Source organism: Betaproteobacteria bacterium (assembly GCA_016720925.1).
GTDB lineage: Bacteria > Pseudomonadota > Gammaproteobacteria > Burkholderiales > Usitatibacteraceae > UKL13-2.
In genome coordinates this window covers 57,672-115,342 of sequence record JADKJR010000010.1, presented here as the reverse complement: position 1 = coordinate 115,342, position 57,671 = coordinate 57,672, and the positions used below count along the sequence as shown (strand labels likewise).

Sequence of the window (57,671 nt, the reverse complement as noted above, 5' to 3'; positions counted from 1 at the left end):
AATTCGTCGAGAGTGAATTTGCAGTGCGCGGCGATGATGAGGGTCTGCGCGATCATTGCCGGCGAATAGCGGCGGGCCAGGTGGCTGATCGGCTTCAGGTAGTTCTCCGCGTGCACGTTGAGAGCGGTGCCCAGTTCGGCGACCGGTTTCTTGAGACGCACGGCGGTGAGCACGTCCTGCAGCGGCTTGTCTTCGCGGTTGGCGAACAGGATGCGGTCGCACGCGGCCAGTGGCAGGTGGCATGCTTCGGCCAGCGTGTTCAGTGCCGTGAGTTTGCCTTCGTCATCAGGCCCGTAATCGAGCGCGGCGCCCAGCCAGCAGGCGGCGACAAAATGCCGTGCAATGGCGGCGATGTTTGCCTGTGCATCAGCGTGCAGCGGAAAGGGGACGATGATCGCGATGCCATCACTGAGGTGCGCGAGATCGCCAGTGAACAACTGATATTCCCCCTTGGGCGAGCGCGAACGCGCCAGTGTGATGAGTTCGGACAGGTCGCCGTAGCCATTGCGGTTCTTCGCAAGCAGGATCAGCCGGTCGATGGCGGGTGCGTCATGCACGGTGAATTCCGCGCCGATGATCAGTTTGATCTTGTGTTCCTTTGCTTCCATATGCGCACGCACCGCGCCGGAGACTGAACATTCGTCGGTAATGGCGATTGCCGTGTATCCCAGTTCGGCTGCGCGAGACACCAGATGCTCGGCATGCGAAGCGCCACGCAGGAAGCTGAAGTTGCTGAGACAGTGGAGGAGGGAGCAGGAGAGTTTCATGGTGGCTGCATCATCAAATTACGCGGCTATATCTTCACCGCCGCAAATCCCCCTCAGTCCACCTCAGTCCCCCTTTTTCAAAGGGGAAGTGCCAAGTGGCAGACACGAGCCTGCACTGGGCACCCCTCCCTTTTCTAAAGGGAGGCCAGGAGGGATTTTCGGTGGTCGATAATTCGATATATTTCCTCGAGTACATGAATGGTTTCCCTGATCACATGCAGATTGTCATAACGAACTACCATCAACCCTTGCGCAGTAAGAAAGGCGGTCCGGCGCAAATCAGTTTTAATGTTCACTGCCTCAAAATGTTGACCACCATCCAATTCAATGACGAGGCGGATGGCCGGCGCATAGAAGTCGACAATGTATTGACCGATCGGCCGCTGTTGATAGAACGGGATATCGAGAATTTGTCTTCGTCGGAGGTGAAACCACAGCAATTGCTCGGCGTCTGTCATGTTGGTGCGCAGGTTGCGGGCCATTTGTTTGAGGTCCGGGCGGCAATGCAACGTCATGGCGAGTCTCCTTCGAATTGCTTGCGGCCTTTTTTGCGACTATAAATCCCGGTCTCGCGCATCGAGACCCGGGGCCCCCCCCCCCCAACCCCCCCAACCCTCCCTTTCAAAGTAGGAGTGCCCGGCATTGGCTGGGCCTGGCGAAGGCAATGCCTGTTCGCTTCGCTCTCCCCTTTTGAAAAAAGGGGATTGAGGGGGATTGATAGTCGCAAAAAAATGACTCGTCACGAAAAATACCCATGCAAATACCACTTTTTCCCTAGCCGATAATCGCGAAATATCCAGCATATTTCCTGCTGCGGATTCTTCGCCACGAAATAATCGCGTGCCACCGGGCGGCCATCCCACCAGCCGGCTTCGATGCGCTCGGGTCCTGCCAGCAGCGAGAGCGCACCGTGATGTTGTGGCGCACCGCTGATGGTTACCAGCGACCGGGGCTCGGTCAGCAGTAGCAGTGGGCGCGGTTTGTCTTGTGTGATACGTGGCAGACGTGCGGTTGTCTTGCGATCGATATCAGGGCGCCACGCGTATTCCGGACGATGGTCACTGCTTTCCTGCACGCTGAAAACACTTTTGTCCCCCAGTCGCGAGGCCACACGCTCGATCAGCGCCTGCCATTTTTCCTGACGAATGTCCGGCGTGGGCAACCAGCTTTCGTTTTGTTCCTGAAAGGCAACCAGACACGGCGCGGAAAGTTTTAGCGCCACCACCGCTTCCGGAAATGGATGTGCAGTCAATCGCTCGCGTATCAACCGCAGCCATTCCTCGGCGCTCCGCAATGGATGGCGCGATCCGAACTCATGTCGTGTCTTCAGTGTGCGGTCATGTTTCAGGTCGAGCACGATTTTATTCGCTGCCGCACCGCGCCCGCGCAGGAAACCTTCCATCTGGCTGAGCAGCATTTTGATAGGGATAAACAGCCGCTCAGCATCGATGATGTCGAACAGCAGGTCGGTTGAGCTGGAGAAATCCTCCGGCACACGATGCGGCTCGCGCGGATCGGGTGCGTCGCCGATTGCGCGATCGATGTCGTCCAGCATTTGGTCGCCGAAACGCCGGCGCAGGCCCGCACGCGGTTGCGAGAGAACATCCTTCACGCGCACCAGGCCCAAGGCGGCAAGCGGCTGCACGATATCGTGCGGCCAATCGAGAAGTGCCAGCGGAATATCCGCCAGCCGTTCACGCAATTGCGTGGGCTCGCGGCACATGCGAATGCCGGTCATGTAGTGCGATGCACGCGCCAGCAGGTATGCGCCCAGCGGCGTGGGAGCAATGCCCAATGCCACATGCAGTCCCAGCGTTGGCATGCCCGCGCGGATGCGGTTGGCGAGTTGGCCGATGCCGCCGAACAAACGCAGCGTCGAAGATATCTCCAGTGAGGCCCCCGATTTTTCCGGGCACACCATGGGCGTGAATTGCGCAAGCCAGATGGCGATGTCTTGCAGGGTTTCCTGCTCCTTGGCCGGTTCGCGCGGCACCACCAGCAATTGCGCGGCACGCGCCTGCGCAGCGGCCACCGGCATCAGGGAGGTGATGCCGGCCTCGCGCGCGCAGGCGTTGGCGGCGTGCACGTGCGGGCGCGAAGACGCGCCATCGCTGATCACCAGCGGTACCGCCTGTATGTGGCCCAGCGCACCGCGCGCATGGGATTGCAGTGACAATTCGGGCAGGTAAATGGAAATCCACAGCACGATTGCCCATCGCTTACCCGCGTTCGCGGGTGAAGGATCGTTCGCGGACGGTCGCCAGAGTTTCTTCGGTAGTGGAAACATTGCCACCGAGTATCTGATCCAGCCAGCCGCTGGATTGCGTCTTCTTGGGAGCACGCAGATATCGGGGCTCGCGCGTGAGGCATGCAAGCGATCGGGTGACGAGACGAATCGATTTGCCCGCGGGCAATCCAGGACGCTTCAGCAAATCGAGGCGCAGCGCACCGGCATCCTCTGGCCGTAAAACGATCCGCGTTCCAGCAGGAGAGGGCGACTGCGCGGCTTCCAGCGGGCGCATCAGCCACAGGATACTGTTGCCCGCCATCGCCGCCTGATGCAAACGCCGCAGCGATAGTGGATTCACCCACGCCTCGTTCATTCGCAGCAACACCGCGCGGCACGCGCCACTTTTCAGTCCCTGCTCGGCAGTCCACAACGCATCATCGGTATTTTTGGTCTGCACGATCGCCAAGTGCTGCAAATTGATGCCGCATTGTGCGATTGCCGGGGCATAAGGTATCCAGATTGGGGTATGCGGCATCACCCACAGCAAGTGCATCGCATCGCCGGGGCGCGGCGCATTTGCTTTCAAGCCCAATCCCTTCATCAGCAGGGATAACTCTCCGATACCGGTGTGATGGCAGAGAATTTCAGTCAGCCCCGGCTTCGTCCATCCGCCATCGGCCAATTCATCATCGAGTGCATCGAAGCCGCTGCGTATTTCTCCGCCATTTTCCTTCTTCACTGCCGTGCTGCCCAGGCCCAGATCCCCGATGCGAAAGATGCGGGGATGAATGAGGAGGGAAGGGACAACAGGAGGTGTCCCGTGAGCGGTAGTAGGCGAAAATTCCATAACTGTATATTCATACAGTTTTATGGTTTTGGCAAGGGCTTTGGATATAAATGCCGGGAAGCCCTCGCAAATAGGGTTCAACGATCAAGGGGACATCGCCAAGCGTAGCTAATTAGCTAAACATAGCTAATTGCAAAAAACGAGATTGATGTTCAGTAGCGGAGACGCGAAATTTGCGCCGCAACAGGTTTTGAGAAGTACCCGTAAATTGCGGGGCAAAACTGGCACGTCGCTGAATTGGTGTCGGAACCGGGTTTTTCCCTTCAATTCAAAATGGTGACATCTTCACCAATGTGCGCAAGATGCTGACGGCACTCACCATGCAAGCTGGCATGGCCATGGGCATTTTCCGGGTGGAGCAATCGATCGTACTCCCGCCTCACGACCGCATAACATTCGCATGCATGTGCTTCCAGTCGAGAGCGATCAAGTACGGCAATACGGCCGCGGCTGTAACGAATCAGCCCCATCTTTTGCAGCTTGCCGGCGGTTTCCGTGATGCTCTCGCGGCGCATACCCAGCATCTGCGCAATCAGTTCCTGCGTCATCGTCAGCTCGCTAGACGCCAATCGGTCCTGACATGACAAGATCCAGACGCACAGCCGCTGTTCAAGCGAATGGTGCCGGTTGCACACCACGCTCTGGGCAGTTTGCGCCATCAGTGCCAAGGTGTAGTGCAGCAATAAATGCATCAGCGGATGGTTGCGATCAAGCTCGTTTTTTAGCGACGCTGCCTTCAGCCGATAGGCGTAGCCCTCGCTGATAACCACCGCCTGGCCCGGCGTGCTATCGCCACCCAGGAACAATGCGATACCAATCACCCCTTCGTTGCCGGTAACGGCAAATTCCGCGGATGCTCCGTTCTCGGTCGTGTTGTAGCGCGAGACGATGCCTGCGGTGGGGAAATAGAGGTATTTTTCCAGTTCACCAGTGCTGTGGATGATCCTACCCACTGGTAACGGTACAGCCTCAAGATTAGGCAGCAGAAGCTCATACTCCTTCGCCGGCAAAGCGGCAAGGAGACGGTTCTGCCTGGGGGTATGCGTTGCAGATACCGAAAGCAGCACACCCTTTGGTGCGACGCTGGCGTCCATGGGAGCGAGCCGGAACGAAAGTTGCCCTGCCACTGGCGCCTCCCATCGTAGTGAACCAACATCAGATTAATCTGCAATCTGAATCTAGCCCGGCATTTGTTGCGCCCATTGACAAAAATCAAACTTATGTACGTTTGCGCACAGTTATGTTCGATGGCGTACAGAAAGTTGCGTGGGTGAAGTTTCTAATACTTCCAAGTATCGATTGAGGCAGAGTGTGGCCGATTTGCGTCGGCAACCGGTATCGATACGGGGTCGCCTTATGAAGGCGGTGCAATTGAGGTAAATCCCTGGAATTTCAGGATGCGCATCAGGAAATCTAACGCAAGGCAAGAAAGGAAAATTATCATGCTTTACACCATCGCCGTAGTGTTGGTCATCTTGTGGCTGCTGGGCTTGGTTACGTCCTATACCATGGGCGGTTTCATTCATATCCTGCTGGTGATCGCCATCGTGGTTGTGTTGCTGAATGTTATCAGCGGACGCCGCCCATTGTAAGAATCGAGCGGACAGACCTCCGCTTCCTACCGTCCCGGCGACAACTTGGGAGCAAGCCTGCTCCCGCTTCTGTCATTCGCGCGTGTGTGCGACAACCGTTTGGAGGATTAACCATGAACTGGACATTGAAGGTAGCACTCGGTGCGACGACTGTCTTATTCGCCACGCAGTCCGTGGCAGATTACTTTCTATGAGCATGAGGGATTTCGCGGGCGCGCATTCACCACGGAAAAACAAGTGGGGAACTTTTCTCAGCAGGGATTCAACGATCGAGCCTCGTCAGTCGTCGTTGATCGCGGACGCTGGGAAGTCTGCACGACGCGCGTTTTCAGGGCAAATGCGTGGGGTTGCGCCAAGGCTGTTATGACTCGCTTGATGGATTGGGCATGAATGACCAGATTTCCTCGGTGCGCCCGGCAAACCAACAGGCTCATTATGAAAACGAGGCGCCTGCCCCGTTGGCTAAGCCTAACTATGAATATCGCCGGCGTGCCAATGAGCGAGTCTTTGAGGCCCCGGTGACGTCTGTCCGCGCCGTGGTGGGACCGCCCGAGCAGCGCTGCTGGGTCGAGCGCCAGCAAGTGACGGAAGACCGGCGCGGCGATGCCAACGTTGGCGGTGCCGTTCTCGGCGCGCTGATAGGCGGCGTTCTCGGCCACCAGGTTGGCAGCGGGCGCGGTAACGACGCCGCCACGGCAGGTGGCGCGGTCGCAGGGGCCTTGATCGGCGCCAACACAGGGCGTGGCGACGGCGGGGGGACATACGATAAGGATGTGCAGCGTTGCCGAACCGTCGCAAGTGGCAAGCCAGAATACTGGGACGTCACATACAAATATCGGGGTGTGGAACACCGCATACAAATGAGCGCGCCTCCCGGAAAGACCGTCTCGGTCAACGCTAAAGGTGAACCGCGGCAGTAGTGCTTTACGCAGCGGTGCAGAAAATACGGCGAGAAGCGCAAATAGCATTGGTGTTTGATACGGCGACGAAGCCCGCTGGATGTAAAGGCAAGAAAGCGCCAAGGGGCCGTCGCGGTTCTGAATCCTGAGCGCCACGATGTGGTCGAATTCTCGCCGCCAATTGTGTCTGTCGCCGCTCACGCCGGATGTGGCATGTGTTTTCCGCGGGTTGAGAACGTCGCCATTGCGGACGCCCAATATGCTCGGGAGTCCATATTTAAACGTTGATGCGAGATGTCAAGCACTGGCGCGGTGTTTCAGGCGTTTTTGCCTGAAACACCGCGCCAATCCTATTGTTTAAGGCGCTGCCTGCAAGTCCGCCAGAATGCCTTTAAGCGCCGCGTTGCCGGAATTCGCATCCGGACATTTGCCGTCGCTGATGTCGTTATAACTCGCACCGGTATGCGCGCGTGCAAGGTGGAGGCGGTCATCCTCGCGACCGTGTTACTCCCCGATACCATCGGGTTGGCGAGCCGAGGCAAGATCACATGGATGCGATACAAAATCTTTCTATGTGCTTTTATGGATTGGCGATACGGAATTCGCTCCCGCAATAGGCGTGACATAGACAACCGAAGACGGGGCGCCAAACCCAGCCGAATTCTGAGCGGTGACAATGCAGGAATAGCTTGTTCCGTTGGTCAGGCCAGTGACTCGCACGGGTGATGTTGCGGCGGTGCCATGGAAGGCGCCACCGTTACATGAGACCGTAAAAGAGGTTATGGGTGCCTGAGGATCGCTGACTGGCGATACAAATTTAAAGCTTGCAGATCGATTGCCAGTTTTTACGGCAACGTTGGCCGGCGCCGCCAGTATAGTTTCGAACACGACGGATACCGCACAGTTACCGACAATCTGTCCGGTCTTGTAGTTGTTTCCATAAGTCGCTCCCGCCGGACAACTACCCGAGCGGAAGATAGCGACATAACCCACATTGGGCGTCGCGGTAAGCGATACCGTTCCAAGAGCTGGCGCGAGCGTTGATGCCGGCGTTATCGTCCCGTTCGGCCCTGCTGTTGCGGTGACAACATATTCCACAGGAATGGACTTGCGTCCGCTTGAAAGTTCGTCACCATTGCTTGTGCCATTGCCGTCGGCGTCTGCCGACATCCAATCAATCGTCGCGCGCAAATTTGGCATTGGGCCAATTCCATTATTGAGAAAGTTGTAAGTTACCGGATCCGTGCCGTGGGCCTTCAGCAGCATCCGCATTTGCGCCGGCGTAAATGTGTGACCGTTTCGCGCTTTTTGAATACCCTGAAGGGAGAGCACAGTTCCTGCAACGATCGCTCCTGCAGCGGAAGTGCCATCAAAAAGCGACGTGTACTGTTGATTTTCATCAGGTGGATTGATGGCAAAAAGATTATTGAAATTTGCCGTTGACACAGTCGTTGACACCAGATTGCCTTGGGCTTGAACATCAATCCGGGAACCATGAGATGAGGTAAGTACTCTTTGCAAGGATCCCTTTACTGATGCGCCGACCATTATTGCGCCAGAGTCCCTGAAGGCAGTGTTATAGCGGTTGCCGAAACAGGGGTCATCAAGATTTGCGGATCCATTCGACGCCGTTTCAATAACAACGGTGCCGTTTGCCGTTGCGGTTTTGATGGCATCAAATACAGCTTGGTAGTGCTCCACTGGCACGGTGGCAACTCCGGTGTAGTAAGGATACGTGCAACCCGCGGATTGATAGTCAAAATCGATTCCGACTTCAATTAGTATTACGTCGCCCGGAGCGGTGTAACTGCTCGCACGGTTTATTGCCAGCGCCAGGTTGTCGGCCACCTGACCGGTGGCGCCGTAGGCTACGTTTACGAGTCCGTACTTGGCGTCAGACGCAATGCCGGTCATTCCGTATGCATTGGATTGCGCATTGATCAATCCGATTACTGCGGTACCGTGCCACTGGTCTGATGTGTCGGGATCACGAAGTATTGTTGGCGTATTGAGATCCTCATGGTTGGTATCCCAGCCGAATTCGATGTCGATGAACTTTGTTCCCGCGCCGCGGCCACCTTGAAAAGTCCAAGCATATTTTGCGTCAATTCCGCTATATAAAAGGCCTATCTTGGGATCGATGGTTTTGCCATCGTATGCGCGATCAAGGTGATTCTGCAGGTTCTCAAAGGCAGGTGTGCTTGGCGCGATGTCGGTGGCGTTTACATGTGACTTCGGCTCAAAATATGCGGTCTCGACAATACCCAATTTGATAAGCGAATTTGCCAACGCCAGTGCATCCGCCGGCGCGGTTGATGCATCGAACGTAATAACGTGATAGAGATTTAAATCAGCGAGTTCTTCGCCGGATTTTGCCATGCCACTTTCCCTGTCAGAGTTCAACGATGCTTCCGCGCGGGAAAAAAGACGTTCCACGTTTACGGCGCCTGATCGCAACAATGCGGGGCGCGCCTTCAAGGCATTATTGATGTGAGATATGTCAGTTGCGCGCCTCGGGACTGAATCAACATCACGCCTTTGAAGGAACGCACCATTTGCGAAGCGTACTTCACTGCCCTCTGCGAATTTCACGATTAGCCGTGCCAGATTACTTTTATTCTCGTTGTAAATGACTTCGGCGGGCTTGGTTAGTACCAGTCTGGGCTTGTGTATCGATTGGGTAGGCGAACTGCTGCCATATGCGGCTAAAGTGCTCGCCGCGAAGATCGCAAGTAAAACACGCGCTGGAAAGCGTATCGAAAAAGACCCCGTCGATTTTGCGATCGACCTTCTTGCATGAGGCCGGTCGCAGAGGTTCTTGTACCACTTGACCGCGAGTTTCAAGTTCAGGGCGGCAATGCTGGCCGGTGCTTCCTTGATAAACATATCGAATCCTTCCAAATGTCGATGGAAGAACGATATGCTTTCCCAATTCGGATTTCTGTAGGATAAGGAGCCGGATTATCCACGGGATTTGACTGATTTACTTGAAAGGTGTGCGACGACTTGCGAGTAAGTCCACAGGCCGCGCGGCTTCCAAGGAAATTCTCCCGGTAAGCTGCGCTAACGCTAAAGTCTCACGTCACCGCACCCACTTCCACCGCAATTCCGTTCAATGCCGCGTTGCCGGAAATCGCATCCAGATACTTGTCGTCGCTGACGTCGTTATAACTCGCGCCAGCAAGTGTGCTGGCAATGCCGAGGCGTGTGCCCTCGCGATCGTGCCCCCAACCGTGCGGAAGGCAGACCACGCCGGGCATCATATCGGTTGAAGCTTCCACTGGCACTTGCAATATGCCGATGCGTGAGGACAGTTCAACCACCTGGCCGCTGGCGATGCCGCGTGATGCCAGATCGTTGGGGTGCATCAGCAACTGGTGCCGCGCCTTGCCTTTAACCAGGCGATGGTAGTTATGCATCCAGGAATTGTTGCTGCGCACGTGGCGGCGGCCGATGAGCCGCAGGCCTGTGGATGCCGCGGCCACAAGCTCGCGATTGAATCGCGCGATGTCGGCCAGCATCGGCGGCGGCGCGCAATCGACCTGCTGGTCGGGTGTTTCGATGCGCGCAGACAGTGAAGGCCGCAATGCGCCGAGATCGATGCCGTGCGGCGCGGCTTTGAGTGATTCGAGGGTGGTGCCTTCACGATTGCCGCTCTTCTTCAACATCCCACCGATAATGCGCCGCAATTCGGGCGTCGCAGCAAATTCGCGTCCGAGCTTCGCGGCCAATCGTTCGCCAACACCGGAAAAAATCTCCCAGTCATAGCGCTCGTCTTCAGGGCGCGCCCAGATTGCCTCGTTGTAGCGCGTCACGTTGCGTACCGCGAAGGCGTTGAAGATCAGGTCGTAGTGATCGTGGTTCAACGCGGACGTCGGCGGCAGAATCAGGTCGGCATGGCGCGTGGTTTCATTCAGGTAGATATCGATGGACATCATGAAGTCGAGCAACTCCAGGGCGCGATCGAGTTGCCGGCCGTTCGGGGTGGACAGCACCGGATTGCCGCACATCGTGATCATGCCGCGAATCTGGCCTTCGCCCGGTGTGAAGATTTCTTCGGCGAGCGTGGCGACCGGCAACTCTCCACCGGATTCCGGCAGGCCGCTGACGCGCGATGCCCATTGTGCGTAATGTCCCGGACGGGTGCCCGGACCCGTGATGGGGATGACCGGATTGGTCGGCAGCGCGCCGCCTTCCCGGTCGAGATTACCGGTAACGATGTTAAGCAGCTGCACCAGCCATTGAGCGACCGTGCCGAAGGGCTGAAGGCAGGCGCCAAGGCGACCATAGGCAATTGCGGTTCTGGATTTGGCGAATTCGCGCGCGATGCGCTCAATTTCGCTGGCCGCGATGCCGGTCATGTCGGCGGCAGCGGCGGGCGTGACGTTCGCAATCGCATCGAGTGCGGCATCGAGATTTTTCAGTCGCAGGAAGGGATTGGGTTTCATCAACCCTTCGGCGCGTATCACGTTGAGCATCGCCATCAACAGCGCGGCGTCAGAGCCGGGCCGGATGAAATGGTGCTCGCTGGCAATCTCGGCAGTCTCGGTACGGCGTGGATCGATGACGACAATCTTGCCGCCACGCGTTTGGATCGCTTTGAGTCGCCTGGCGACATCCGGCACGGTCATCATGCTGCCGTTGGAGGCAATCGGATTGCCACCGAGAATCAGGAAATAGTCGGTGCGATCGATGTCGGGAATCGGGATCAGGAACTGATGTCCGTACATCAGCAGTGACGTGAGTTGCTGCGGCAATTGATCAACCGAGGACGCGCTGAAGGCGCTACGGGTTTTCAGGAGTCGCGCCAATTGCTGGATGCCCAGCAAGTGACCGATGTTGTGTACCGAGGGATTGCCGGCGTAGAAACCGACTGCGTTATTGCCGTGCTGCTGGATCAGCGATGCGATGCGATCGGCCGCGAATTCGTATGCCTCGTCCCAGCCGATTTCCTGCCAGGTATTTCCTGTTGCGCTTTGGGTGCGCTTCATGGGTTTACGCAGCCGGTCAGGGTCTTCGTGAATATCCTTTAGCGCCACCGCCTTGGGGCAAATGTGGCCGCGGCTGAATGGATCGGCGTCGTCGCCACGAATTGAGACGATTTTCGCGCCGTCGATTTTGAATTCAAGGCCGCAGATGGCCTCGCACAGGTTGCAGGCGCGGTATTCGGTACGCAGTGCACTTTCAGTTTTCGACATGGGCTTTCCGAGTTGGGCCACTCAGAATTAATCTGTTGATGACCTGCAATTTACATGATAAGGCATGTTGACGGCCCCGTTGAGCGACCTCCCAATGGTAGAATACGCTTGTCATCAGGGAGTAGCCTCCCTCCGCAATGGAGGGGATTACGTCAACATACTTGGCCTCGTGCCATGGCGTAATCAGCCCAGCGGTTTGGCGAGACTTTTGGCATGCGATGTCGTTCGGAGCCGGACGGATATTGCATGTCATTTGTCATTTTCGTCCGGCTCGCTGGAATCCCGCATGGATGCTTTTCTTGTTTCAACGCTGGTAGTTGCCGTCGGAGAGATCGGTGACAAAACCCAATTGCTCGCGCTGTTGCTCGCGGCTCGCTTTCGGCGGCCCGTGCCAATCATTCTGGGCATTTTTTTTGCAACGGTGCTCAACCACGGCCTGGCGGGAATACTGGGCGAACTGATACGTGCGTCCCTCAGTCCAGAATTGTTGCGCTGGCTGCTTGGCCTGTCGTTCATCGGTATTGCGCTGTGGGCGTTGAAGCCGGATACGCTCGATGACGAGCCCAAGGCCCAATCCGTGTACGGTGTGTTTGCGTTGACGTTTGTAACTTTTTTCCTCGCCGAAATTGGCGACAAAACGCAGTTGGCGACGGTAGCACTGGCCGCCAGGTATCCGGATCTGATTCAGGTGGTGGCGGGCACGACCCTCGGGATGCTGATTGCCGATATTCCCGCAGTCATTCTGGGCGAAAAGGCCGCTCCGAAACTGCCGCTCAGGTTGATTCGCATCATTGCCGCAGGCATCTTCGCGACGCTGGGTGTGGTGGTGCTGATGGGCGTTTCGTTTGGTTAGCCGGGATTTAATTCGAGAGAAAAGCCGCCTTCGTGAATTGTCAGGCGAGCCGGCGCCCCGAAAGGCAGCGTCAGTTTTTTCGCCACATGTCCAAACGGCAGGCCGGTCAGAACTGGGATCGGCAGCAACTCGCGGAGCGTTTCAATGACATGTTCCATTGAATACGGAAGGCGGCCCGCTTCGGGCTCGCAATTGGTAAAGTCGCCGAGGATAATCGCTTGTTGTGTTTGCAGGATGCCGGCATGGAAAAGTTGCAGGCACATGCGTTCTATTGCGTACGGTTGCTCGTCGATTTCCTCGAGGAATAAGATGCCGCCTTCATTGGCGGGTAGGTAGGGCGAACCCACGAGGTGCGCGAGTAGCGACAGGTTGTTGCCCCAAAGCGGGCCGGTCATCGTTTGCGAAGGGTATGTGTGTCGAGAATCGAACGGGCCGGCATGCACCGGTTCGCCACGCAATGCGGGCCAGCAGTGCGCTTCCATAAAAGCGTGATCGGCCTGTACCTCGACGGCATCTTCCGCGCCGCCAAAGTCGATCGCGGCACCGGGGCCGGCAAAGGTAATCAATCTGCTTTTCGCCAGCGCCGCCAGATTGAGCGCGGTGAAATCGCTGAATCCAACCATCGTCTTCCGTGCCGAGGCGACCAGGTTCCAGTCGATACGATGCAGTAACCGCGACCAGCCATAGCCTCCACGAATCATCATCATCGCGTCAATGGTGGTATCGGCGAGCATCTGGTGAAAACTGGCCAGCCGCTGTACATCGGTACCGGCAAAATAACGGTACTCGGCGGCGGCATCGGCCGCGACGACGATCTTGAAGCCCAACGATTGCAAATACGCCACGGATTTCTCGTGCCGGGCCACGTTGATCACGCCCGAAGGCGCAAACAGGCCGATCGTTCCGCCCGGCAACAGCGGGCGCGGCACGTGGTATCCGCCAGTTTTCAAGATTTCTGCCGCATTTCGTTGAAGGCAATCAGGTTGCCATCCGGATCCTTCACAACGAACCATCGCCTTCCTCGATTGTTATCTTCTGGCGGGATGACAACATGGTTCCCAGCGGGGATTTGTGCAAAGCGGGCGTTGGGATCGTGGATATCGAGATGCAAGGTCGCTGAGTGTGCATGGGCCTTGGCCGCGATGTCGCGCATTTCCATCGCACCGTGCTCTTCCGCGATGACCACTTTGATGCCGCCGCCGGAAAGCTGCGCGCCACGCTTGCCGAAATTGTCGGTCCATTCGCTCATCATTTTCCCGCCCAGCGTGTCACGATAGAACATCAGCGAAGCGTCGAAATCCTTCTGGGCAATGAAGAAATGATGAAAGCGATCGGACAAGTGAGGCCCTATTTTTGCCCCGTCTGCGCATCCACCACGGCGAGCGCGGTCATGTTGATAATGCGTCGCACTGTGGCGGTCGGCGTGACGATGTGCACCGGCATGGCAGCGCCCAGGAGAATGGGGCCGACAGTGATGCCGCCGCCTGCGGCCGTCTTCAGCAGATTAAAGGCAATATTGGCGGCGTCCATCGTGGGCATGATCAGCAAGTTGGCTTCGCCCCGAAGTCGCGAATCCGGAAACACTGAGTTGCGCACTTCTTCGGACAGTGCCGCGTCACCATGCATTTCACCTTCGATTTGCAGGTCCGGCGCCTGGCTCCTGATCAATGCCAGCGCATCGCGCATTTTTACCGCGGATGGCGCATCGGAGGTACCGAAGCTGGAATGGGACAGTAGTGCTGCTCTCGGAATCAGGCCGAATCGGCTGACAACTTCCGCGGCGAGTAGAGTCATCTCGGCAATCTGTTCCGGAGTCGGATCGTGATTGACGTAGGTATCACAAATGAACACCGTCTGCTTGGGAAGCATCAGCCCGTTCATCGCATAGTAATTCTTGACGCCCTTGCGGCGGCCAATGACCTGATCCACATAATGCAGATGCAGGCCGTGCGTACCAAACGAGCCGCATAGCATGGCGTCGGCATCGCCTTTGTGCATCATCATCGCGCCGATCAGCGTCAGGCGCCGGCGCATTTCGATTTTGGCATAGGTCTGCGATACGCCGCGCCGCTGGGTCAGCCGGTAGTATTCCTGCCAGTAGTCGCGATAGCGCTCGTCGAATTCCGGATTCACAACGTCGAAATCGATCCCTGCCTTCAGGCGCAGTGCAAATTTTTCGATGCGCTTTTGAAGTACCGCCGGCCGGCCAATCAGAATCGGCCGGGCAATTTTTTCGTCGACCACAAACTGAACGGCATGCAAGACCCGCTCATCCTCGCCCTCGGCGAAGACCACGCGCTTCGGCGCCTGCCGGGCCTTGAAAAATACCGGCTTCATGATGAGGCCGGTTGGATAGACAAATTCATCCAGGCGCTGCATGTAGGCAGGCCAGTCGGTAATCGGACTGGTGGCGACGCCGCTATCCATGGCCGCCTTTGCAACGGCAGGGGCGACCTTGGCAATCAGGCGCGGATCAAAGGGTTTGGGAATGAGGTATTCCTCGCCAAAGCCGGAACTGGTCTCGCCGTAGGCCATGGCGACGATATCGGATTGCTCGATCTGTGCCAAGTCGGCAATCGCGTGCACTGCTGCAAGTTTCATCGCTTCGTTAATGGTGGTGGCGCCAACGTCGAGCGCGCCACGAAAAATGAACGGAAAACAGAGTACGTTGTTAATCTGGTTCGGGTAATCCGAGCGGCCCGTCCCGATGACAGCGTCGTCGCGTACTTCGCGAATCTGCTCGGGCAGGATTTCCGGCGTCGGGTTCGCTAGCGCGAAGATCAGCGGCCGCTTTCCCATGCGCTTAACCATGTCCGGCTTCAACACGCCGCCAGCAGAAAGGCCCAGGAATACGTCGGCGCCGTCGATTACTTCGCCGAGTGTGCGGGCCGGTGTGTCCTTGGCGTAACGTTCCTTGTTTGGGTCCATCTCTTCCTTGCGGCCCTGATAAACCATGCCCGCAATGTCCGTGACCCAGATATTGGACATCTTCATCCCGAGCGCCACCAGCATGTCCAGGCAGGCGAGCGCCGCGGCACCGGCGCCCGAGGACACCAGCTTTACCTGGGAAATGTCCTTGCCAACCACCTTCAGGCCATTGACGATGGCCGCGCCGACGATGATGGCCGTGCCGTGCTGGTCGTCATGGAAGACGGGGATTTTCATCCGTGCGCGCAGTTTCTTCTCCACGTAGAAACACTCGGGCGCCTTGATGTCTTCGAGATTGATACCGCCGAAAGTGGGTTCGAGCGAAGCGATGATATCAACCAGCTTGTCTGGATCGTGCTCGTTGACTTCAATGTCGAACACGTCGATGCCGGCGAATTTTTTGAACAGTACCGCTTTGCCTTCCATCACCGGCTTGGCGGCCAGTGGGCCGATGTTGCCCAGCCCCAGCACGGCGGTGCCATTGGTAATTACCGCCACCAGATTGCCGCGCGCGGTCAGGTTGCGGGCTTCGGCGGGTTTCTCGACAATCGCTTCGCATACGGCGGCGACGCCCGGTGTGTAAGCCAGCCCCAGATCGCGCTGGGTCGCGAGTGGTTTTGTGGGGGCGATTTCAATTTTGCCCGGCACCGGATAGCGGTGATAGTCAAGGGCGCTACGTTTCAAATCATCATGCATGATTGTTTCACCTGAGGCGGGCGTGGTGTCGCATATTGATGCGCCACGCTATTTGAGAGTTGACAGGGGAGGGGCGCTGCCGGGGGATCGAAATGACTTGTTTCCGGTTAAGTTATTGCGATGCAATTTTATCACGGTCATAGCGGGCGCCGGGGAAGGTTGGCAGCGCTGACTCCCATTTGAGCCGACGCATTTCAATAGCGATTGCAGGAAAAGCTTGACAAACGCAACCACATAACCAAGAATGTAGTTATGAATCGCGATTACACCAAGGCCATACCCGCCGCCTGGAAGAATATTTCCCGGGTTTTTACCGCGTTGGGAGATGAACATCGCCAGCGCATCCTGCTGACTTTCGAGCCGGGCGAAAGATTGAATGTGGGTCAGGTGGTCGAAGTCTCGACGCTCTCCCGTTCGGCGGTCTCCCATCACCTGAAGGTCCTGCGCGAAGCGGGGGTGCTGGAAAGTGAGAAGATCGGCAAGGAAGTGTATTTCTGGGTAAACAAGAAACAAGTCAGGGATTCGCTGGTGGCGGTGATGGATTACCTGAAGACGCAATAATTTTTTTGCCCTTTATGTCTAAATAATTGGTTATATGGTTGCAAGGAGTTGCCATGGAACGCAGGGACTTTCTAGGCGGACTATGCCTGTGCTGCATCTCGGGCGCGGCAAAGAGCTTCTCATTTGGTCTGGATGTGGATGCTGGACTGATCAATCCATGCCGGACGCCGCTGCCAGATTCGCTCCTGAATCACGACCTGACCCAGGCCGCATTTTCAGGGTTGAACGCGAGCGAGGTGTGGGACTGTCATGCGCACCTTCTGGGTACCGGAGACTCCGGTAGCGGCTGCTGGATCAGCCCGAAGTTGCATTCGGTGCTCTATCCAAAACAATTCTTGCAACGCAAATTCTTTCTCAACGCGGCCTGCGTGGATGAAGTGGCCGGACGTGTTGATGAGGACTACGTGTCGCGGCTTACGGCGCTCATGAATGAGTTTCCCAACGGATTTCGGTCCATGCTGTTTGCGTTTGATCAGGCGTATTTGGCGGGCGGCAGGGAGATGAAAGCAAGCACCGCCTTTCACGTGCCTAATGCATATGTGGCAAAAGTGGCGGAGCGCGAAAATGGCCGTTTCATCTGGGTCGCCTCGATCCATCCGTATCGTGCCGATGCGGTGCAGGCTCTCGACGAGGCGGTACGGGATGGTGCATGTGCCATCAAGTGGCTGCCGTCGGCCATGGGTATGGACCCCGCCTCGGCGCAATGCGATGCGTTCTATGCGGCGTTGGCAAAGTACGATCTGCCGCTGATCTCGCATGCCGGTCATGAGCGCGCCGTGAAGGGCGCTCATCAGCAGCATTTCGGCAATCCGCTGCGCTTGCGGCGTGCGCTGGAGCACGGCGTCAGGGTCATCGTTGCGCATTGCGCGTCCATGGGGGACGACCTCGACGCGCACGGGAAACGCGTTGAGAGTTTTTCGCTGTTCGAGCAACTCATGGCCGAGAAACTTTACGAAGGCCAGCTGTTTGGCGATATTTCCGCGTTGCCTCAGACCAATCGCGCACCTTATCTTGCCCGAATCCTTGCGCATCCCGAGTGGCACGGGCGGCTACTCAATGGCTCCGACTACCCACTGCCTGGAGTGATGCCGCTGTTCTCGGTCGATGAACTGGTCAATCGTGGCTGGCTCGGCAAGGACGTGGGCGCCCATGCAAAGCGAATTCGCGAATACAATCCGCTGATGTTCGATTTCATCATCAAGCGGCACCTGCGAGTTGGTGGCAACCGATTCGACAACCTTGTGTTCGAAACGGCGCGCGTATTTCGCCGTTCGGGCGCTGGCATCTCCATCTGATTCCTGCGAGACCTGCAAATGTCGACGCCACATACGCAAAGCCAGTTCCAGCTGTTGTCCGAACGCCGTTTTGCGCCTTTTTTCTGGACGCAGTTTCTGGGTGCAGGCAATGACAACATTTTCAAGTTCGCCTTCACCGTGCTCGCCACTTATCACGCCGCGGAGTGGGGTGGGCTCGATCCGAAGATCGCCGGCGCGGTGATTGGCGGATTGTTTATCCTGCCGTTCGTGCTGTTTTCCGCGACGGCCGGGCAGCTTGCCGACAAATATGATCGCGCCGCCATCGCGCGGCTGGTCAAGGATCTCGAAATTGTTTTCATGCTGGTGATCGCCGCCGGCTTCATCTGGCAGATTCCGGTGTGCCTGTTCATCGGCGTATTCCTGATGGGTTGCCACTCCACCATCTTCGGCCCGGCCAAGTTCGCTTACCTGCCGCAACACCTGGACAATGCCGAGCTCACCGGGGGCAATGGTCTGGTTGAAATGGGCACGTTCGTGGCGATCCTGCTCGGCACCATGCTGGGCGGCGCGCTGGTGGCGATGCCGGGTGTGGGGCCGACTTATGTTGCCATCGTTTCGCTGGTCATTGCTGCGTTGGGCCGCGTCGCGGCGGGCTTCATCCCGGCGTCACCGGCACCGGTGCCTGAACTCAAGGTCAACTGGAATCCGGTCTCCGAGACGTGGGCAAACCTGAAAATTGCCAACGGCAATCGCGTGGTGTTCCTGTCGATGATCGGCATTTCATGGTTGTGGTTTTTTGGTTCGATTTTCCTGACGTCATTCACCGGCTTTGCCAAGGAAGTGCTGTCAGGCAATGAGCAGGTGGTGACGCTACTGCTGGCGACTTTCTCGGTGGGCATTGGCCTTGGTTCGGTGCTGTGCGAAAAAATGTCGGGTCACAAGATAGAGATCGGCCTGGTGCCGTTTGGCTCGATCGGCATGACGCTGTTCGCGGTGGATTTGTATTTCGCTTCGCGTGGAATGAAATCGACGGCATTGATCGGCGCGGCCGAGTTCATTCGTGTCGGCGTCCACTGGAGGATTCTGGCCGATCTGTTCTTGCTGGCCATGTTCGCGGGTTTCTACAGCGTGCCGCTGTACTCGATGATGCAGGCGCGCACCGAGCCGAGTTTTCGGGCGCGCATCATTGCGGCCAACAATATTCTCAATGCCTTGTTCATGGTGATTGCCGCAGGCTTGACTGCCGCCATATTGCATGCGGGCCTGACGCTGCCGCAACTTTTCCTGACGGTTGCGATCATGAATGCCGCCGTTGCATTCTTTATCTACAAGCTTGTGCCCGAATTCCTGATGCGCTTCATCATCTGGATGCTGATTCATACGTTCTACAAAGTCGAAAAGAAGGGCCTGGAGAATATTCCCGACGAAGGGCCGTGCGTGCTGGTATGCAATCACGTGAGCTTTGTCGATGCGCTGGTAATTGGCGGTTCCATCCAGCGTCCCGTGCGATTTGTGATGGATCATCGAATATTCAAAGTGCCGGTGCTGAATTTCGTCTTTCGCACTGCCGGCACGATTCCGATTGCCTCAGCCAAGGAAGATCCGGTGATGCTTGAACAGGCGTATGAACGCATTGATGCGTATCTGAAGGACGGCGAAGTGGTGTGCATATTCCCCGAAGGCCGCATCACTGACAACGGAGATCTGTACCCGTTCAAGAAAGGCATCACGCGCATCATCGAACGCACGCCGGTGCCGGTGATTCCGATGGCGCTGCGAGGTTTGTGGGGCAGCTTTTTCTCGCGCTGGGGAGGTACGGCGATGCGCTATCCACGCGGGTTCTTTTCGCGCATTGCACTGGCAGTGGATGCGCCGTGGCAACCGGCGGTGGTGACGCCGGAAGGGTTACAGGCGAAGGTGGCGGAAATTCGTGGGGAGTGGAAGTGAGTGGGATCAAAAGTCAAGCACTGGCGCGGCGTTCAGGCCGAAAATGCGCCGGGAGCCGCGCCAGTGCGTGAGTTTGTTGTTCTACGTTGAAGCCAGTTGCTTAAGAATAGATGATTTCAATTCGACAAAGCGTTGTCATCCTGAGTGCGGCGGAGGATCTGCTTGCAATGAGATCCTTCTCTGCGCTCAGGATGACAGCCGTCTTTCACTTCAATTTGGAATGACCATGTGGCTTTGGGGCTCAATTCTGGGATTGCTCGCCGGCGCATCCAAGTTTGGCTGGACTGGCGCATTATGGGGCGCGGTGATCGGCTGGCTGGCGGGCATGCTGTTGGCGAAGCAGGGCAAGGCCGCAGGACAGTCGCTCAAGTCAAACGATCTCGAAAAGCGCCTTGCGCTGACGCAAAAAGCGCTTGAGGAAATTCGCGCGCGCTTGGACCGGCTGGAGAAACCGTCGCCGGTACCACCAACGCCACCCGTAAAGACGACGACCGACGAGGCGGTAATTGCGCCACTAGCGCCGGCGATGGAGCCGCGATCTTCATCTCCTTCTTCTATATCGCCATCACCCGTCCAAGAGTCTATCGAACCACAGGCCGCCGCGGCAGTCATGTCGCAATCCGCTACGAAGGTGATGCAGGTACCCAATGCCGCCTCAATCGTGGAAGGCGTCGTGCCACATGCCACCGCCGTGGCAGCGATGTCGTCACCATCGTCCTCGTCGCCACCCACGCCTCCCGCACCACCCGCAGCACAAAAATTTCCTGCGACCTCTCCGCCCACGCCCGAACCCATCGGCCCCACTTTCATCGAGCGCCTGCTCGAAGGCAACATCGTCGCCAAGCTCGGTGTGGTCATTCTATTTTTTGGCGTCGGCTTTCTTCTCAAGTTCGCCTACGACCGCGGCTTGTTCCCGCCGGAGTTGCGATTGTTCGTGGTCGCTGCCGCCAGTGCGGTGATGTTTTTGATCGGCCATCGATTGCTGGCGTCCAAACGCACCTACGCGCTGGTGATGATGGGTGGGGCGATGGGCTTGTTGTATCTCGACGTGTTCTTCGCCCTGAAGACGTTCGGCATCATCAGTGCGCCAGTCGGGTTCCTGCTGTTCGCGGCACTCGGTATCGCCACGCTTTTCCTCGCCGTGCGGCTGGATGCGCGTGTGTTCGCGGCGCTCGGATTGATCGGCGCATTCCTCGCACCGATACTCGCCTCGACCGGGAGCGGCAATCACGTGCTGCTGTTCTCGTATTACCTGCTGTTGAACCTGGTGATACTCGGCGCGAGCTGGTACAAATCGTGGCGCGAACTAAATTTTATTGGCTTCCTGTTCACTTTTGCCATCGCGATTTTCTGGGGCCATTCATCGTATCGGCCGGAGCACTTCGCCACGGTCGAGCCGTTCCTGATCGCCTTCTTCCTGTTGTACCTGGCGATTCCGATCCTGTTCGCGCAGCGACAGCCGCCGGAATTGAAAGGCGTCGTCGATGGCACACTGATATTCGGCGTGCCGATGTCGGCGGCGATGTTGCAGGCCGCCCTGACGCGCGACATGGGCGACTATGCGCTGGCATGGAGCGCGGGCGGCGCGGCGCTGATCTATGCGGGGCTCGCGTGGGCGTTGTGGGATCGCGAAAAAATGCGTTTGCTGGCCGAAGCACATCTCGCACTCGCGGTGGTGTTCGGCACGGTGGCGCCGTATTTCGCGTTTCGCGGCTACCCGACCTTTGCGTTCTGGACGCTGGAAGGCGCGGCGATTTTCTGGATGGGGTGCCGACAGAAAAGTGTGCTGGCGCGCGCATTTGCCTTGTGCCTGCAAGTCTGCGCGGCAGGCTATTTCTGGTGGGTCACGCAGGACCAGGAACTTTTGCATTCGTGGTGGAACGATCGCGTCATTGGTTCCGGCCTGATCGCAGGCGCGGCGCTGATGACCGCCTGGTTTATGCATCGTTACGAGCAGTCGATTTCCGCCCTCGAGACGTCGATCGAAGTGGTGGCGATAGGCTGGGGCGGTGCGTGGTTGCTCACCGGTTTCGGGCTGGGTGCATTGAATGAATGGACGTCCGACGCCGCATGTTTGTCGGCGATGCTGATTTTTATCGCGAGCGCGATGATGATTTTCGAATGGTTGGGTACGTGGCTCGACTGGCGGAAACTGCGTAACATCGCCAGAGCCCATGTCGTGCTGATCGGCGTGGCGACATTGTTGTGGATGAAGCTGCTGCCCGGATCGCATCCGATTCTGGCCGTTGGCGTGATCGCCTGGCCGCTGACATTTGCGTCGTACTTTTACGTACTCCATCGCCAACGCCGCGATGCGATCGAAAGTTCCAGCGGCTGGCGTTACACCTCGGGATGGATCCTGATGGTGCTGCTCGCAACATGGGAAGCCTTGTGGCGCTACGATCATCGCGAATTCGGCTGGGTGTTCGCCATCGGTGTTGCCGGACTAATTGCGGCTGAATTGCGATTCCGTCTGCGCGAATATGTGCCGAACGAAACCAAAGACGGCGTAAAGCCGCTGAGGTTTTCGACCTTGCCGATGTGGTGGGCATTGATCTGGTGGTTCGCGGGATTGCATGGCGCGATCGACGCGCATACGGCATCGATGCATCACCTTGCCCTGCACCTGGTGGCGGCGGCAATTTCAATACTGCTATTCGAAATCGCCGGCCAACTGCAGGCGTGGACAGCGCTGCGTCGCACACAGTTGTTGTTGACGGCGGCCATGCTGCTTGGCGCGCTCAATCTGGTTGCAAACGGCGTCAATCCATTCCGCGACGCGCAGTTCTTTGCGTGGCTTGCGGCCTTTGCGATCGGCGAATTTGTGTTGAGCCGGCAGGAGCGCGACGGCATGGCGCGCTTTGCATCGATTCAGCATGTGGGCCTGTTCGCGCTGGCGTTGTGGCTGGTCGGCTTTGAGGCCGTGTGGCGCACCGATGAAGCGGGGCTGTCGCTGTCATGGCAATACGCGGGCGCCGGCCTCACCGCTGCGCTCGGATTGGCGATGGCGACCTTCGGTGTCGTCCGGCAAATTTGGCCATTCGCCGCGCACGCGATTGCGTTCCGCCATTGGGCGATTGCGCCGCTGCTGATGTTCGCGCTGATCTGGACCTTGATCGCGAACAGTATTTGCGATGGCACGGCATCACCGTTGCCGTATTTCCCAATCGTGAATCCGCTCGATTTCGCGCAGCTCGCGCTAATCGCCGCAGGCGTGTGGGCGCTCAATCATAATGCGGGCGGAAATTTGCAAGATTCGCCGCAGGCCCGGGATCTCAACAATATCCTGAAGCTCCTGTTCGCCGCGGGCGCGTTCCTGTGGGTCAACGCCGCATTGCTGCGCACGGTCCACCAATGGGTGGGCGTGCCATTTGAATTGCACGCGCTACTCGATTCGCGCATTGCGCAGGCGGCGCTGTCGCTGCTTTGGACCTCCACCGCGTTGGTATTGATGATGGCCGCGGGGCGCAAACAATCGCGGCCACTGTGGATGGCCGGCGCGGCGCTGCTCGGCTTGGTGGTGCTGAAATTATTTGTCAACGACATCGGCACCAGCGGCACCGAGCGCGTCGTGTCATTCATTGGTGTCGGCCTGCTGCTGATGGTGATCGGCTATGTGGCGCCGGTGCCGCCGCGCGCATCCATTGAAGAGAAGGGCAGTGCGGTCCCATAGCGCGACGCGAGCATCTCCGTCGGGCAGACTATTTTTTGCAACTAACCAGGAAAGAAAAATCATGAACGTGAAAGACAGTAACGGCACCGCACTCGCCGACGGCGATTCCGTGCAGGTCATCAAGGATTTGAAAGTGAAGGGCACGTCGGTGACGCTGAAGCGGGGAACCTTGATCAAGAACATCCGGCTCACGTCGGACGAGGAAGAAATTGAATGCAATGCAGACAAGGTCAAGGGACTGGTGTTGAAGACTTGTTTCTTGAAGAAGGTCTGATGGATCGTAAGCGAAACAAATTCAGCTGAGGATAGAACTCAAGCGCTGGCGCGCATTTGCAGGCGAAAATACGCCGAAAGCCGCTCCAGTGCTTGTGTTTGCTTGCAAAGTGTAATGGCAAGCAGGTAATCGGAAAATAGCTTTGTTACCTTGGATTGCCGGTTGAAATTTGGCGCCTTTCACGTCGCGAACATCGCACCCTCAACCCAACCTTTCTCCCCCGTGGAGAAGGGGCGTTCCGGGTGCCCCATGCTAGACTCAGGCTTGCTCAACTCCCTCTCAATTCCCCATGTCCGGCAGCACCCTAGGCAAACTTCTTACGGTCACCAATTTCGGCGAATCCCACGGTCCGGCCATTGGCTGCGTGGTCGATGGATGTCCGCCCGGCATGTCATTGTCGGCAGAGGATATTCAGCCCGATCTGGATCGCCGCAAGCCCGGTACGTCACGGCATGTCACGCAGCGCCGCGAGGATGACCGCGCTGAAATCCTCTCGGGCGTGTTTGAAGGCAAGACCACCGGCACGCCGATCGCCCTGCTGATTCGCAATGAAGACCAGCGCAGCAAGGATTACGGCAACATCGCCGAGAGTTTTCGTCCCGGGCATGCCGACTACACCTATTTGCAGAAGTACGGCATTCGCGATCATCGCGGTGGCGGGCGTTCATCCGCGCGGCTGACGGCGCCGACGGTGGCGGCGGGTGCGATTGCGAAAAAATGGCTCGCTGAAAAACATGGCGTGCTGATTCGCGGCTATCTCGCGCAGATCGGCGTGAATCACATCCCCTTTGAATCGTGGAACGTGGTGAACGACAATCCGTTTTTCTCGCCGAACGCGGGAATCGTCGCCCAGCTTGAAACCTACATGGACAAGTTGCGTAAATCCGGCGAGAGCTGCGGTGCGCGCATCAATGTCGTGGCCAGTGGCGTGCCGGTGGGATGGGGGGATCCAATCTATGACCGGCTGGATGCGCAGATTGCCTTTGCGATGATGGGCCTGAACGCGGTGAAGGGTGTGGAGATCGGCGCCGGCTTTGCGAGCATTGAGCAGCTCGGCACGGCGCACTCGGATGAAATGACGCCGGATGGATTTTTGTCCAACAACGCCGGCGGCGTACTGGGCGGAATTTCGACGGGGCAGGATGTGACGGTCTCCATCGCCATCAAGCCGACCTCATCGATCCGGCTTGACCGCCAGACGATCGATAAACTGGGCAATCCAGTCGTGATTAATACGCATGGCCGTCACGACCCGTGCGTCGGTATTCGCGCCACGCCGATTGCGGAGGCATTGCTGGCGCTGGTGCTGATGGATTGCGCATTGGTTCATCGTGCGCAGAATGCTGACGTGATTGTGGCGACGCCCCGCGTGGCTGGCCAGGCGAGTTCGGATGCGATGGCGAAGTGGAAAACGGGCAAGGCTTCGACCCACGCGGACGATCCTGATCCGAGCGAAGACTGAGATTGCGTCCCGCGCGCGCCGTTGGTGCGCTGCACAATAAGTGGTCTCGCTTGTATAATTGAGGGCCTGACTTTCAATTCGAGCTGTCATCAACATGCCGCAAACGCTGTACGACAAATTGTGGTCCGCCCATCTGGTGCATGAAGAGCCGGACGCGACGGCGCTGATTTACATCGACCGTCATTTGGTGCATGAAGTGACCAGCCCGCAGGCGTTCGAGGGGCTCGAAATCCATGGGCGCAAGTTGTGGCGGCTGAAATCCATCGTCGCGACTGCGGATCACAATGTGCCGACCACGTCGCGCAAGGATGGCATTGCCGATCCGATTGCGCGGCTTCAGGTTGAGACGCTGGACAAGAACATCGAAAAATTCGGCGTGCAGGATTATTTCGGCATGAACGATTTGCGTCAGGGCATCGTGCATGTGATTGGCCCGGAGCAGGGCGCGACCTTGCCGGGGATGACGGTGGTTTGCGGCGATTCGCATACGTCGACGCACGGCGCGTTTGCGGCGCTTGCATTTGGCATCGGCACCAGCGAAGTCGAGCACGTCATGGCTACTCAATGCCTCATGACGAAGAAGTCAACGTCGCTATTGATCCGGGTGGATGGCAAGGTCGGCCTGGGTGTAACGGCCAAGGATATCGCGCTCGCCGTCATTGGCAAAATTGGCACGGCCGGCGGCACCGGCTCCGCCATTGAATTCTCGGGATCGGCCATCCGCGCGCTTTCCATGGAAGGCCGCATGACGCTTTGCAATATGGCGATCGAAGCGGGCGCACGTTCCGGCATGATTGCCGCGGACGAAAAGACCATCGAATACCTGCGCGGCCGGCCCTATGCACCCAAGGGTGAAATGTTCGATCGCGCGGCGGCGTATTGGCGGACGCTGAAAAGCGATGAGGGCGCGGTGTTCGATCGCACGGTCGAACTGGATGCAGCCCGAATTACGCCTCAGGTCACGTGGGGCACGTCGCCGGAAATGGTTACCGGCATAGACGGCAAGGTGCCGGAACCTTCGAAGGAAAGCGATCCGGTGAAGCGTGAGTCGATGGAACGCGCGTTGCAGTACATGGGCCTGAATCCAGGGACGCCGATCAGCGAAATCAAGATTGACAAGGTGTTCATCGGCAGTTGCACCAATTCCCGCATTGAAGATTTGCGCGCGGCAGCCGGCGTCGTCAAGGGCCGGCATATTGCGGCCAACGTGAAACTGGCGATGGTAGTGCCGGGCTCAGGCCTGGTGAAAAAACAGGCCGAAGCAGAAGGCCTGGATCGCGTGTTTCTGGCGGCGGGATTCGAGTGGCGCGAACCGGGCTGCTCAATGTGCCTCGGCATGAATGACGATCGGCTTTCTCCTGGCGAGCGTTGTGCATCAACGTCGAACCGTAATTTCGAAGGGCGGCAGGGGGCTGGGGGCCGGACCCATCTGCTCAGCCCCGAAATGGCGGCGGCAGCAGCCATCGCGGGGCGCTTTGCAGATGTCAGACAAATTCTTTAACGGAGTTAAAAAATGCGTAAATCGGTAATCTTCGTTTTGCTGGGCCTGATTTCGGCGATCACGTTGTCCGCCTGCAATACCGTCGAAGGTATTGGCAAGGATGTCAAAAAGGGCGGCGAAGCAATCGAGAAAGCGGCCGAGAAGGCGAAGTCCTGACCGTGGAACCATTCCGTCAACATACGGGACTGGTTGCGCCGCTCGATCGCGCCAATGTCGATACGGACGCGATCATTCCCAAGCAATTCCTGAAATCGATCAAGCGTGCGGGCTTTGGCCCAAACCTTTTCGACGAATGGCGCTATATGGACCACGGCGAGCCGGGCATGGACAACAGCAAGCGTTCGCCGAATCCGAATTTCGTGCTCAATCAGGCGCGTTATCAAGGTGCGACCATCCTGATCGCCCGCAAGAATTTCGGCTGCGGCTCGTCACGCGAACATGCGCCTTGGGCGCTGCAGCAGTTCGGGTTCAAGGCGATCATCGCGCCGTCGTTCGCCGATATTTTTTACAACAACTGCTACAAAAATGGGCTGCTGCCGATCGTGCTTGCCGAAATGGAAGTGGACCATCTGTTCAACATTGTCGCGGCGACGCCGGGACTGAAGGTCAATGTCGATCTTGAGCGCCAGTTGGTTGAAGTGCCGGGCGCGGAGACCTACAAGTTTCAGGTGGAAGATTTTCGCAAGCAGTCGCTGCTCAATGGCTGGGACGAAATCGGCCTCACGATGCGGCATGCCGACAAAATCCGAGCCTATGAAGCGTCGCGCGCGCAACGCGAGCCGTGGTTGTTCGGCTAGAGACCATCAATGAAAATTGCAATCATGGCCGGCGACGGAATTGGCCCCGAAATCATGGCGGAAGCACTCAAGGTGCTGGAAATACTGCGTCGTGATGGCCTGAAAGTGGAAACCGAGAGCGCACTGGTGGGCGGGGCGGCTTACGATGCCCATGGTCAGCCCTTGCCTGACACCACGCTCAAATTGGCCAAGCAGGCCGATGCCGTGCTGTTCGGCTCGGTCGGCGGCACGCAATATGACACGCTGCCTCGACAGCATCGTCCGGAAAAGGCGATTCTGGGATTGCGCAAAGAATGCGATTTCTTCGCCAACCTGCGCCCGGCCACCGTTTTTCCCGAACTGGCCGATGCCTCGTCGTTAAAACCGGAAATCGTCGCGGGGCTCGATCTGATGATTATTCGAGAATTGACCGGCGACATTTATTTTGGTGAGCCGCGAAGCATCACCGGCGAAAAAGGCAAGAACGGCGCGCCGGGTAACCGCGTCGGCATTAACACCATGCACTACACCGAAGCGCAGATCCGGCGCATCCTCCATGTGGGATTTCGCACTGCCCGCCAGCGCAACAAACGCTTGTGCTCGATCGACAAGATGAACGTGCTGGAAGCAATGCAATTGTGGCGCGACATTGCCATCGAGATTGCGCCCGAGTATCCGGACGTGGAATTGACGCATATGCTGGTCGACAACGCCGCGATGCAGCTGGTGCGGAATCCAAAACATTTCGATGTGATGGTGTGCGGCAATCTGTTTGGGGATATTCTCTCGGATGAAGCATCGATGCTGACGGGTTCGATCGGCATGTTGCCTTCCGCGTCGCTGGATGCAAACAGCAAGGGTTTGTACGAACCGATTCATGGATCGGCGCCCGATATCGCCGGCAAAGGCGTGGCCAATCCATTGGCGCAAATCCTGTCGCTGGCAATGATGATGCGTTATACGTTTCAGTTGGCGGATGTCGCGAATCGAATTGAAACCGCCGTACGAAAAGCGCTCGCGAGCGGATTGCGTACCGGTGATATTGCGCGGAAGGGCGAGAAAATCTGCGGGACCACGGAGATGGGCTCGGCGGTAATCGCGAATTTGTAACTCAAGCATGGGCGGGCCTTCCAGGCAAAAATAGCCTGAAAAGCCGCTCCAGTGCTTGTGTTTATGCTATTTTTCGAATGAAAGTGTGGATGAAATGTTAAAAGTCGGCATGGTGGGTTGGCGTGGAATGGTGGGTTCGGTGCTCATTGATCGCATGCGCGCGGAAAATGATTTTGCATTGGTCGAGCCGGTGTTTTTCACCACCTCGAACATCGGCGGTCAGGCGCCGAAAGAAGCCAACGGCGCGCCATTGAAAGATGCGAAGGATATTGCCGCGCTCAAACAGATGGATGTGATCATCACCTGCCAGGGCGGCGATTACACGACGGCGATTTATCCGCCATTGCGGGCGGCGGGGTGGAAGGGCTACTGGATCGATGCCGCCAAGACGCTACGCATGAAGGATGACGCCGTCATCATCCTCGACCCGGTCAATATGCCGGTGATCAAGAATGCACTCGCCAAAGGCGTGAAAGATTACATCGGCGGCAATTGCACGGTGAGTTGCATGTTGATGGGCCTGGGCGGTCTGTTCAAGGCGGATCTTATCGAATGGATGACCTGCATGACCTATCAGGCCGCATCCGGCGGTGGCGCCACGCATATGCGTGAACTGCTCACCCAATTTGGCACGCTGCACGCCGAGGTCAAGGTGGCAATGCGTTGTCACAGTCAGGCGTTGACGATCAAGCTCAGGAAAGATGTGCCGTTGGCCGATATCGAATCGATTCTCGCGTCGGACAACGAATGGGTGAAAGTGATTCCAAACGAACGCGAACGCAGCATCAGGGAACTGACGCCAGCGGCGGTTACCGGCAGCATGCATATCCCGGTGGGACGGCTGCGCAAGCTGGCCATGGGACCGGAATACCTCAGCGCATTCACGGTTGGCGACCAACTTCTTTGGGGTGCGGCGGAACCGCTGCGGCGCATGCTGCGAATAATTTTGCAGAAATAGTATATTTATCAATGAGTTGATGTTATTTCGGCCCTGCGGAACGCAATATTCCGCAGATGCAGGTTGAAAAATCGTCAACTTTCGCTTCTAATGCTAGAAAGCGAATAAAGTTGAAACAATAACTCGTTGATGTTATTTTACTTTGTCTCGAAAAATCGAAGGGTTGGGGCCGCGCATGAACCGTCCACCGAAAACAAAATTGGTAGTGGCATTGGGGGGAGCTCTTTTGGCGTTGTCGGCATTGTCGGCAAACGCGGCAGGCTTGGGCAAACTCTCCATCAATTCCGCATTGGGTCAGCCACTGTCGGCTGACATCGAACTGGTTTCCCTTCAGCCGGGGGAATTCGAATCCATCGCCGCACGAATCGCCAGTCCGGAATCCTACAGCGACGCGAAAATCGAATACTCGCCCTTGCTGCGTCAGTTGCGATTTGCGGTTGAACGCCGTGGAGACGGCAAGCCGGTTCTGAAAATTACCAGTGCCGTACCGATCAATGAGCCTTTCCTCGATGTTCTGGTGGAAATGAACTGGCCGGCAGGGCGATTGTTGCGTGAGTATCCGATTCTGCTGGATCCCCTCGGGTTCAATGAAGCGCGCATTGCCCCACCGGTCGTGGCGGCAGCAACGGTTCGTCCTGTTGCACAGGCCGTGACGCCCGCGCCAGTGGCAAGTGTTGCGCCTCCGGTCAGTGCGCCGGTTTCCAGTGCGCCTTCCGGCACACCATCCGCGCAATCCGAGTCGGGCGGCGACACCTACGGTCCCGTCAAGCGCGGCGACACTCTGAACAAAATTGCGCAGGAGATGAAAACCGAAACGGTTTCACTCGAGCAGATGCTGGTTGCGCTCTATCGCGAGAACAAAGCGGCGTTTATCGACAACAACATGAATCGCCTGCGTACCGGCCAGATTTTGAAAGTGCCGTCAGCCGCGGACGTTTCGCAGATTGCCGAAAAGGAAGCGCGCAAAGAAATCAAGTTGCAGGTCGCAAGCTGGCAGGCTTATCGCGAACAACTGGCCGGTGGAGCTGCTTCTGCGCCGCCCGCATCCGCAAAGGCAAGCAATCAGGCAACCGGGAAGATTACCGTCGCGAAGCCGGATATACCCGCGCCGGCGGTGGTTTCAAAGGATCAGCTCAAGATTGCCAAGACCGAAACCGCGACGGGAAAGTCCGGTGGCGTGGGTGGTGCAGGCGCGTCCGGCACGGGGAATTTGCAGGATCAGGTCAACGCATTGAAGGAAGAAAAGATCGCGCGTGAAAATTCGCTGAAGGAAGCGAATTCACGTGTGGCGGATCTGGAAAAACAGATTGCCGACATGCGCAAGTTGATGGAATTGAAGGGGCTCGCCGGCAAGGGCGCGACGGAAACCGTCAAGACTGATGTCAAAGTGGCGCAGGTCACGCCACCGCCCGCCAAAGCGCCGGAGCCCGTCAAGACACCCGAGCCCGCGAAAGCCGCCGACGTCAAGCCTGCGGATGCGAAACCCGAGCCAGCAAAAGTCGTTGATGCCAAGCCCGCGGATGTAAAACCCGTTGCGACCAAGACGCCAATTGCGGCGCCGCCTCCGCCAGCGCCGGAACCGAATTTCCTGGAAGACAATATGGTGGCCATTGGCGCGGGTGGTGCGGCGCTATTGGGAGTTGGTGGCCTCTTTGCTTTCATGTCACGCCGCAAGAAGAAGCCCACCGGACTCAACACCAGCATGAGCGGTGCATCATCCATCATGCCGAGCGACCTGAAACCGAATACGGTGACGGGCAATCGCGGTGGCGGGTTGGTGGATACCGGCAATAGCTCGTTCCTGACTGACTTTGACAAGACTGGCCCGGGTTCCATCGATACGGATGAGGTCGATCCCGTAGCCGAAGCCGAGGTGTACATCGCGTACGGTCGCGATGCACAGGCGGAGGAAATTCTCAAGGAGGCAATGTCCCGCGACAAGAGCCGTCACGAGATTACCGTCAAGCTGCTGGAGATCTATCATGCCCGCAAGAGTGTCGCGGCTTTTGAGACCGTCGCGCGCGAACTGAAAGACACAATCGGTGGCGAAAATCCGATGTGGGCTAAGGTCGCCGCGATGGGCGCATCGATCGACCCGCAGAATTCCCTCTATGCGGGAAGTGGTCAGGCGTATGACACCACAGGTGCCTATATCGCAGGTGGCGCTTCGGTAATGGCCCCGGAGGCAGCCGACAAGGCTCCGCCGGATGTGGATTTCGACTTGGGCTTTTCCGACAGCACTGCGACATCGCCCGCGCCGATTTCCGCTTTTGATGTGACCGCGGCGAACCCGGACAAACCGGCAGGTGGCGGTGGCATGGATTTCGATCTCGACCTCAACACAGGTGCGGCGACGGGTTCATCGACAGTGACGCCGCCGGCGCTTGACTTCGACCTTGCGCTGGACGCGCCGCCGGTAGCGGGTGCAGCGCCCGCTGCGTCGGCTTCGGGATTTGACTTCGATCTCTCCAGCCTTTCGCTGGACAATGTGGATACCGCGAACCCTGCCGCAGCGGCAGATTACTCCAAGACCATTGCCACGCAGGGTACGCCGCCGGAACATTCTGGCATGCCGAGCCTTGCCGATCTGAGCCTCGACCTTGAGGTGCCAGGCGACGGCGCCAATGCTGGTTCAAATGCCGTTTCAACCAAGCTCGAACTCGCCAAGGCTTACATTGAGATTGGCGACAGCGAAGGTGCAAAAGAAATCCTGACGGAAGTTTCGCGCGAGGGATCGCCCGCGCAGCAGGCCGAAGCAAAGAAGATTCTGTCGGGCATGTAAGAGTTTCGATGGTTCAACCAGGGCGCCCGGGTACATACCCGCGCGCCCTTTTATTTTTTTCCGGACATAGTCGTGGCGGCGTGTCTGCGATAGTCAACTTCCGAGAAAATGCGTATCGCGCTGGGTATTGAATTCAACGGTGCCGGGTTTTGCGGTTGGCAATCGCAGGCATCCGGCTGTGGTGTGCAGGACCACGTCGAGGCCGCGCTGGAGACGTTTCTCGCTTCGCCATCAGAGCGCGTTTCAGTGATTTGCGCGGGTCGCACCGATACAGGTGTTCATGCCTCATCGCAGGTCGTGCATTTCGATTGCGCCATCGAACGCGACGAAATATCGTGGGTGCGCGGTGTCAATACCTACCTTCCGCCGTCAATTCGGATCCTGTGGTCAAAGGTGGTTGACGATGCATTTCATGCCCGTTTTTCCGCGCGTTCGCGCACTTACCGCTATTTGCTGCTAAATGACAGCGTTGATGCCGGCATCATGCGGCGCCAGGTCGGCTGGTTTCACGCGCCGCTTGATCTCGCCAGCATGCAACAAGCGGCATCTTTACTACTCGGCGAACATGATTTTTCCGCCTTTCGCGCTGCGGAATGCCAGGCGAAATCGCCGGTGAAATTTCTGTTTGAGGCGGGTATCGAGACGAGCGGTCAACTCTTCATGTTTTCATTTCGTGCCAACGCCTTTCTGCACCACATGATTCGTAACATCGTTGGCGGTCTGGTCTACGTCGGCGCGGGTCGCCATTCGATCGATCAGTTCTGGCATATTTTTGAGACTCGCAATCGGACGCTGGGGGCGCCGACCTTTGCGGCAGATGGCCTGTACCTGACAAATATCGAGTACGATGAAAAATTCGGCTTGCCCTCGGTGCGAAGCCGGTTGCCATTTCCAGGTTAAACATGCCTCGCACGCGAATCAAGATCTGCGGAATCACCCGTGTTGAAGATGCGCTCGTTGCCGCCCACGCGGGAGCCGATGCGATTGGACTGGTCTTTTACGCGCCGAGTCCCCGTGCGGTCTCTCGAGATCGTGCAAGGGAGATTTGTGCGGCGACACCGTCGCTTGTTGCAACAGTGGCGTTGTTTGTCAATGAATCGCCGCAGGTGGTGACTGAGGTCGCCGAGGCAGTACGGCCCTCTTTGCTCCAGTTTCACGGCGATGAAGACGAAGCTTTTTGCGCTCAATTTGGTCTCCCCTACCTGAAGGCGATTCGCGTCGGCAACGCGATGAGGCCGAGTGATTTGTTAGAATGCGAGGCCAGGTTTCACTCTGCAAAGGGGTTGCTGCTCGACACGTTGTCAAGTGCCGTCTACGGTGGCAGTGGTGAAACATTTGACTGGAAACTCGTACCGCCGGCGATGCGTAGCCGTATCGTGCTTTCGGGTGGCTTGAATCCGCTCAACGTCGCGAACGCAATAGAACAAGTCAGGCCATGGGCCGTCGACGTCTCAAGCGGTGTCGAGACAGTCGAAAAGGGCATCAAGGATCATCGCAAGATTGCGCAATTTATCGAGGCAGCAAGAAATGCAGACGCAGGCTGAAAAATATGATTTGCCGGACGCGAACGGACATTTTGGGCCGTACGGCGGCGTATTCGTGGCCGAAACATTGCAAGCCGCTTTGCGAGAACTCAATCTTGAGTATGCAAAAGCCAAGACGGACCCGGCGTTTATCGCCGAGTTTCAGTATGTGCTGAAACACTATGTTGGTCGGCCCAGTCCGATTTACCATGCGCAACGTTTGTCGGATGAGTTGGGTGGTGCGCAGATTTATCTGAAGCGCGAAGACCTGAATCACACGGGGGCCCACAAGGTGAACAACACGGTTGGGCAGGCGTTGCTCGCGCGCCGAATGAACAAACGCCGCGTAATTGCGGAAACCGGCGCTGGCCAGCATGGCGTAGCGACGGCGACGGTCGCGGCTCGCTATGGCCTCGAGTGCGTGGTCTACATGGGCAGCGAAGATATTAAGCGCCAGGCGCAAAACGTCTATCGCATGAAGTTGCTTGGCGCGACGGTAGTACCGGTTGATAGTGGCTCCAAAACGCTAAAGGATGCGTTGAACGAAGCCATGCGCGACTGGGTGACGAATGTTGAAAGCACCTTCTACATTATTGGCACCGTGGCGGGGCCCCATCCGTACCCCATGATGGTGCGCGACTTCAATTCGGTAGTCGGCAAGGAATGCCTTACGCAGATGCCGGAAATGATCAGTCGCCAACCCGATGCGGTACTCGCATGTGTTGGTGGCGGTTCAAACGCAATGGGTATTTTTTACGATTACATTCCGTTCGCTGGCGTACGCCTGATCGGCGTTGAAGCCGGTGGCGAAGGCATCGAGACCGGTCGGCACGCAGCATCGCTATCGGCGGGCAGTCCCGGGGTGTTGCATGGCAATCGCACCTATCTCATCCAGGATGCCAACGGCCAGATCATCGATACCCATTCGGTGTCGGCGGGACTTGACTATCCCGGTGTCGGTCCCGAACATGCGTGGCTGAAGGACTCGGGCCGCGCGGAATACGCGGCGATCAACGACGACGAGGCGCTGGCTGCATTCCATCGGCTGTGCCGCACCGAAGGGATTATTCCCGCGCTGGAGTCAAGCCACGCCGTTGCGCAGGCCATGAAAATGGCACCCGCCATGTCAAAAGACAAGGTGTTGCTGGTCAATCTTTCCGGCCGGGGTGACAAGGATATGGCCACGGTTGCGGATCGTTCCGGTCAGGTGCTTTCGGCCGGACAAGTCACCACGAAGGCGAACTGATGTCCAGAATATCCGCCACATTCGCACGGCTTGGGGGCGAAAAAAGAACCGCGCTTATTCCCTACATCATGGCCGGCGATCCGTCTCCCAATACGACGGTGCCGCTCATGCATGCGCTGGTTTCATCCGGCGCCGATGTGATCGAACTCGGCGTGCCTTTTTCCGATCCGATGGCCGATGGCCCGGTGATTCAGCGTGCGGCCGATCGCGCATTGAAATTTGGGGGCGGATTAAACGAGGTGCTCGCCTGTGTAAGCGAATTCCGGAAGACCAACGCTTCTACGCCAGTGGTGTTGATGGGCTACGCCAACCCGATTGAGCGCATGGGCATGAAGTTGTTTGCTGAGCGCGCCAAGAACGCAGGAGTCGATGGTGTGCTGGTGGTCGATTACCCGCCGGAAGAAAGCCGGGAATTGCTGGAAACCATGGATGCAGTGGGTATCGATATCATTTATCTGTTGTCACCGACTTCCACGGCCGCGCGTATCAAACTGGTGTGCGATACGGCGCGTGGCTATATCTACTACGTTTCCCTGAAAGGGGTGACCGGTGCCGGAAATATCGATACGGGTGATGTCAAAGAGATGATCGACGTGATCAAAGCGCAGACCAAGTTACCCGTTGGTGTCGGCTTCGGCATTCGCGATGCCGAGACGGCACGACGCATCGCCGTTTTCGCCGATGCGGTGGTAATCGGTTCGCGCCTCATTCAGGAGTTGGAAACGGGCACGCCTGAGACCGCCATCCCGCGGGTTGCTGCGCTGGTCAAGGGCATTCGTGAGGCGATGGATACATGAGCTGGTTCCGAAAGCTACTGCCGCCGAAGATCAAGGCCGCAAGCACGCTGCAGAAGAAAGCCGTGCCGGAGGGACTGTGGAGCAAGTGCCCGTCGTGCCAGGCAACGCTGTATTTCACCGATCTGGAGAACAACCAGCACGTCTGTCCAAAGTGCAATTACCACAATCGCATTTCCGCACGCGTCAGGCTGGACCTGTTTTTTGATCCGGAAGGACGCGCAGAAATCGGCAGCGAAGTCGTGCCGATCGATACCCTCAAGTTCCGGGACAGCAAGAAATATCTCGATCGTCTGGAGGATGCTGAAAAGGCAACCGGCGAGACCGATGCATTGGTGGTGATTCAGGGGACCGTCAAGGGTGTGCCGCTAGTTGCGGCGGCATTTGAATTCAATTTCATGGGTGGCTCCATGGGGTCCGTCGTCGGAGAGCGTTTCGCACGCGCGGTGGAAGCCTGTTCCGATGAGAAGCTTCCGTTCGTTTGTTATTCCGCGACCGGCGGCGCGCGCATGCAGGAAGGCTTGCTATCGCTGATGCAGATGGCGAAAACGACTGCCGCATTGCATATGCTTTCCAAGGCGCGCCTTCCGTTCATTTCAGTGTTGACCGACCCGACCATGGGCGGCGTATCCGCGAGCTTCGCGTTTCTGGGGGATGTGGTCATCGCGGAGCCCGGCGCGTTGATTGGCTTTGCCGGCCCGAGGGTAATCGAGCAAACAGTACGGGAAACTTTGCCGGAAGGATTTCAGCGCGCGGAGTTCCTGCTGGAAAAAGGTGCGATCGATTTAATTGTCGATCGGCGCCAGATACGCGACAAGGTGGCACAGCTGGTGACGCTGTTGCAAAAAGAGCCATTGCCGGTTGCATAGCGAAACACGGGCAAACTCTAGAACAGGAGCGGCTTTCAGGCAGAAAATGGCTGGAAACGGCCGCCCAGAGCCGACCTTAACTATTACGTCTTATTCAAACCGTTCATGTTGACCAATCTCGACGACTGGCTCGACTATATCGGCCGTCAGCACTCTGCTGAAATAGTAATGGGTCTGGATCGTGTGCGCGCGGTCTGGGAGCGAATGGACTGTCCGCGGGCGCCGATAAACGTCATTGTCGGCGGCACCAATGGCAAAGGTTCGACCTGCGCGATGCTGGAATCAATCCTGCATGTTGCTGGATTCAAGACAGGTTTTTACTCCTCACCGCATCTGGTGCGTTACAACGAACGGGTTCGGATCGGCAACGTGGATTCGAGCGACCGACAACTCATCGCGTCATTCGAGGCTGTGGAGATCGCGCGCACCTCAATCGAGCCCGCTGTGCCGCTTACCTATTTTGAATTCGCCACGCTCTCGGCGCTTTGGCTGTTTCATCAGGATCGCGTCGATGTGGCCATACTTGAAGTTGGTCTGGGTGGGCGGCTGGATGCCGTCAATATCGTAAATGCCGATGTGAGTATCGTCGTCAGCGTCGATCTGGATCATCAATCTTATCTGGGCAATACGCGGGAAGAAATCGGTTTTGAGAAGGCGCATGTTTACCGGACAGGACGTCCCGCGTTCTTTGCCGATGTCAACCCGCCGCAATCACTGCTTGACCATGCGAAAGACATTGGCGCGGACCTGCGTTTGCTCAATCGCGATTTCCGCTATCAGGTGATGGATGGCCAGTGGCAGTTTTTCGGCAAGGATAGCGCGCGGCATTCATTGCCATTTCCGGCGTTGCGCGGCGCCTACCAGCTCAAAAATGCGTCTGGTGCATTGGCCGCGCTTGAGGCGCTGCAGGATCGTTTGCCGGTATCACAGGGCCAGGTCAAACGCGGTCTGCTGGAAGTCGCGTGGCAGGGTCGCATGCAGGTATTACCGGGGCGGCCGGTCGTGGTGCTCGACGTCGCGCATAATCCGCACGCGGCTCGGGCGTTGAACGATGCGTTGGGTTCCATGGGATTCCATCAAAACACCTACGCCGTATTCGGCATGCTCAAGGACAAGGACATCGATTCCGTTATCGATATCCTCAAAGGCCGCATCGACTTCTGGTGCATTGCCGGCTTGGAAACGGTTGCCGGCGAGCGCGGCGCGACGTTGGAAATGCTGGCGGGCAAACTTGCGGCGCACGGCCTTGGCGACCGATTTTCGCGCCATGTCAGCGTCTCAAAAGCCTATGCTGCAGCGCGGGAGAAAGCAGGTGAGAATGATAGAATTCTCGTGTTCGGTTCGTTCTATACGGTTGCGGAAATCCTGCAACTGATCCAATCGACGTGACCCCGGATTCTCGCCATGGCCGCTTCCCATCATCCCGAAATTTCCGCCACCGAACTTGAGCTGAAACGCCGCGGACGGCGACGCCTGATCGGTGCGGTCACGATCGGCTTGTTGGCCATCGTGTTTCTGCCGATGATCTTCGATCGCGAACCCAAGCGTGCTGGCCAAGCGGCTAAAACCCAGGACATTTCGGTCCAGGTGCCCTCGAAGGAAGGCCAGCCAGCATTGCCCGCGCCTGCGGTCTCGCCGGTCGTGGTGCCAACCCCTGTCGCCATTGATGTCCCCAAGGTTGCTGCTGTGCCAGAGGCTGACAAGCCTGTTGCGGTTGCTGCGCCGCCTCCGGCCAAGGACGCCGTGAAGGTAGCGGCAAAGCCCGTCGTGAAAACCGAAAAGCCGGTAAAGGCCGACGCGAAGCCAGCTGCTGGCAATACCGGTTTCGTCGTGCAACTCGGCGTCTTCAGCGACGCCGACAACGCCAAACAGGTCATCGCAAAGATGAAAGAAGCCAAGCTGAACGTTCACACCGAGAACATTCCCATCAAGAGCGGCAATGCCACGCGGGTACGCGTCGGCCCCTACGCCACCCGCGACAAAGCCGAGGCGGCACTTGCACAGGTAAAACTCGCGGGTGCGGATGGCAAGATCGTGCCGCTGAATTAGCTTCCCGTGAACGAACTTGATTACGCCATTATTGCGCTGGTCGCCATCTCGATTATCGTCGGTATCGTGCGAGGTGCCATACGCGAAGTCATTAATATCGCTGGATGGATTCTGGCCTTTGTCCTGGCGCATGCGTATGCACAGAATCTGGCGGGCTACTTCGCCGACTGGATGGCCGAACCCGTCTATCGCACAGCCGTGGGCTGGTTGTCCATTTTCCTGTTTGTACTCGTCATATCCGGCATGCTTGCGAGTTTGATTTCGGAACTCGTGAGAAAATTGGGACTGGGCGGATTGAATCGATCCGTGGGTGCGATCATTGGCTTGCTGCGTGGTGCACTGGTTCTGGTTGTTTTGACCTTGGCCGCGGGCATGACCAAGTTTCCCCAGTCGGCACTGTGGAAAAATGCAGCGGCGATACCTTGGCTGGAAAGCGCTGCAATGCATGCCCGTACACTCTTGCCGGAAAGTGTGGCTTCACGCATCACCTATCGGGCGCCAGTGTTGCGGCAATCGCTCGTCGGTCAGCAAGGATAAGGGACCTTTTCTATGTGCGGCATCGTTGGCATCGTTTCAAAAAGCCAGGTCAACCAGTTGCTCTATGACGGCCTGACCGTCCTGCAACACCGTGGTCAGGATGCGGCGGGTATCGTCACCGCCGATGGTCGGACTTTTCACATGCACAAGGACCGGGGACTGGTTCGGGATGTATTCCGCACCCGCGACATGCGCGCGCTCACGGGCCACATGGGCATCGCACATTGCCGTTACCCGACGGCGGGCTCAGCCGCCAGCGCGGCGGAATCGCAGCCGTTTTATGTCAATTCGCCGTTTGGCGTGGTGCTCGGCCATAACGGCAATCTCGTCAATACCGCCGAACTTCAACGTGAACTTTTTCAAGACGATCTGCGACACGTCAACACCAATTCAGATTCGGAAGTATTGCTCAACGTGCTGGCCCATGAACTCGCGCAAGCCGCGCTCGGCAATCGCCTTGATCCGGACGCGATATTCAATGCTGTGGGCGGCGTGCATCGCCGCGCGAAGGGGGCGTACGCCATTGTCGCCATGATTGCCGGCTATGGTTTGCTGGCGTTTCGCGATCCACACGGCATTCGTCCGCTGATCATCGGCAAGAACGAAAGTGACAAAGGCGTCGAATTCATGGTGGCCTCCGAGAGCGTGGCGCTGGACACACTCGGTTTTGAAATCATGCGCGACGTGGCGCCAGGCGAGGCCATCCTGATAGACACGTCGGGGAATTTTTTCAGCCGCCAGTGCGCGCCGAACGCAAGTTTGCACCCGTGCATTTTTGAATATGTTTATCTTGCACGCCCCGATTCGGTCATCGATGGAATCTCGGTTTATGAAACGCGTTCGCTGATGGGCCGTTCGCTCGCCAAGAAAATCCAGCGCGAGCAGCCGAATATTGAGATCGACCTGGTGATTCCCATCCCGGATACGAGCCGTCCTTCCGCGGTGGAGGTCGCGCAGGTACTCGGTGTGAAGTACCGGGAAGGTTTTATCAAGAATCGCTATATCGGTCGCACATTCATCATGCCGGGACAGGAGCAGCGCCGGAAATCGGTGCGTCAGAAGCTGAATGCGATGGCAGTTGAATTCAAGGGAAAGAACGTGCTCCTGGTGGATGATTCAATTGTGCGTGGCACGACGTCCCGGGAGATTGTGCAAATGGCCCGCGATTGCGGGGCGAAGAAAGTCTATTTCGCCTCCGCCGCGCCGCCGGTGCGGTTTCCAAATGTCTATGGCATCGATATGCCTTCGCGGGCGGAACTGATTGCCACCGGACGCGACGCCGCGCAAATCGCGGAAGCCATCGGCGCGGATGCAGTTTTTTATCAGGATCTCGCGGACTTGATCGAGGATGTCCGTTCCTGTAATCCCGCGATAAAAAGCTTCGATGCATCGTGTTTCGACGGAATTTATATTACCGGCGGCGTTTCGGATGAATATTTGGCTGGAATCGAAGCGAACCGCAATGACGGCGAAACCGCGGGTGTATCGGTAGAAGAGGGGGAAGACCCACCAGCTCGATCTTGGCCTGTCAACGGTGGATCCATGACTAACCATGACTGACAAATTCCAATTTGACACGCTAGCCGTACGTGCCGGGCAAATTCGCAGTGATTTCCAGGAACATTCGGAGGCGCTTTCGCTGACATCGAGCTTCGTTTACGCGAACGCTGCCGAGGCGGCGAGGCGTTTTGCCAATGAAGAGCCGGGCTTCATTTATAGCCGCTTCACCAATCCGACGGTGACGATGTTTCAGGCCCGCCTGGCCGCGCTCGAGGCAACCGAGGCGTGCATCGCCACGTCCACCGGCATGGCGGCAATCGCGAGCACCGTCATGGGGCTGCTGAAAAGCGGCGATCACATCATTTCGTCGCGCAGCGTGTTTGGCACTGTCGTGCCGCTATTCGATCAGATCTGCAAGAAATTCGGTGTGGATACCACATGGGTGTCTCCCGCGAACGTCGACGAGTGGCGCGCGGCCGTGCGCCCGAATACGCGGCTGTTGTTCTCCGAAACGCCGTCGAATCCGCTGGCGGAAATCTGCGATATCGCCGCGCTCGCCGATATTGCCAAGCGCGCGAATGCCGTGCTCGCCATCGACAATTGCCTGCTGACACCGGCGTTGCAACGTCCCGTCGAACACGGCGCAGACCTGGTGATTCACTCCGCGACCAAGTATCTTGATGGTCAAGGTCGCGTGCTTGCCGGGGCAGTGTGTGGACGCAAGGAATTGATCGATCCCATTTACGGATTCGTGCGTACGGCGGGCCCGGCACTTTCTCCATTTAATGCATGGATCTGCCTCAAAGGCATGGAGACGCTGCGGCTTCGCGTTGAAGCACAATCGCGATCTGCGTTCCAGTTAGCGCAATGGCTCGAGACCTTGCCCCAGGTGGTCAAGGTGCATTACGCCGGGCTGGAATCCCATCCCCAATATGGACTTGCCTATCGGCAGGCGAATTCGCAAGGCGCGGTGGTGTCGTTTGAAGTCAAGGGTGGCAGGGCCGCCGCGTGGAAAGTGGTCGATGCGGTGCGCATGATTTCGATTACCGCAAATCTTGGCGATACCAAGACCACCATTACCCATCCCGCAACCACCACCCACGCACGCATTTCGCAGGCCGAGCGTGACGCATCGGGAGTCTCGGATGGATTGCTGCGGGTGGCAGTCGGGCTGGAAGCGGTTAGCGATATACAAGCCGATCTTGCGCAGGGAATCGACGCCGCTTGACCGCAAATCGTCAGGTCAGACCGGTCAATCCACCAATTGACGAGCCTCAAGCCGTTAGTATGATCGGTTCCAGCGCATCGCCTTTTTCCAAAACGCGGCCAATCGCCACCGTCCTTGTGTAGCCCAGTGCACGTAGTTCCGCGATGCAAGCGTCGGCGCGATCAGCGGGAATGCTGGCCAGAAGGCCTCCTGCCGTTTGCGGGTCAAAGATCAGCGGATATCGCGGGTGTTTGATCATCGCATCCTGATTGCGTAGGGCGCGACGCAGCCGCACATTGGCGCTCTGCAGTGAGCTGACAATACCTGACGCCACGCATTCCTCCGCGCCGTCCAGCAGCGGCAATGCGGAGAGATTCAACTCGGCATCCACGCCTGAAGGGCGGGTCATTTCCACCAGGTGGCCCAGCAGGCCAAAGCCGGTCAAGTCGGTGCAGGCGGTGGCGCCATGCTCAAACAGGCACTTCGCACCCAGCCGGTTCGACACCACCATCGATTGCAGCGCCGCATCGATCCATCGCCCTTTGGCGGCCAGGCGCGCATGGGCGGCGAACAGGGTGCCGGTGCCAATCGGTTTGGTCAAAATCAGGATATCACCGGGCTTCATGCCGCTCTTGCGCAAGATCCTCGCGGGGTCGTCATCGATCAAGCCGTTGACGGCAAAACCCAGCGCCAACTCCTTGCCTTCCCCCGTGTGCCCGCCCACCAGTGCGCAGTTGGCCTCGTTCAGCACTTCGAGTGCACCTGACATCATCTGGAACAGCACGTCTTCGACCTTTGATTCCAGCCCCGACGGCACCGTCGCAATCGCGGTGGCCGATTGCGCTTCCGCGCCCATCGCCCAGATGTCACCTAATGCATGATTGGCGGTTACTTTGCCAAATATGTAAGGGTCATCGATGAATGATCGGAAAAAGTCTACCGAGTGCACCATGGCCTTGCCCGGTGGCACCCGCATGACGGCGGCATCGTCTGGGTCTTTCAGGCCGATCACCACGTCATCACGATCCACAGGATGCAAATTGCGCAGCGCACGAGACAGAACCGTTGCCCCCACCTTTGCCCCGCAGCCGCCGCAGCGCATGGCAATGGCCGAAATGGCCTGCAGAGATTCTTCCTGGCTCAGCTTGACACTGTTGGTGTTGGTCGCCGATGAATTTGCCGCCAGCGCGCTCGCATTCATTGGCGTCAAGTCCTGAAACTTGGCCATAAAACGCCGGTCGATCCAGTCCTTCCATTGCCACACGATGCTTCCTGCAAATCCTAGCCATCCGCGTGAGGCCACGGCATATTTGTCACCGGTGCTGATCAAGGCAAGCCAGCGCGACTGGGGATGGTATTCACGCAGTGGCACACCTTCAACCGCGCGGCGCAAGTTTGCCGTCAGCGGGGGGCCTTGCCTGACCGCGAACACGCCGGCCTTCTCAAGCTTGTAGTTAATCATGCAGGCGATGTCGCCCGCCGCAAAGACATTGGGGTCGGTCACCGTTTGCAGGGTATCCGTCACGTTGATAAAACCATCCGCGTCGAGTGCAAGACCCGTGTCACGCAGCCATGGTGCGCCGCCCGCACTGGTAACCCAGACGATTTCATCGGTCGTCAGCAATTCACCTGTGGCCGTTTGAAGACGACCGGGAAAAACATGCGTGACGCCGGCATTGCGGTGAACCAACACGCCCCGCTCGGCCAGCACGGAATCAAAGCGCCCGCGCACGCCGGCACTGTGTGTTGGCAAAATATCCGGACCGTCTGTGAACAGGTGGAAGACGAGATCGCCCTGATTGCGCGCAAGCTTTTGCAGTTCATTGCGTAGACGAAATTGCATGGCCAGCAGCAACTCAACGCCACCGGCACCCGCACCCACGACGGCAATGGTCAACTTGCCTGCGTGATGTTGCACGCGGTCCAGCAGTGCCAGCCAGCGGTCGTTGAAGTGCTGGATCGGCTTGACCGCGATCGCGTTATCCGCGGCCCCGGGGACCTGTCTCAATTGTGGCGTGGAGCCGATGTTGATGGAAAGCAGATCGTAGGGAACGGGCGGGCGGTTGCGGCACAACACCTTGTTGTTGGCGCGGTCAAGGCCGATCACTTCATCACGGAAAAGGCGCGCCCCCGCAGACACTGCGAGCCGACTCAAATCGATATGCACATCGTCAAATTTGTAGTGGCCTGCCACATAGCCCGGCAACATGCCGGAATAGGGCGTGTGCATGTCGGTGCAGATTAGGGTGAGGCGCACACCGGGAATGGGTTTCATGCCAAAACTCTTGAGCACACCCACGTGGCTATGACCCCCGCCGACCAGAACGATGTCTCTCAGGATGGGTTGATCAGGTGTTTGCATTTTTGTGTTTCGTTTTCATGTCGACAAGTTTTTTTGCGCGAATTGAGACGCGCACTTTGGGCAGCGGGTTGGTGTTGAAGTGAAACATATTTTGCCTGCTGATTCCAACTGCACCAACGCAAACGTCATCGCAGGTAGGCGTGAGTCGCAGATTCCGGATGCGTGGCCGGGAGCGTGTGCGTGCGTATCAAGCCCCTATCAACTTTAGGTTGCGGTCAAACGCTGCCTCTAGATTGCATGCGCCGTAAGTTCGTTGTGCGAGCCATCAGTTGACAGGTAGCCACCATGCGCGTGCCAATCCGGAAGGACCCACCTGGTGCATGCGTGGCCGTTGACAGTCAACTGGTGCTTTGCAGGACGATGGGTATGGCCGTGGATCATCACCGGATATTGGTGCCTTTCAAAGGCTGCTGCAACGGCTTCCGCATTCACATCCATGATGGCGTCGGCCTTGATGGACTTCTCGATATCGCTCCGCGAACGCATCGTGCGCGCCAGTGCGGCACGCGCGGCATAGGGCTTCGCCAGCACCTCGGCCTGCCACGCCGGATCGCGCACCTGCGCGCGAAATTCCTGATATGCGACGTCATCAGTACAAAGCGTATCGCCGTGCATCAACAAAATCCGCTGTTCACCCAATGTCAGCTGCGCAGGATCCGGCAGCAATGTGAGGCTGGCCTCTCTCGCAAATCGAGCACTGATCAGAAAGTCGCGGTTGCCGTGCATGAAGAATATACGAGTCCCCCGATCTGCAGTTCTCGCCAATTGCTTCGCAACGGCCCGCGCCAAAGGATCATGATCTAGTTGGTCATCACCGATCCAGAATTCGAACAGGTCACCCAGAATGTAAAGTGCCTCGGCATCGCACGCTATATCATCAAGGAAACGCGTGAACAGCGCATTGAGACGCGGCCTTTCTTCGCACAGATGCAAATCCGAGATGAATAGTGTCGTCATGACGCGCCTATAAAAAAGGGCAGCCGGAATCTGAAACCCGGCTGCCCCTTTTCGACAATGTAAATGAATCGACTACAGGCACTCGGCCTTCTCGATCATTACGGCCTCCTGCGGCACATCGGTCGGGAACATGCCTTTCGGCCCCGTCTTGACCGCTTTGATCTTGTCGACTATATCCATGCCCTCAATAACTTTGCCAAACACGGCATAGCCAAAGTTCGCCTGACCGGCATGGTTCAGAAAATCGTTGTTGTTCACGTTGATGAAGAACTGCGCGGTCGCGGAATCCACTACGCCCGTGCGCGCCATGGCAACGGTGTAGTTGTCGTTCTTGAGGCCGTTGGTTGCCTCGTTCTTGATCGGCGGATTGGTCGGCTTCTGTGCCAGGTTCTTGTCGAAGCCGCCACCCTGAATCATGAAGTTGCCGATCACGCGATGGAAAATCGTGCCATTGTAATGGCCGCTTTCCACGTATTTCACGAAGTTCTCCGTAGAGAGCGGCGCTTTTTCCTTGTTCAATTCGAGCGTGATCGCGCCCATGCTGGTGGTGAGTTTGACTTTCATCGGGGTGGTTCCTTTGTCATCGAGTTTGCAAGCGGATGCTTTCGCCGGTGCGACCTTTGCAGCGGCTTTCGGGGTGGCCGCAGGTGCTTCAGCGGGCTTCTGGGCGAGGCCGGCAGTCATGAAAAATGCCGCGAACAATGCGCCGGAAACGGTCGAAAAAAATTGAGTGGTGCGAATCATGAATATTTGCTCCTGTTGAATGAAATGAAACGTATTACCCGTTGCGGAACCGTCAGGTGGCCGCCGCCTCATAGATGATTTTCCAGCGGCCTTCTTCGCGCTGCCAGTACTGGCGCTTCGTCATCTTGACGGCGTTATTGCTGCTTCTGTAATCCTGATCGAACGTCACCATCACCATTGGCGGGGTGCCGGGTGTGATCGGGTATTCGAAAATGGACAAATTTGAAATATTCACCTTCACGAAATTCTTGCTGGCATTGATGCGCCGTTTGTTGGATATCCAGTCCTTGATGTCCTTTCCGTCGGCATCGAACTTGTCAGAGTAGTGTGAAAGATAGCCATCCATCCGCAGGCTTTCCCAATCCGTTTTCCATACGTTGAGGGCCGTCGAGAATGTGTCACGAAACTCAAGCCATTGGTCCGGCGATTGCCATTGCACGGTCGGCACGATGACAATTGGCGTGACGCCGGGCTCGACAAATTTTGAAATCTGCGCGAAATCGTCGTTGGTAAGCACCACGCATCCATCACTCGCACGTGGCGGACGGCTATAGGTTGATGACGGTGTGCCATGAATCCAGATGCCCGAGCCATTTTTTCCCAAACGCTTGTCCCATTCGTTGGGATAGTTGATCGGAAATGCGCCGGGACCGTAAAAATCGGTCAGCTTTTCACGGCCCATGCTCGATGTGATGTGATAAACGCCAAGCGGTGTGCGTTGGTCGCCTTCGCGACCTTTTTCGAAACCGTTTTTCCCACCGGAGATATAAAAATCAGCCAGATATCGCGGCTGACCATCGACGTTTTTGAAGACGTAGATGCGCGATTTCTCGCTATCGAGCAGCAGCGCATGTTGTTGATGCGGCGCCAATTGCAGCAGTGCCGTGGGTAACGCATCGGCCGGTGGTGCGTCAAAGTAGCGATTGAACCGCACCTTCGCCTCATCGCGCAGGCTGGCCACCAGTTCAGGTTGGCTCTTGCCGCCACCGAAGGCCACTGGCGAGCCGGCCTTCGCCATCAGTAAATCGCCCTTCATCTGGTGACCAAGGCGAAAGTTGGGATTCTTTGCGAGCGCTGCGTCGAGTTCGCGCAGGGCCGGCTGTATGCCGCCAGCTTTCAATGTTTCGAGGGCGCGCACCAGTGAGGCCTCGACTTCATTGCTGAAAGCAACGGACATCATTGAGGTGGTTTGGGCAACGGCAAAGGTGTTGAGTCCTGCCGTAAGGGCGGCGGCCAATGCCGCCTGGGCCATGCGGGTGGCGCGCAATGGGCTATCCACTAAGCGCCGGCACGCTCTGAGCGGATCAGCCATTTATCCCCCGACTTCACGAGCTTCATGGTCTTGGTGTTGTTGCTCTTTACGGTATCGGAATGATAGGACTGCCGAAACACGATCGTCGCTTCATCGCCTCTGACCGTCACCTTGGAAACTTTAACATCGACCGTAATCGATTTGGGTCGCTCGATGCGTTCCTTGCGCTGCGCTTCCCACGCGCTGCGGGCCAGACCATCGGGTGTCTCAAAATTTGCTGCGTAGAAGGCAAGGTAACCCGCGACATCTTTCGCCGACCACGCATTGGCCCAAGCCTGAACGGCAGCGGTCACCTGGGCTTCTGGTTTCATGCCCGCGGTGGCGGGCTTCGCGGGTTCGGGTTTTGCAACCGATGCCACGGCAACCGCCTTTGCTGGTTCCGGTTTAGTCGTAGTGGTTGCGACAGCAGGTGTGGTCGCCGCTTTTGGCGTATCAATAACCGCCACGGTGGTCGCAGGTGGCGCTTTGCCCGGCGGGGTAAACAGATCCTTCACCATCGCCAGCTTGCTTTGCGCGCTTGTGTTTGTCTTGTCGAGTTGCAGGACCTTATCGTACGAGCGGCGCGCCAGCTGCGCATAAATGTCGCCCAGATTTTCGTAGGCCGTCGAATAGCTGGGGTGCGTATGAATCGCCAGTTCCAGCGCGGCTTTTGCCTTGTCGTAGTTGCCTTGACTCGCATAGAGAACGGCAAGGTTGTTGTACGGCTCAGGCAATTCCGGGAAATCCTCCGTGAGACCCGTAAAAATCTGGATCGCCTCCGAGGTTTTCTTCTGTTCGGTAAAGATCAGCCCCTTCAGGAAGCGTCCCTGCGCATCCTTTGGTTGCTGGGCAAGCGCAGCGTTGATTTTGACCAGCGCCTGGTCAGGCTTGTTTTGCTGATACAAGCGCGTCGCTTCCTTGGTATCTTCCACCGGGCCCGCGTGGACCGATGCGGAAAAACCAAATAGCAAGGCAAGCAATGTGCAGGTGCCGAAACGCAGGCGATGAGCGAGGGTCGTAGTGAGCATTCTGTTATAATTCATTGAATTAATTAAAAAACACTTTCACGTTAATCAGCCGATATTCTACCAAGAATGCCTTCCCGCTACACAATATCTCCGCCGCCTTCCACGCTACGCTATCGCGCTGGTGGCGCCTGCGAATCCGGCCATTGCGCCCCTCGGGCGCGATGTTGCTGACCGCGAACGTCGCGGTTCGGGCTTCAAGCGAAGCCTGATTGTATGACCAATCGGTCCCCCTCGTAACCGACAAGATCATCGCCTGCGACAAACCAGGCGCCTCCAAGTTTCAGTCCACTCGAAAAACCCTGCCAAGTGCAGGACACCGAACCCACTTGATCGCAAACAACATGCAAACCATCTACAACACGCTTACCCGCAAGAAGGAGATCTTCACGCCCATCGAGCCTGGTAGGGTAAAAATGTACGTCTGCGGGCCGACGGTGTATGACTTTTTTCACATTGGCAATGCCCGCACGTTTTCAGTTTTCGACATGATCTTCCGCTGGCTCAAGGTCAGCGGCTATGAGGTCAGTTATGCGCGCAACATCACCGATATCGACGACAAAATCATCGATCGTGCAAATGAGAACGGTGAACCGATTGATGCGCTGACCGAACGCATGACGGCAGCCATGCATGAAGATTTCGATCGCCTGAAGCTACAGCGCCCCACGCACGAGCCGCGCGCCACGCGTTACATCGACGGCATGCTGGAAATCATCAAGATTCTGGAAGACAAGGGCCTCGCCTATCGCGCGCCGAATGGTGATGTGTACTACGCGGTGCGGGAGTTTGAGGGCTACGGCAAGCTTTCCCGACGGAATCTGGATGACCTGCAGGCAAGCGAGCGTACGGTGGTCGATACCAACAAGCGCGACCCCCTGGATTTTGCGTTGTGGAAAGCGGCCAAGCCGTATGAGCCGCAATGGCCGTCTATTTTTGGCAGCGGACGCCCGGGTTGGCATATCGAATGCTCGGCCATGTGCAAGGCCGTGCTGGGAGAGAAACTGGACATTCACGGTGGCGGCTGGGATCTGCAGTTTCCGCATCACGAAAATGAAATTGCGCAGAGCGAAGGGGCATTCAACGGAAATGCGGGCCATTCTTTCGTCAATATCTGGATGCACGCCGCATTCCTGAATTTCGACAGCGAAAAAATGTCGAAGTCTCTGGGCAATTTTTTCACCGCGCGCGAAGTGCTGAATAAACTCAACCCGGTGCGCGGCGGCGAGGAGGTGCGTTTTTTCCTGCTGCGCGGGCATTACCGTAGCGAGATCAACTACACCTATGAAGCGCTGATGGATGCGGGAAACTCTTTGATGGGCCTATACAGGGTGCTGAAGGATGTGCCGCCCGAAGTTGTGGCGATCGACTGGGCAAATCCTTTTGCCGCGCGATTCAGGGCCGCGATGGAAGATGATTTCGATACACCCGCGGCGTATGCGGTGCTTTATGAATTGCGCGATGAGGTACGCAAGACCGGGTCCGCGAAGTTATCCGGATTATTGAAGGCATTGGGCGGAACGATCGGTTTGCTGCAAGAAAGTGCCGACGATTTTGTGAAGGGTGGTCAGGCAACCGATATCCAGACGCTCATTGACGACCGCAATGCCGCCAAGAAAGCAAAAGATTTTGCCCGCGCCGACAGCATTCGCAAACAACTCGAAGAAATGGGCATTGTCCTGGAAGACAAACCAGGCGGTATGACCGAGTGGCGCCGCAAGTAATTCGATAAAACTCAAGCACCGGCGGGCACTTTCCGGGCATAAATGCCTGTAACAGCGCTCCAGTGCTTGGGTTTGTGATGTTTGTGAAGCGCCGATACACGGCAAGTTGCGCTTGCAAATTCCTCGTTCCATCCCAACCCTCTGCGATAATGTTTTTCGTTTTTCTTTCGAGTTCGCACATCCTTACCGCCTGAAAGCGCCATGTCCGCCACCCCCTACAGCATCGCCCAATCGACACTTCTGGCGCCGTATGGCCTTAACGAGGCCGCCATCGAATCAATCTTCGACGAGATCCTGACCCACGACGCGGACTATGCCGATCTGTACTTTCAATACTCTCGCTCGGAGGGTTGGAGCCTGGAGGAAGGGCACGTAAAATCCGGCAGCTTCAACATCGATCAGGGCGTGGGCGTGCGCGTGGTCTCGGGCGAGAAAACCGCGTTCGCCTATTCCGATGACATCAGCCGTGCAGCACTTTCTTCAGCCGCCGCCGCGACGCGCAGTATCGCGCGCGCCAACGGCAACGCCAGCGCGGGCAAGGCATCCACCTCGCTGAACAAGCCCGGTCGTGCGCTATATACGCCGACCGATCCGGTGTCGAGTTTCTCGGACGCGGACAAAGTGCGCATCCTTGAGCGCGTGGAGCAGTTTGCCCGTGCCATCGATCCGCGCGTCAAGGAGGTGATGGGCCGTCTCTCGGGTGAATATGATGTTGTGATGGTGGCGCGGAATGATGGTGTCATGGCGGCCGATGTGCGTCCCCTGGTCCATATCGGGCTCACCGTCATTGCTGAACAGAATGGCCGCCGCGAGCAAGGCAGCTCTGGCGGGGGTGGGCGCTACGACTACACGTATTTTTCTGATAACGTGTTGCGCGAAATCGCCCGGCTTGCCGTGCGCGAGGCGCTGATTAATCTAGATGCCAAGCCTGCGCCAGCCGGGCAGATGACCGTTGTCCTTGGCGCCGGCTGGCCGGGGATCCTCCTGCACGAAGCCGTCGGCCACAGCCTCGAAGGGGACTTCAATCGCAAGGGAAGTTCCGTGTTCTCCGGGCGCATTGGCGAACGCATTGCCGCGCCGGGTGTCACGGTCATCGATGACGGCACCATTGCCGACCGGCGCGGCTCGCTCAATGTCGATGACGAAGGCAACCTCACGCAACGCAACGTACTGATCGAGGACGGCATTCTGCGAGGCTATATGCAGGATTCGCTCAATGCCCGCCTGATGGGTCATCCGGTGACCGGCAATGCCCGGCGCGAGTCCTATGCGCACATACCCATGCCACGCATGACCAACACGCTGATGCTGGGCGGTGACAAGTCGCCCGAAGAAATCATCGCCAGTGTCAAACACGGCTTGTACGCAGCAAATTTCGGCGGTGGACAAGTTGATACCACCAACGGCAAATTCGTCTTCTCCGCCTCCGAGGCTTACATGATCGAGGATGGCAAGATTACCTACCCGGTTGTTGGCGCCACGCTGATCGGCAACGGCATCGAATCGTTGAAACGCATCACCATGATCGGCAACGACATGCAACTGGATCCCGGGGTTGGCGTTTGCGGCAAGGAAGGGCAGAGCGTCCCGGTCGGGGTCGGGCAGCCGACGCTGCGTATCGAAGGATTGACCGTAGGCGGGACGGGCTGACCCCATTGTTTGATTGTGACGTAACCAATACGCCAGTTTTTTTCTTATTCGCAATGTAAACTTTTTGTGGAAAATTCGACCTAACTTGTTTCAACCCCAGGACACAATATGCAACGCCGCACATTTCTGCAAAATCTGTTCGCCGTGACGGGTGCTTCTGCGATCCCCACGCTGGCACACGCCCAAGGCGTTCAAACCCTACCCGCCGAACAAATCAAGATCGCCCTTAAACAAGCGAGCCAGCCCATGACCAAGATCGATAAGCTCGAGTTACCCGCCGCCGAATGGAAGAAACGTCTTGCTCCGGCCTCCTTCAACGTATTGCGTGACGAAGGTACCGAACGCGCCTTCACCAGCCCGCTGAACGACGAAAAACGCAAAGGCGTTTTCCACTGCGCCGGATGCGATCTGCCCGTCTACACATCAGAAATGAAGTTTGACAGCGGCACGGGCTGGCCGAGTTTCTTCACCACGCTACCTGGCGTGTTCGACAAGAAAACCGATTTCAAGCATATCTATCCGCGCACGGAATATCACTGCGCTCGCTGCGGCGGCCACCATGGCCATCTTTTTAATGACGGACCGCAGCCAACTGGCCAGCGCTGGTGCAATAACGGGGTGGCGCTGGTCTTCAAGGCAAGTGCTGGGTGAAGTTCCGTTGCGTCGCACTCAAGGGCATCATGTACGTCCCGGCGCCAAATCCTTTGCAATCCGGATGAAAACTTGCGCACTGCACAAAAACCCTGTTAGTATGAATTCGTGATTAATCGCGCTTTCTATTTCTGGTACTTCTATTTTTCGATGCCCACGGCGGAGAAAGGTTAGTGCGCAGACTCTAAGCGCCACGATTTCTAAAAAACCGCCGGCCCGAAACCCGGCGGTTTTTTTATGCCTGCCGGATGCGTGTCTGGCAGAACGAGGTGAGAAAATCATGACAAACGGCAAAACCAACCTTCAACTAGTGACTTCGGAGCACGACATGACTTATAACACCGATGACGTACGCATTCGCGGCACCAAGGAATTGGCGCCGCCGTTGCAACTGATGCGCGAATTTCCGTGCACGGAGAAGGCGTCGAGCACGGTGTACCGCGCGCGCGATGAAATCCACCGGATCATGCATCGCGGCGACGACCGTTTGTTGGTGATTGTGGGCCCCTGCTCGATACACGATTACGATGCGGCCATTGAATATGCCCAACGCCTGCAGGCGCTGCGTATCAGTCTTGAGCCCGATCTCACCATTGTCATGCGGGTGTATTTTGAAAAGCCTCGCACCACGGTAGGTTGGAAAGGCTTCATCAACGATCCGAATCTGGACGAGAGTTTCGATATCAACAAGGGTCTCAAACTGTCGAGAAAATTGCTGCTCGACATCAATGAGATGGGATTGGCCGCGGCGACCGAATATCTGGACCTGATTTCGCCGCAGTACTTTGCCGACTTGATTGCATGGGGCGCTATTGGCGCACGCACGACAGAAAGCCAGTCGCATCGCCAGCTCGCGTCAGGTTTGTCGTGTCCGGTCGGATTCAAGAACGGCACGGACGGTAACATGAAGATCGCCGTCGATGCCATCAAGGCCGCCGCGGCCCCGCACCACTTTCTGTCGGTCACCAAGAGCGGCCATTCGGCGATTTTCTCGACATCAGGAAATGAAGACTGCCACATCATCCTGCGAGGCGGAAAAGAACCAAACTACGATGCGGCAAGCGTCAACGCCGCCTGTGATGAATTGGCCAAATCCGGACTTGCGCAGCGGGTGATGATCGATTTCTCGCACGCGAACTCGAGCAAGAAATACCAGAAGCAGATGGACGTTTCCACGGATGTTGCCGCGCAACTGGCGGCGGGCGACCAGCGCATCGTTGGCGTGATGGTGGAGAGCCACCTGAATCCGGGCCGTCAGGATATCACCGCCGGCAAAGCGCTGGAATATGGGGTTTCGGTCACCGACGCCTGCATCGGCTGGGCGGATACCGAGAAACTCCTGCAGCAACTTGCCGCCGCGGTGCGCGAACGCCGCAAGAATACGCCCGAATAACATGGCCATTGAACTCAGAATACTGGGCCGGCATCAGGCAGACGAACACGATACCGGTTTCAGCTACAACGGTGTCACGTTCTCGCAGGATAATCTGCATACCTTTGCAGGGCTGAACGCGGTCGATTCCCGTGAGTACGTCGCGCAGACATTCGCGTGCCTGCAAGAGCACGGCCAGGTCTGTGCCCGGATGGGGGCGTACAAGCCCCGCACCAGCCCATATTCATTCCAGGGCATGGGCAAGGAATGCCTGCCATGGGTGTTTGAGCTGGCCGGAAAATATGGCATCAAGATTATCTCGATGGAGGTCACCTGCGACGGCCATGTTGACGAGATCAATGAGGCACTGAGCCGAACTGGCGATCCGACGGGGGTTATGCTGCAAATCGGTACCCGCAATACGCAAAACTTTGAATTGCTGAAAGCGGTGGGGCGGCAGAAGAAATTTCCGGTTTTGCTGAAGCGCGGCTTTGGTATCACACTTGATGAGTCATTGATGGCGGCCGAGTATTGCGCGTCGGAAGGCAATACCCGGATTGTCTTTGGCCTGCGGGGCATGAAAACAAATTTTGGCGACCCGCATCGCAACCTGGTCGATTTCGCGCACGTGCCGGTCGTGCACCGCCTGACCCGCATGCCAGTGTGCGTCGATCCTTCGCATTCGGTTGGCACGCGCGGCGCGTCACCCGATGGCATTCTGGATGTGTTCCACGTCGCCGCGCAGGGGGTGATCGCAGGCGCCAACATGTTGCTCGTCGACATGCACCCCATGCCGAAGAAATCCCTCGTGGACGCACAGCAGGCGATCACGCTGCAGGAACTGCCGTATTTCCTGGAGGATGTTGCAATCGCCCGGGCCGCGTATGAGCAGCGGCGTGCATTGGCGGCGAGGGTGCATGAAACGTTGAGCGCAGCGGCCTGATGCATTCCATGTTTGCCCGCGTTGCTCTTGCGGTGCTGTCAGTTGCAGGTTCGTGCCTGATATTCGCGCAGCCGGTGGAATCATTACATGACGATGAGGGGCGACCGGCATTGCTCGGCACACCCGCCGTGCGGATGGTGACACTGGCGCCGTCACTTACGGAGTTGGTGTTCGCGGCCGGTGCGGGCGACAAGCTGGTGGGTCTGTCAGCGTATAGCGATTATCCCGCTGAGGCGCGCGGGCTTCCACAGGTTGCTGATGCAGCCGGTATTTCGTGGGAAAGTCTGCTGGCGCTGAAGCCGGACCTGGTATTGGCGTGGAAGGGCGGCACGCGTCCGGCGGATATTGCTCGATTGAACAGGCTCGGCGTCAATGTGTTTGTTATTGAGATCAAGCAACTCGCCGATGTATCGCGCGCGCTTCGGTCAATCGGCACGCTGGTCGGCCGACCCGGTCCCGCGGAATGGGCGGCCGATACATTTCAGCGCCAGCTCGACACGCTTCGCGACGCAAACGCAGGCAAACCGGCTGTCAAATTGTTCGTTGAGATTTCCTCCAGGCCGCTGATGACTGTCAATCGCGACCACGTCATCTCCGAGATGATCCGTCTTTGTGGTGGCGCAAACGTTTTCGAAGATATGACGAGCCTGGTGAGTGAACCATCGCGGGAAGAGTTGATGGTGCGTGCACCCGATGCAATCTTGTTCGGAAAATCGTCAAACGAAAAGCGATTTGCCAATGCGCCCGCCTACGCGGGGTTGGCGCCTGTTCGCGACGGAAATGTCTACGGCGTTACCGCGGATTACGCGTTTCGACCCGGGCCGCGCCTGCTGATGGCGGCAAGAGAAATTTGCGATGCGCTGGATCTCAGCCGTGCGAAATTGAAAGCCGGAGCTAAAGCGACACGCTAAGTCTGCGCGCGCGTTTTCGCGGACTTTGGCGGCATCCACGCAATTGTCCCTTTGCAGACGACCTTGCCGGTGGGAGTGCCCGTGGGAGATCCTCCGGGCGGCTCCAGCGACACCGCAAACAAGGCGCCATTGACCAGTTTGGCGTCGAGCCCGGTCAACTTAATGTGCGTATCGGCAGCACTATTGATCACACCCAGGGAACGCGGCGTACCGGCTTTAGGCAGTACCCACAATTCATGGGCAATGCCCGGCCTGATATTCCACGGCTTGAGCATCGTAACTTGCAGCAAACCCGATTCGGGTTGTTCGATATACACGCGTACATCGTTATTGTCCTCGGCAAGCACCGACATGAGAATCGGTTCCTGTTCGACCGGCTTTACCGTGACGACGGCGACCAGCAATGCGGCCGCGAGTCCCGTGGCGCCCAGGCCCAAATTGCGCCAAAAACCCATGTTTTGCCACAATCCCGATGCCGCCTTATCCCGGCGCGGACGCGTCGGTCTTGGAGATTTGTGCCTGAATGCTGGCCCACACGCGTGCGGGCGGCTCGATGGCCGGGAGCCGCTGCGCAAGTGGCGTCAGATGCGCCTCCCAGCGCGCAACGTCGGCCTGTAGTGCGGTATCGCGTCTCAGATAGTCCTGGAAACGCCGGCGAGCGCCTCCCTTCATGGTGCCGAGCACGTACTCGGCGGCAAGGCGGCTGCGCAGTTCGGGGTGGGCCAGTTTCATGATTCGAGGCACCCCTTCAGCTTGAGCAGGCCGCGGCGAATATGGGTTTTGACCGTTCCGAGTGGACGCCCGAGATGATCCGCCACCTCGCTATGTGAAAGTCCCTGGAAAAAGGCCAGCGAAATGGTCTGCAACTGTTCGCCGTCGAGCCCTTTCATGCAGTGTTCGATTTTCACCTGGTCGCGCCTGGTTGCAAGCAGGTCCTGCGGTCCAGGCGTCAAATCTTCCATGTTAAGCGCGAAAAAGTCGTTTTCATCGGCCACCTCAAGGAATGGGCGGCGGACGATATCGAGGCTGCGGTTACGCACAATAGCTGTCATCCACGTCATGGGCGCCGATTTGACGGTGGCATATTTTGCAGCGTTGTTCCAGATGTTCACAAAACTGTCCTGTAGTACTTCCTCGGCAATGTGCCGCTCACGTACTATACGAAGCGAAACCGAAAACAGTTTCGATTTTGTTGCGTCGTAGAGCTGCGCGAATGCGGCCCGGTTGCCCAAACCACATTGGGCAAGCAATATGGCAAGCTGATCATTGGCAATTGTGTCAGCCATCGTCAGGGTGTCGATTTCCCGCCCGTATCGGCGGGCGCGGCCGGGTTCAGGCTCACGCTGCCAGAGGACGTCTGCAATACCCGCCTCGCGATTCAGCGTTCGTGCCTGGACAAACAGGAAGTCGGATAGCCGATTCAGGTAATGCAATGCGCTTTCGGACATCTTTTCGTCAACCGCCAATGCGGCCAGCGAGCGTTCCGCCCGTCGCGCAATGGTGCGGGCAACATGGCAAATCGCCGCGGCGCGTGAGCCGCCAGGCAATATGAATTCTTTTAATGGCGGCAAGATGTCATTTAATTGACGGATAGCGTCGTCGAGATAGATCACCTGTGCTTCGGTGATCACGCGATACCCCGGAATGCAGACTTCGCCTCCCAGATCAAATAGCTGGTTCTGGATTCGCGTCAGCCGCGTGCGCGCGGACGCTGGCAGCGATTCGGCCAGCAGAACGCCCAGCGTGCTATTGAGCTCGTCGATATCTCCCAGCACCATTACGCGTAGCGCGCTTTTGTGAATGCGGGAACCGTCCCCCAGTCCGGTGGTGCCGTCGTCGCCGGTGCGCGTGGTGATTTTGCTCAGTCGGTTTGCCATGGCTGAATTATAACCATGAGACCTTGGTATCATTACCGATTCGTGAACTACGACGATCGCTTCCAAGGCAGCCCTTCAAACCACGCATGAGCTCACCAAAATTCAACTTTCTCGATTTCGAGCAGCCTA

At 57.5% G+C, this 57,671-nt stretch carries 49 protein-coding genes and 1 pseudogene (2 of these 50 cut by a window edge); 32 read left to right on the top strand and 18 right to left on the bottom strand.

Features of this window, described 5'->3' with window-relative positions; genetic code table 11:
- The 5 genes from IPP88_15375 to IPP88_15355 form a co-directional block, all read right to left on the bottom strand.
- Nucleotides 1-767, bottom strand: partial view of an error-prone DNA polymerase gene (locus tag IPP88_15375; GenBank protein MBL0124042.1) — the 5' portion only. The gene continues 2,314 nt to the left of window position 1, outside the view; the window shows 767 of its 3,081 coding nt (coding positions 1-767); the start codon lies at nt 765-767; its stop codon lies beyond the left edge, outside the window.
- Between the two features lie 134 nt (nt 768-901).
- Entirely contained in the window at nt 902-1,282 is a 381-nt protein-coding gene (locus IPP88_15370; GenBank protein MBL0124041.1) for an endonuclease domain-containing protein, read from the bottom strand.
- Between the two features lie 224 nt (nt 1,283-1,506).
- On the bottom strand, nt 1,507-2,973 hold the full coding sequence (locus IPP88_15365) for a DNA polymerase Y family protein (GenBank protein ID MBL0124040.1): 1,467 nt from the start codon (nt 2,971-2,973) through the stop codon (nt 1,507-1,509).
- Nucleotides 2,974-2,986: 13 nt separating this feature from the next.
- Nucleotides 2,987-3,736: a hypothetical protein gene (locus IPP88_15360; GenBank protein MBL0124039.1), complete on the bottom strand. Its 750-nt coding sequence runs from the start codon at nt 3,734-3,736 to the stop codon at nt 2,987-2,989.
- A gap of 371 nt (nt 3,737-4,107) precedes the next feature.
- Entirely contained in the window at nt 4,108-4,938 is an 831-nt protein-coding gene (locus IPP88_15355) for a Crp/Fnr family transcriptional regulator (GenBank protein MBL0124038.1), read from the bottom strand.
- 348 nt (nt 4,939-5,286) lie between these two features.
- Between IPP88_15355 and IPP88_15350 the strand changes: the two genes are divergently transcribed.
- Together IPP88_15350 and IPP88_15345 are read left to right on the top strand one after the other, a co-directional pair.
- A complete protein-coding gene (locus IPP88_15350; GenBank protein ID MBL0124037.1) occupies nt 5,287-5,436 on the top strand; it encodes a lmo0937 family membrane protein in 150 nt (49 codons plus the stop codon).
- Between the two features lie 113 nt (nt 5,437-5,549).
- A pseudogene (locus IPP88_15345) lies at nt 5,550-6,356 on the top strand (glycine zipper 2TM domain-containing protein).
- A gap of 549 nt (nt 6,357-6,905) precedes the next feature.
- Here IPP88_15345 and IPP88_15340 read toward each other — a convergent pair.
- Both IPP88_15340 and IPP88_15335 read right to left on the bottom strand, forming a co-directional pair.
- On the bottom strand, nt 6,906-9,221 hold the full coding sequence (locus tag IPP88_15340; GenBank protein ID MBL0124036.1) for a fibronectin type III domain-containing protein: 2,316 nt from the start codon (nt 9,219-9,221) through the stop codon (nt 6,906-6,908).
- Nucleotides 9,222-9,412: 191 nt separating this feature from the next.
- Entirely contained in the window at nt 9,413-11,533 is a 2,121-nt protein-coding gene (locus IPP88_15335) for a molybdopterin-dependent oxidoreductase (GenBank protein ID MBL0124035.1), read from the bottom strand.
- Nucleotides 11,534-11,819: 286 nt separating this feature from the next.
- Here IPP88_15335 and IPP88_15330 point away from each other — a divergent pair, with 286 nt between their 5' ends.
- On the top strand, nt 11,820-12,386 hold the full coding sequence (locus IPP88_15330) for a TMEM165/GDT1 family protein (GenBank protein ID MBL0124034.1): 567 nt from the start codon (nt 11,820-11,822) through the stop codon (nt 12,384-12,386).
- On the opposite strand, the gene IPP88_15325 is transcribed toward IPP88_15330, so the two are convergent.
- The 3 genes from IPP88_15325 to IPP88_15315 are packed head-to-tail and all read right to left on the bottom strand — an operon-like array spanning nt 12,383 to nt 16,010.
- Nucleotides 12,383-13,315 (bottom strand): LD-carboxypeptidase, encoded by a 933-nt coding sequence (locus IPP88_15325; GenBank protein MBL0124033.1) that lies wholly within the window; start codon nt 13,313-13,315, stop codon nt 12,383-12,385. The two genes, IPP88_15330 and IPP88_15325, sit on opposite strands and share 4 nt — an antisense overlap.
- Nucleotides 13,316-13,332: 17 nt before the next feature.
- Nucleotides 13,333-13,725 carry a VOC family protein gene (locus IPP88_15320; protein ID MBL0124032.1) on the bottom strand — a complete coding sequence of 131 codons (393 nt, stop codon included), beginning with the start codon at nt 13,723-13,725 and terminating at the stop codon, nt 13,333-13,335.
- 8 nt (nt 13,726-13,733) lie between these two features.
- Nucleotides 13,734-16,010 carry an NADP-dependent malic enzyme gene (locus IPP88_15315; GenBank protein MBL0124031.1) on the bottom strand — a complete coding sequence of 759 codons (2,277 nt, stop codon included), beginning with the start codon at nt 16,008-16,010 and terminating at the stop codon, nt 13,734-13,736.
- Nucleotides 16,011-16,262: 252 nt separating this feature from the next.
- Here IPP88_15315 and IPP88_15310 point away from each other — a divergent pair, with 252 nt between their 5' ends.
- The 22 genes from IPP88_15310 to IPP88_15205 all read left to right on the top strand — a co-directional run bounded on the left by IPP88_15310 (nt 16,263) and on the right by IPP88_15205 (nt 42,056).
- Nucleotides 16,263-16,571, top strand: coding sequence for a helix-turn-helix transcriptional regulator (locus tag IPP88_15310; protein ID MBL0124030.1), 309 nt, complete (start codon nt 16,263-16,265; stop codon nt 16,569-16,571).
- Between the two features lie 53 nt (nt 16,572-16,624).
- The gene (locus IPP88_15305; GenBank protein MBL0124029.1) at nt 16,625-17,866 is read left to right on the top strand and encodes an amidohydrolase family protein; all 1,242 of its coding nucleotides are present in this window, start codon (nt 16,625-16,627) and stop codon (nt 17,864-17,866) included.
- Nucleotides 17,867-17,884: 18 nt separating this feature from the next.
- Nucleotides 17,885-19,774: an MFS transporter gene (locus IPP88_15300; protein MBL0124028.1), complete on the top strand. Its 1,890-nt coding sequence runs from the start codon at nt 17,885-17,887 to the stop codon at nt 19,772-19,774.
- Between the two features lie 220 nt (nt 19,775-19,994).
- A complete protein-coding gene (locus IPP88_15295) occupies nt 19,995-23,447 on the top strand; it encodes a DUF2339 domain-containing protein (GenBank protein ID MBL0124027.1) in 3,453 nt (1,150 codons plus the stop codon).
- Between the two features lie 61 nt (nt 23,448-23,508).
- The gene (locus IPP88_15290) at nt 23,509-23,721 is read left to right on the top strand and encodes an alkylphosphonate utilization protein (GenBank protein ID MBL0124026.1); all 213 of its coding nucleotides are present in this window, start codon (nt 23,509-23,511) and stop codon (nt 23,719-23,721) included.
- 289 nt (nt 23,722-24,010) lie between these two features.
- Nucleotides 24,011-25,183: a chorismate synthase gene (gene aroC, locus IPP88_15285; protein ID MBL0124025.1), complete on the top strand. Its 1,173-nt coding sequence runs from the start codon at nt 24,011-24,013 to the stop codon at nt 25,181-25,183.
- Between the two features lie 94 nt (nt 25,184-25,277).
- On the top strand, nt 25,278-26,684 hold the full coding sequence (gene leuC, locus IPP88_15280) for a 3-isopropylmalate dehydratase large subunit (GenBank protein ID MBL0124024.1): 1,407 nt from the start codon (nt 25,278-25,280) through the stop codon (nt 26,682-26,684).
- Between the two features lie 12 nt (nt 26,685-26,696).
- The gene (locus IPP88_15275; GenBank protein MBL0124023.1) at nt 26,697-26,840 is read left to right on the top strand and encodes an entericidin A/B family lipoprotein; all 144 of its coding nucleotides are present in this window, start codon (nt 26,697-26,699) and stop codon (nt 26,838-26,840) included.
- 2 nt (nt 26,841-26,842) lie between these two features.
- Nucleotides 26,843-27,481 (top strand): 3-isopropylmalate dehydratase small subunit, encoded by a 639-nt coding sequence (gene leuD / locus IPP88_15270; GenBank protein MBL0124022.1) that lies wholly within the window; start codon nt 26,843-26,845, stop codon nt 27,479-27,481.
- A 9-nt stretch (nt 27,482-27,490) separates the two neighbouring features.
- Nucleotides 27,491-28,570, top strand: coding sequence for a 3-isopropylmalate dehydrogenase (leuB, locus tag IPP88_15265; protein ID MBL0124021.1), 1,080 nt, complete (start codon nt 27,491-27,493; stop codon nt 28,568-28,570).
- A 94-nt stretch (nt 28,571-28,664) separates the two neighbouring features.
- On the top strand, nt 28,665-29,528 hold the full coding sequence (locus IPP88_15260) for an aspartate-semialdehyde dehydrogenase (GenBank protein MBL0124020.1): 864 nt from the start codon (nt 28,665-28,667) through the stop codon (nt 29,526-29,528).
- 262 nt (nt 29,529-29,790) lie between these two features.
- On the top strand, nt 29,791-32,310 hold the full coding sequence (locus IPP88_15255) for a FimV family protein (protein ID MBL0124019.1): 2,520 nt from the start codon (nt 29,791-29,793) through the stop codon (nt 32,308-32,310).
- 108 nt (nt 32,311-32,418) lie between these two features.
- Nucleotides 32,419-33,210, top strand: coding sequence for a tRNA pseudouridine(38-40) synthase TruA (gene truA / locus IPP88_15250; protein MBL0124018.1), 792 nt, complete (start codon nt 32,419-32,421; stop codon nt 33,208-33,210).
- Between the two features lie 2 nt (nt 33,211-33,212).
- Nucleotides 33,213-33,854, top strand: coding sequence for a phosphoribosylanthranilate isomerase (locus IPP88_15245; GenBank protein MBL0124017.1), 642 nt, complete (start codon nt 33,213-33,215; stop codon nt 33,852-33,854).
- Nucleotides 33,838-35,079, top strand: a complete 1,242-nt coding sequence (gene trpB / locus IPP88_15240; GenBank protein ID MBL0124016.1) for a tryptophan synthase subunit beta — start codon at nt 33,838-33,840, stop codon at nt 35,077-35,079. Before IPP88_15245 ends, trpB begins: the two co-directional genes overlap by 17 nt.
- Nucleotides 35,079-35,876, top strand: coding sequence for a tryptophan synthase subunit alpha (locus IPP88_15235; protein ID MBL0124015.1), 798 nt, complete (start codon nt 35,079-35,081; stop codon nt 35,874-35,876). Before trpB ends, IPP88_15235 begins: the two co-directional genes overlap by 1 nt.
- Nucleotides 35,873-36,742: an acetyl-CoA carboxylase carboxyltransferase subunit beta gene (locus IPP88_15230; GenBank protein MBL0124014.1), complete on the top strand. Its 870-nt coding sequence runs from the start codon at nt 35,873-35,875 to the stop codon at nt 36,740-36,742. The genes IPP88_15235 and IPP88_15230 overlap by 4 nt, the downstream gene beginning before the upstream one ends.
- A gap of 105 nt (nt 36,743-36,847) precedes the next feature.
- Complete coding sequence (gene folC / locus IPP88_15225; protein ID MBL0124013.1) at nt 36,848-38,131, top strand: bifunctional tetrahydrofolate synthase/dihydrofolate synthase; 1,284 nt, start codon at nt 36,848-36,850, stop codon at nt 38,129-38,131.
- A gap of 15 nt (nt 38,132-38,146) precedes the next feature.
- Nucleotides 38,147-38,791: an SPOR domain-containing protein gene (locus IPP88_15220; protein MBL0124012.1), complete on the top strand. Its 645-nt coding sequence runs from the start codon at nt 38,147-38,149 to the stop codon at nt 38,789-38,791.
- Nucleotides 38,792-38,797: 6 nt separating this feature from the next.
- Nucleotides 38,798-39,328, top strand: coding sequence for a CvpA family protein (locus IPP88_15215; GenBank protein MBL0124011.1), 531 nt, complete (start codon nt 38,798-38,800; stop codon nt 39,326-39,328).
- A gap of 12 nt (nt 39,329-39,340) precedes the next feature.
- A complete protein-coding gene (gene purF, locus IPP88_15210) occupies nt 39,341-40,888 on the top strand; it encodes an amidophosphoribosyltransferase (protein ID MBL0124010.1) in 1,548 nt (515 codons plus the stop codon).
- Nucleotides 40,881-42,056 (top strand): O-succinylhomoserine sulfhydrylase, encoded by a 1,176-nt coding sequence (locus IPP88_15205; protein ID MBL0124009.1) that lies wholly within the window; start codon nt 40,881-40,883, stop codon nt 42,054-42,056. The genes purF and IPP88_15205 overlap by 8 nt, the downstream gene beginning before the upstream one ends.
- Before the next feature lie 46 nt (nt 42,057-42,102).
- Here IPP88_15205 and selD read toward each other — a convergent pair whose 3' ends face one another.
- From selD to IPP88_15180, 5 genes are all read right to left on the bottom strand, one after another.
- Nucleotides 42,103-44,397 (bottom strand): selenide, water dikinase SelD, encoded by a 2,295-nt coding sequence (gene selD / locus IPP88_15200; protein ID MBL0124008.1) that lies wholly within the window; start codon nt 44,395-44,397, stop codon nt 42,103-42,105.
- Between the two features lie 228 nt (nt 44,398-44,625).
- Nucleotides 44,626-45,354 (bottom strand): UDP-2,3-diacylglucosamine diphosphatase, encoded by a 729-nt coding sequence (locus tag IPP88_15195; GenBank protein MBL0124007.1) that lies wholly within the window; start codon nt 45,352-45,354, stop codon nt 44,626-44,628.
- 72 nt (nt 45,355-45,426) lie between these two features.
- Nucleotides 45,427-45,918, bottom strand: coding sequence for a peptidylprolyl isomerase (locus IPP88_15190; GenBank protein ID MBL0124006.1), 492 nt, complete (start codon nt 45,916-45,918; stop codon nt 45,427-45,429).
- 232 nt (nt 45,919-46,150) lie between these two features.
- Nucleotides 46,151-47,365: a L,D-transpeptidase family protein gene (locus tag IPP88_15185; GenBank protein MBL0124005.1), complete on the bottom strand. Its 1,215-nt coding sequence runs from the start codon at nt 47,363-47,365 to the stop codon at nt 46,151-46,153.
- A gap of 11 nt (nt 47,366-47,376) precedes the next feature.
- Nucleotides 47,377-48,417 (bottom strand): tetratricopeptide repeat protein, encoded by a 1,041-nt coding sequence (locus IPP88_15180; protein ID MBL0124004.1) that lies wholly within the window; start codon nt 48,415-48,417, stop codon nt 47,377-47,379.
- A gap of 341 nt (nt 48,418-48,758) precedes the next feature.
- Here IPP88_15180 and IPP88_15175 point away from each other — a divergent pair, with 341 nt between their 5' ends.
- From IPP88_15175 to IPP88_15150, 6 genes are all read left to right on the top strand, one after another.
- A complete protein-coding gene (locus IPP88_15175) occupies nt 48,759-50,138 on the top strand; it encodes a cysteine--tRNA ligase (GenBank protein MBL0124003.1) in 1,380 nt (459 codons plus the stop codon).
- 201 nt (nt 50,139-50,339) lie between these two features.
- A complete protein-coding gene (gene tldD / locus IPP88_15170) occupies nt 50,340-51,788 on the top strand; it encodes a metalloprotease TldD (GenBank protein MBL0124002.1) in 1,449 nt (482 codons plus the stop codon).
- Between the two features lie 108 nt (nt 51,789-51,896).
- A complete protein-coding gene (msrB, locus tag IPP88_15165) occupies nt 51,897-52,439 on the top strand; it encodes a peptide-methionine (R)-S-oxide reductase MsrB (GenBank protein MBL0124001.1) in 543 nt (180 codons plus the stop codon).
- 328 nt (nt 52,440-52,767) lie between these two features.
- The gene (gene aroG, locus IPP88_15160; protein ID MBL0124000.1) at nt 52,768-53,832 is read left to right on the top strand and encodes a 3-deoxy-7-phosphoheptulonate synthase AroG; all 1,065 of its coding nucleotides are present in this window, start codon (nt 52,768-52,770) and stop codon (nt 53,830-53,832) included.
- Nucleotides 53,726-54,754, top strand: coding sequence for a 3-deoxy-7-phosphoheptulonate synthase (locus tag IPP88_15155; protein ID MBL0123999.1), 1,029 nt, complete (start codon nt 53,726-53,728; stop codon nt 54,752-54,754). Before aroG ends, IPP88_15155 begins: the two co-directional genes overlap by 107 nt.
- The gene (locus IPP88_15150; protein ID MBL0123998.1) at nt 54,754-55,665 is read left to right on the top strand and encodes a cobalamin-binding protein; all 912 of its coding nucleotides are present in this window, start codon (nt 54,754-54,756) and stop codon (nt 55,663-55,665) included. The genes IPP88_15155 and IPP88_15150 overlap by 1 nt, the downstream gene beginning before the upstream one ends.
- On the opposite strand, the gene IPP88_15145 is transcribed toward IPP88_15150, so the two are convergent.
- From IPP88_15145 to IPP88_15135, 3 genes are read right to left on the bottom strand one after another with little or no spacing between them, the layout of a single operon-like run.
- Complete coding sequence (locus tag IPP88_15145) at nt 55,662-56,240, bottom strand: anti-sigma factor (protein MBL0123997.1); 579 nt, start codon at nt 56,238-56,240, stop codon at nt 55,662-55,664. The two genes, IPP88_15150 and IPP88_15145, sit on opposite strands and share 4 nt — an antisense overlap.
- The gene (locus IPP88_15140; GenBank protein MBL0123996.1) at nt 56,146-56,397 is read right to left on the bottom strand and encodes a hypothetical protein; all 252 of its coding nucleotides are present in this window, start codon (nt 56,395-56,397) and stop codon (nt 56,146-56,148) included. Before IPP88_15140 ends, IPP88_15145 begins: the two co-directional genes overlap by 95 nt.
- On the bottom strand, nt 56,394-57,542 hold the full coding sequence (locus IPP88_15135) for a cob(I)yrinic acid a,c-diamide adenosyltransferase (GenBank protein MBL0123995.1): 1,149 nt from the start codon (nt 57,540-57,542) through the stop codon (nt 56,394-56,396). Before IPP88_15135 ends, IPP88_15140 begins: the two co-directional genes overlap by 4 nt.
- Nucleotides 57,543-57,628: 86 nt before the next feature.
- Between IPP88_15135 and IPP88_15130 the strand changes: the two genes are divergently transcribed.
- A protein-coding gene (locus tag IPP88_15130) for an acetyl-CoA carboxylase carboxyltransferase subunit alpha (protein MBL0123994.1) crosses the window boundary here: on the top strand, nt 57,629-57,671 show its 5' end (the start). 932 nt of this gene lie beyond the right edge of the window; the window shows 43 of its 975 coding nt (coding positions 1-43); its start codon is at nt 57,629-57,631; its stop codon lies off the right edge, out of view.

Coding starts and splice junctions, on each gene's coding strand:
- IPP88_15195 (MBL0124007.1), bottom strand. CDS start 45,354: ATGACGACACTATTCATCTCGGATTTGCATCTGTGCGAAGAAAGGCCG.
- IPP88_15355 (MBL0124038.1), bottom strand. CDS start 4,938: ATGGACGCCAGCGTCGCACCAAAGGGTGTGCTGCTTTCGGTATCTGCA.
- IPP88_15300 (MBL0124028.1), top strand. CDS start 17,885: ATGTCGACGCCACATACGCAAAGCCAGTTCCAGCTGTTGTCCGAACGC.
- purF (MBL0124010.1), top strand. CDS start 39,341: ATGTGCGGCATCGTTGGCATCGTTTCAAAAAGCCAGGTCAACCAGTTG.
- IPP88_15155 (MBL0123999.1), top strand. CDS start 53,726: ATGGGGTTTCGGTCACCGACGCCTGCATCGGCTGGGCGGATACCGAGA.
- IPP88_15370 (MBL0124041.1), bottom strand. CDS start 1,282: ATGACGTTGCATTGCCGCCCGGACCTCAAACAAATGGCCCGCAACCTG.
- IPP88_15150 (MBL0123998.1), top strand. CDS start 54,754: ATGCATTCCATGTTTGCCCGCGTTGCTCTTGCGGTGCTGTCAGTTGCA.
- IPP88_15340 (MBL0124036.1), bottom strand. CDS start 9,221: ATGTTTATCAAGGAAGCACCGGCCAGCATTGCCGCCCTGAACTTGAAA.
- IPP88_15175 (MBL0124003.1), top strand. CDS start 48,759: ATGCAAACCATCTACAACACGCTTACCCGCAAGAAGGAGATCTTCACG.
- IPP88_15330 (MBL0124034.1), top strand. CDS start 11,820: ATGGATGCTTTTCTTGTTTCAACGCTGGTAGTTGCCGTCGGAGAGATC.
- IPP88_15335 (MBL0124035.1), bottom strand. CDS start 11,533: ATGTCGAAAACTGAAAGTGCACTGCGTACCGAATACCGCGCCTGCAAC.
- IPP88_15230 (MBL0124014.1), top strand. CDS start 35,873: ATGAGCTGGTTCCGAAAGCTACTGCCGCCGAAGATCAAGGCCGCAAGC.
- IPP88_15140 (MBL0123996.1), bottom strand. CDS start 56,397: ATGAAACTGGCCCACCCCGAACTGCGCAGCCGCCTTGCCGCCGAGTAC.
- tldD (MBL0124002.1), top strand. CDS start 50,340: ATGTCCGCCACCCCCTACAGCATCGCCCAATCGACACTTCTGGCGCCG.
- trpB (MBL0124016.1), top strand. CDS start 33,838: ATGCAGACGCAGGCTGAAAAATATGATTTGCCGGACGCGAACGGACAT.
- msrB (MBL0124001.1), top strand. CDS start 51,897: ATGCAACGCCGCACATTTCTGCAAAATCTGTTCGCCGTGACGGGTGCT.
- folC (MBL0124013.1), top strand. CDS start 36,848: ATGTTGACCAATCTCGACGACTGGCTCGACTATATCGGCCGTCAGCAC.
- IPP88_15315 (MBL0124031.1), bottom strand. CDS start 16,010: ATGCATGATGATTTGAAACGTAGCGCCCTTGACTATCACCGCTATCCG.
- IPP88_15310 (MBL0124030.1), top strand. CDS start 16,263: ATGAATCGCGATTACACCAAGGCCATACCCGCCGCCTGGAAGAATATT.
- IPP88_15190 (MBL0124006.1), bottom strand. CDS start 45,918: ATGAAAGTCAAACTCACCACCAGCATGGGCGCGATCACGCTCGAATTG.
- leuC (MBL0124024.1), top strand. CDS start 25,278: ATGCCGCAAACGCTGTACGACAAATTGTGGTCCGCCCATCTGGTGCAT.
- IPP88_15245 (MBL0124017.1), top strand. CDS start 33,213: ATGCCTCGCACGCGAATCAAGATCTGCGGAATCACCCGTGTTGAAGAT.
- IPP88_15220 (MBL0124012.1), top strand. CDS start 38,147: ATGGCCGCTTCCCATCATCCCGAAATTTCCGCCACCGAACTTGAGCTG.
- IPP88_15235 (MBL0124015.1), top strand. CDS start 35,079: ATGTCCAGAATATCCGCCACATTCGCACGGCTTGGGGGCGAAAAAAGA.
- IPP88_15295 (MBL0124027.1), top strand. CDS start 19,995: ATGACCATGTGGCTTTGGGGCTCAATTCTGGGATTGCTCGCCGGCGCA.
- IPP88_15305 (MBL0124029.1), top strand. CDS start 16,625: ATGGAACGCAGGGACTTTCTAGGCGGACTATGCCTGTGCTGCATCTCG.
- truA (MBL0124018.1), top strand. CDS start 32,419: ATGCGTATCGCGCTGGGTATTGAATTCAACGGTGCCGGGTTTTGCGGT.
- IPP88_15135 (MBL0123995.1), bottom strand. CDS start 57,542: ATGGCAAACCGACTGAGCAAAATCACCACGCGCACCGGCGACGACGGC.
- IPP88_15260 (MBL0124020.1), top strand. CDS start 28,665: ATGTTAAAAGTCGGCATGGTGGGTTGGCGTGGAATGGTGGGTTCGGTG.
- aroC (MBL0124025.1), top strand. CDS start 24,011: ATGTCCGGCAGCACCCTAGGCAAACTTCTTACGGTCACCAATTTCGGC.
- aroG (MBL0124000.1), top strand. CDS start 52,768: ATGACTTATAACACCGATGACGTACGCATTCGCGGCACCAAGGAATTG.
- IPP88_15350 (MBL0124037.1), top strand. CDS start 5,287: ATGCTTTACACCATCGCCGTAGTGTTGGTCATCTTGTGGCTGCTGGGC.
- IPP88_15205 (MBL0124009.1), top strand. CDS start 40,881: ATGACTGACAAATTCCAATTTGACACGCTAGCCGTACGTGCCGGGCAA.
- IPP88_15275 (MBL0124023.1), top strand. CDS start 26,697: ATGCGTAAATCGGTAATCTTCGTTTTGCTGGGCCTGATTTCGGCGATC.
- selD (MBL0124008.1), bottom strand. CDS start 44,397: ATGCAAACACCTGATCAACCCATCCTGAGAGACATCGTTCTGGTCGGC.
- IPP88_15180 (MBL0124004.1), bottom strand. CDS start 48,417: ATGCTCACTACGACCCTCGCTCATCGCCTGCGTTTCGGCACCTGCACA.
- leuB (MBL0124021.1), top strand. CDS start 27,491: ATGAAAATTGCAATCATGGCCGGCGACGGAATTGGCCCCGAAATCATG.
- IPP88_15290 (MBL0124026.1), top strand. CDS start 23,509: ATGAACGTGAAAGACAGTAACGGCACCGCACTCGCCGACGGCGATTCC.